Annotated in this window: 50 protein-coding genes, 1 tRNA gene and 1 rRNA gene; 39 read left to right on the top strand and 13 right to left on the bottom strand. The window is 63.9% G+C overall.

Annotated features, from left to right (window positions below):
• On the top strand, positions 1 to 315 hold a 315-nt coding region (locus tag H578_RS0110710; protein WP_022872908.1), incomplete at its 5' end, for an IS3 family transposase.
• 9 nt (positions 316 to 324) lie between these two features.
• Here the strand turns inward: H578_RS0110710 and H578_RS16500 are convergent.
• The 3 genes from H578_RS16500 to H578_RS0110695 all read right to left on the bottom strand — a co-directional run bounded on the left by H578_RS16500 (position 325) and on the right by H578_RS0110695 (position 1,405).
• Positions 325 to 462: a hypothetical protein gene (locus tag H578_RS16500; RefSeq protein ID WP_022873676.1), complete on the bottom strand. Its 138-nt coding sequence runs from the start codon at positions 460 to 462 to the stop codon at positions 325 to 327.
• A gap of 31 nt (positions 463 to 493) precedes the next feature.
• Positions 494 to 667 (bottom strand): hypothetical protein, encoded by a 174-nt coding sequence (locus H578_RS16240; protein ID WP_022873675.1) that lies wholly within the window; start codon positions 665 to 667, stop codon positions 494 to 496.
• A gap of 105 nt (positions 668 to 772) precedes the next feature.
• Positions 773 to 1,405, bottom strand: a complete 633-nt coding sequence (locus tag H578_RS0110695) for a LysE family translocator (RefSeq protein ID WP_022873674.1) — start codon at positions 1,403 to 1,405, stop codon at positions 773 to 775.
• A gap of 181 nt (positions 1,406 to 1,586) precedes the next feature.
• On the opposite strand from H578_RS0110695, the gene H578_RS0110690 reads away from it, so the two are divergent.
• From H578_RS0110690 to H578_RS16770, 3 genes are read left to right on the top strand one after another with little or no spacing between them, the layout of a single operon-like run.
• Positions 1,587 to 1,868, top strand: coding sequence for a type II toxin-antitoxin system RelE/ParE family toxin (locus tag H578_RS0110690; RefSeq protein ID WP_022873673.1), 282 nt, complete (start codon positions 1,587 to 1,589; stop codon positions 1,866 to 1,868).
• An 8-nt stretch (positions 1,869 to 1,876) separates the two neighbouring features.
• Positions 1,877 to 2,176, top strand: a complete 300-nt coding sequence (locus H578_RS0110685) for a HigA family addiction module antitoxin (RefSeq protein WP_022873672.1) — start codon at positions 1,877 to 1,879, stop codon at positions 2,174 to 2,176.
• Positions 2,173 to 2,544, top strand: a complete 372-nt coding sequence (locus H578_RS16770; protein WP_022873671.1) for a DUF4440 domain-containing protein — start codon at positions 2,173 to 2,175, stop codon at positions 2,542 to 2,544. The genes H578_RS0110685 and H578_RS16770 overlap by 4 nt, the downstream gene beginning before the upstream one ends.
• A 75-nt stretch (positions 2,545 to 2,619) precedes the next feature.
• On the opposite strand, the gene H578_RS14860 is transcribed toward H578_RS16770, so the two are convergent.
• Positions 2,620 to 2,871, bottom strand: a complete 252-nt coding sequence (locus tag H578_RS14860; RefSeq protein ID WP_169558523.1) for a HepT-like ribonuclease domain-containing protein — start codon at positions 2,869 to 2,871, stop codon at positions 2,620 to 2,622.
• 76 nt (positions 2,872 to 2,947) lie between these two features.
• Between H578_RS14860 and H578_RS0110670 the strand changes: the two genes are divergently transcribed.
• Complete coding sequence (locus H578_RS0110670; protein ID WP_022873669.1) at positions 2,948 to 3,697, top strand: lipoate--protein ligase family protein; 750 nt, start codon at positions 2,948 to 2,950, stop codon at positions 3,695 to 3,697.
• Positions 3,698 to 3,784: 87 nt separating this feature from the next.
• Here the strand turns inward: H578_RS0110670 and H578_RS0110665 are convergent, their stop codons facing one another.
• From H578_RS0110665 to H578_RS0110655, 3 genes are all read right to left on the bottom strand, one after another.
• Complete coding sequence (locus H578_RS0110665) at positions 3,785 to 4,420, bottom strand: MBL fold metallo-hydrolase (RefSeq protein WP_028464177.1); 636 nt, start codon at positions 4,418 to 4,420, stop codon at positions 3,785 to 3,787.
• A 61-nt stretch (positions 4,421 to 4,481) separates the two neighbouring features.
• Complete coding sequence (locus H578_RS0110660; protein ID WP_022873667.1) at positions 4,482 to 5,579, bottom strand: S-(hydroxymethyl)mycothiol dehydrogenase; 1,098 nt, start codon at positions 5,577 to 5,579, stop codon at positions 4,482 to 4,484.
• A 99-nt stretch (positions 5,580 to 5,678) separates the two neighbouring features.
• Complete coding sequence (locus H578_RS0110655) at positions 5,679 to 6,344, bottom strand: vitamin K epoxide reductase family protein (protein WP_022873666.1); 666 nt, start codon at positions 6,342 to 6,344, stop codon at positions 5,679 to 5,681.
• Positions 6,345 to 6,715: 371 nt separating this feature from the next.
• Here H578_RS0110655 and H578_RS16060 point away from each other — a divergent pair, with 371 nt between their 5' ends.
• The 14 genes from H578_RS16060 (at position 6,716) to H578_RS14840 (ending at position 19,908) form a co-directional block, all read left to right on the top strand.
• Complete coding sequence (locus H578_RS16060; RefSeq protein WP_084710195.1) at positions 6,716 to 9,547, top strand: Rne/Rng family ribonuclease; 2,832 nt, start codon at positions 6,716 to 6,718, stop codon at positions 9,545 to 9,547.
• 130 nt (positions 9,548 to 9,677) lie between these two features.
• Positions 9,678 to 9,989: a 50S ribosomal protein L21 gene (rplU, locus tag H578_RS0110645; protein ID WP_028464176.1), complete on the top strand. Its 312-nt coding sequence runs from the start codon at positions 9,678 to 9,680 to the stop codon at positions 9,987 to 9,989.
• Positions 9,990 to 10,029: 40 nt separating this feature from the next.
• Complete coding sequence (rpmA, locus tag H578_RS0110640; protein ID WP_022873664.1) at positions 10,030 to 10,287, top strand: 50S ribosomal protein L27; 258 nt, start codon at positions 10,030 to 10,032, stop codon at positions 10,285 to 10,287.
• Between the two features lie 106 nt (positions 10,288 to 10,393).
• On the top strand, positions 10,394 to 11,983 hold the full coding sequence (obgE, locus tag H578_RS14850) for a GTPase ObgE (RefSeq protein WP_022873663.1): 1,590 nt from the start codon (positions 10,394 to 10,396) through the stop codon (positions 11,981 to 11,983).
• On the top strand, positions 11,980 to 13,143 hold the full coding sequence (gene proB, locus H578_RS0110630) for a glutamate 5-kinase (protein WP_022873662.1): 1,164 nt from the start codon (positions 11,980 to 11,982) through the stop codon (positions 13,141 to 13,143). Before obgE ends, proB begins: the two co-directional genes overlap by 4 nt.
• Positions 13,140 to 14,420: a glutamate-5-semialdehyde dehydrogenase gene (locus tag H578_RS0110625; RefSeq protein ID WP_022873661.1), complete on the top strand. Its 1,281-nt coding sequence runs from the start codon at positions 13,140 to 13,142 to the stop codon at positions 14,418 to 14,420. Before proB ends, H578_RS0110625 begins: the two co-directional genes overlap by 4 nt.
• Before the next feature lie 41 nt (positions 14,421 to 14,461).
• Entirely contained in the window at positions 14,462 to 14,656 is a 195-nt protein-coding gene (locus H578_RS0110620; protein WP_022873660.1) for a hypothetical protein, read from the top strand.
• Position 14,657: 1 nt separating this feature from the next.
• Positions 14,658 to 15,362 (top strand): nicotinate-nucleotide adenylyltransferase, encoded by a 705-nt coding sequence (gene nadD / locus H578_RS14845; RefSeq protein ID WP_084710193.1) that lies wholly within the window; start codon positions 14,658 to 14,660, stop codon positions 15,360 to 15,362.
• Positions 15,359 to 16,612, top strand: coding sequence for a hypothetical protein (locus H578_RS0110610; RefSeq protein WP_022873658.1), 1,254 nt, complete (start codon positions 15,359 to 15,361; stop codon positions 16,610 to 16,612). The genes nadD and H578_RS0110610 overlap by 4 nt, the downstream gene beginning before the upstream one ends.
• 14 nt (positions 16,613 to 16,626) lie before the next feature.
• The gene (rsfS, locus tag H578_RS0110605) at positions 16,627 to 17,022 is read left to right on the top strand and encodes a ribosome silencing factor (protein ID WP_022873657.1); all 396 of its coding nucleotides are present in this window, start codon (positions 16,627 to 16,629) and stop codon (positions 17,020 to 17,022) included.
• 50 nt (positions 17,023 to 17,072) lie between these two features.
• Positions 17,073 to 17,145, top strand: a tRNA-Ala gene (locus tag H578_RS0110600).
• A gap of 276 nt (positions 17,146 to 17,421) precedes the next feature.
• Complete coding sequence (locus tag H578_RS0110595; protein ID WP_022873656.1) at positions 17,422 to 18,342, top strand: NADP-dependent oxidoreductase; 921 nt, start codon at positions 17,422 to 17,424, stop codon at positions 18,340 to 18,342.
• A 148-nt stretch (positions 18,343 to 18,490) separates the two neighbouring features.
• Positions 18,491 to 19,312, top strand: a complete 822-nt coding sequence (locus H578_RS0110590; protein WP_156837305.1) for a hypothetical protein — start codon at positions 18,491 to 18,493, stop codon at positions 19,310 to 19,312.
• The gene (locus H578_RS14840; protein ID WP_022873654.1) at positions 19,312 to 19,908 is read left to right on the top strand and encodes an OmpA/MotB family protein; all 597 of its coding nucleotides are present in this window, start codon (positions 19,312 to 19,314) and stop codon (positions 19,906 to 19,908) included. The genes H578_RS0110590 and H578_RS14840 overlap by 1 nt, the downstream gene beginning before the upstream one ends.
• A 5-nt stretch (positions 19,909 to 19,913) precedes the next feature.
• On the opposite strand, the gene H578_RS0110580 is transcribed toward H578_RS14840, so the two are convergent.
• Positions 19,914 to 20,741, bottom strand: coding sequence for an aldo/keto reductase (locus H578_RS0110580; RefSeq protein ID WP_022873653.1), 828 nt, complete (start codon positions 20,739 to 20,741; stop codon positions 19,914 to 19,916).
• A gap of 144 nt (positions 20,742 to 20,885) precedes the next feature.
• Between H578_RS0110580 and H578_RS0110575 the strand changes: the two genes are divergently transcribed.
• Positions 20,886 to 21,617 carry a sulfite exporter TauE/SafE family protein gene (locus H578_RS0110575; protein ID WP_022873652.1) on the top strand — a complete coding sequence of 244 codons (732 nt, stop codon included), beginning with the start codon at positions 20,886 to 20,888 and terminating at the stop codon, positions 21,615 to 21,617.
• Between the two features lie 29 nt (positions 21,618 to 21,646).
• On the opposite strand, the gene H578_RS14835 is transcribed toward H578_RS0110575, so the two are convergent.
• Positions 21,647 to 22,339 (bottom strand): YitT family protein, encoded by a 693-nt coding sequence (locus H578_RS14835; protein WP_022873651.1) that lies wholly within the window; start codon positions 22,337 to 22,339, stop codon positions 21,647 to 21,649.
• 435 nt (positions 22,340 to 22,774) lie between these two features.
• Between H578_RS14835 and H578_RS14830 the strand changes: the two genes are divergently transcribed.
• The 7 genes from H578_RS14830 to pheT all read left to right on the top strand — a co-directional run bounded on the left by H578_RS14830 (position 22,775) and on the right by pheT (position 31,060).
• Positions 22,775 to 23,509, top strand: a complete 735-nt coding sequence (locus H578_RS14830) for an NUDIX hydrolase (RefSeq protein WP_022873650.1) — start codon at positions 22,775 to 22,777, stop codon at positions 23,507 to 23,509.
• Positions 23,506 to 24,825, top strand: a complete 1,320-nt coding sequence (gene nadA, locus H578_RS0110560; RefSeq protein WP_022873649.1) for a quinolinate synthase NadA — start codon at positions 23,506 to 23,508, stop codon at positions 24,823 to 24,825. The genes H578_RS14830 and nadA overlap by 4 nt, the downstream gene beginning before the upstream one ends.
• Positions 24,826 to 24,847: 22 nt before the next feature.
• Positions 24,848 to 25,687 (top strand): carboxylating nicotinate-nucleotide diphosphorylase, encoded by an 840-nt coding sequence (gene nadC, locus H578_RS0110555; RefSeq protein ID WP_022873648.1) that lies wholly within the window; start codon positions 24,848 to 24,850, stop codon positions 25,685 to 25,687.
• Positions 25,684 to 26,853 (top strand): cysteine desulfurase family protein, encoded by a 1,170-nt coding sequence (locus tag H578_RS0110550; RefSeq protein ID WP_022873647.1) that lies wholly within the window; start codon positions 25,684 to 25,686, stop codon positions 26,851 to 26,853. The genes nadC and H578_RS0110550 overlap by 4 nt, the downstream gene beginning before the upstream one ends.
• Positions 26,854 to 26,874: 21 nt before the next feature.
• A complete protein-coding gene (locus H578_RS0110545) occupies positions 26,875 to 27,384 on the top strand; it encodes a DUF456 domain-containing protein (protein WP_022873646.1) in 510 nt (169 codons plus the stop codon).
• Between the two features lie 70 nt (positions 27,385 to 27,454).
• Positions 27,455 to 28,522, top strand: coding sequence for a phenylalanine--tRNA ligase subunit alpha (gene pheS, locus H578_RS0110540; RefSeq protein WP_022873645.1), 1,068 nt, complete (start codon positions 27,455 to 27,457; stop codon positions 28,520 to 28,522).
• Between the two features lie 3 nt (positions 28,523 to 28,525).
• Positions 28,526 to 31,060 (top strand): phenylalanine--tRNA ligase subunit beta, encoded by a 2,535-nt coding sequence (gene pheT / locus H578_RS0110535; RefSeq protein WP_022873644.1) that lies wholly within the window; start codon positions 28,526 to 28,528, stop codon positions 31,058 to 31,060.
• 20 nt (positions 31,061 to 31,080) lie between these two features.
• On the opposite strand, the gene H578_RS0110530 is transcribed toward pheT, so the two are convergent.
• The 3 genes from H578_RS0110530 to H578_RS0110520 form a co-directional block, all read right to left on the bottom strand.
• On the bottom strand, positions 31,081 to 31,719 hold the full coding sequence (locus H578_RS0110530; protein ID WP_022873643.1) for a response regulator transcription factor: 639 nt from the start codon (positions 31,717 to 31,719) through the stop codon (positions 31,081 to 31,083).
• Positions 31,716 to 32,948, bottom strand: a complete 1,233-nt coding sequence (locus H578_RS14825) for a sensor histidine kinase (protein ID WP_022873642.1) — start codon at positions 32,946 to 32,948, stop codon at positions 31,716 to 31,718. The genes H578_RS0110530 and H578_RS14825 overlap by 4 nt, the downstream gene beginning before the upstream one ends.
• A gap of 359 nt (positions 32,949 to 33,307) precedes the next feature.
• Positions 33,308 to 34,315 carry a quinone oxidoreductase family protein gene (locus H578_RS0110520; protein ID WP_022873641.1) on the bottom strand — a complete coding sequence of 336 codons (1,008 nt, stop codon included), beginning with the start codon at positions 34,313 to 34,315 and terminating at the stop codon, positions 33,308 to 33,310.
• Between the two features lie 104 nt (positions 34,316 to 34,419).
• Between H578_RS0110520 and argC the strand changes: the two genes are divergently transcribed.
• From argC to H578_RS0110490, 6 genes are read left to right on the top strand one after another with little or no spacing between them, the layout of a single operon-like run.
• Positions 34,420 to 35,451: an N-acetyl-gamma-glutamyl-phosphate reductase gene (argC, locus tag H578_RS0110515; protein ID WP_022873640.1), complete on the top strand. Its 1,032-nt coding sequence runs from the start codon at positions 34,420 to 34,422 to the stop codon at positions 35,449 to 35,451.
• Positions 35,448 to 36,662: a bifunctional glutamate N-acetyltransferase/amino-acid acetyltransferase ArgJ gene (argJ, locus tag H578_RS14820; RefSeq protein ID WP_022873639.1), complete on the top strand. Its 1,215-nt coding sequence runs from the start codon at positions 35,448 to 35,450 to the stop codon at positions 36,660 to 36,662. The genes argC and argJ overlap by 4 nt, the downstream gene beginning before the upstream one ends.
• A gap of 7 nt (positions 36,663 to 36,669) precedes the next feature.
• Positions 36,670 to 37,791, top strand: coding sequence for an acetylglutamate kinase (gene argB, locus H578_RS14815; RefSeq protein ID WP_022873638.1), 1,122 nt, complete (start codon positions 36,670 to 36,672; stop codon positions 37,789 to 37,791).
• Positions 37,788 to 39,119, top strand: coding sequence for an acetylornithine transaminase (locus H578_RS14810; protein WP_022873637.1), 1,332 nt, complete (start codon positions 37,788 to 37,790; stop codon positions 39,117 to 39,119). Before argB ends, H578_RS14810 begins: the two co-directional genes overlap by 4 nt.
• Entirely contained in the window at positions 39,116 to 40,090 is a 975-nt protein-coding gene (argF, locus tag H578_RS0110495; protein ID WP_022873636.1) for an ornithine carbamoyltransferase, read from the top strand. The genes H578_RS14810 and argF overlap by 4 nt, the downstream gene beginning before the upstream one ends.
• On the top strand, positions 40,090 to 40,596 hold the full coding sequence (locus H578_RS0110490; protein WP_022873635.1) for an arginine repressor: 507 nt from the start codon (positions 40,090 to 40,092) through the stop codon (positions 40,594 to 40,596). Before argF ends, H578_RS0110490 begins: the two co-directional genes overlap by 1 nt.
• 18 nt (positions 40,597 to 40,614) lie before the next feature.
• Here H578_RS0110490 and H578_RS0110485 read toward each other — a convergent pair whose 3' ends face one another.
• Positions 40,615 to 41,061, bottom strand: a complete 447-nt coding sequence (locus H578_RS0110485) for an ankyrin repeat domain-containing protein (protein ID WP_022873634.1) — start codon at positions 41,059 to 41,061, stop codon at positions 40,615 to 40,617.
• A gap of 158 nt (positions 41,062 to 41,219) precedes the next feature.
• On the opposite strand from H578_RS0110485, the gene H578_RS0110480 reads away from it, so the two are divergent.
• The 6 genes from H578_RS0110480 to H578_RS0110455 form a co-directional block, all read left to right on the top strand.
• The gene (locus H578_RS0110480) at positions 41,220 to 42,458 is read left to right on the top strand and encodes an argininosuccinate synthase (protein ID WP_022873633.1); all 1,239 of its coding nucleotides are present in this window, start codon (positions 41,220 to 41,222) and stop codon (positions 42,456 to 42,458) included.
• Between the two features lie 16 nt (positions 42,459 to 42,474).
• Positions 42,475 to 43,923: an argininosuccinate lyase gene (argH, locus tag H578_RS0110475; RefSeq protein ID WP_022873632.1), complete on the top strand. Its 1,449-nt coding sequence runs from the start codon at positions 42,475 to 42,477 to the stop codon at positions 43,921 to 43,923.
• A 7-nt stretch (positions 43,924 to 43,930) separates the two neighbouring features.
• Positions 43,931 to 44,626 carry a DNA-3-methyladenine glycosylase gene (locus H578_RS14805; protein ID WP_022873631.1) on the top strand — a complete coding sequence of 232 codons (696 nt, stop codon included), beginning with the start codon at positions 43,931 to 43,933 and terminating at the stop codon, positions 44,624 to 44,626.
• 97 nt (positions 44,627 to 44,723) lie between these two features.
• Positions 44,724 to 47,069 (top strand): HelD family protein, encoded by a 2,346-nt coding sequence (locus H578_RS0110465; RefSeq protein ID WP_022873630.1) that lies wholly within the window; start codon positions 44,724 to 44,726, stop codon positions 47,067 to 47,069.
• Between the two features lie 15 nt (positions 47,070 to 47,084).
• Positions 47,085 to 48,395, top strand: coding sequence for a tyrosine--tRNA ligase (gene tyrS / locus H578_RS0110460; protein WP_022873629.1), 1,311 nt, complete (start codon positions 47,085 to 47,087; stop codon positions 48,393 to 48,395).
• A gap of 478 nt (positions 48,396 to 48,873) precedes the next feature.
• A 16S ribosomal RNA gene (locus H578_RS0110455) occupies positions 48,874 to 48,956 on the top strand; the annotation flags it as partial.

Below are 48,956 nucleotides of genomic sequence, written 5' to 3'. Positions count from 1 at the left end.
CGCTGTGACAACGGTCCGGAGCTGATCAGCCAGGCCCTCGCCGACTGGGCCGGGCAGAAGGTCGGACTGCACTACATCCCGCCGGGGGCACCATGGCGTAACGGCTATGTGGAGTCCTTCAACAGCAGGATCCGGGATGAGTGCTTGAACATCAACAGCTTCTACTCCCTGCTCCACGCGAGGGTCGTGATCAGCGACTGGAAGTATGACTACAATCACCACCGGCGGCACTCCTCACTGGGCTACCAACCCCCAGCGGCCTACGCCGCAGCCTGCCGCCACACAAGAGAAGATCAACCCCCGCAGCTCACATAAGAACTGGACCTAACACCGGGGGCATTCCACGAACAGTCGCGGGTTCCGGGCACGGTACTTGGCGAGCAGCGCCTCGAACTCATCCCGGCGCGCCTCAATGAGCTCTCGCAGTGCGAGAGTCTCAGCGGTGGCGGGGTGGTCCGTCATGCTTTCAGGATACGTCGCAGCACTGCTGGGGTCACCAGGTCATCCATCCCTGGGTGCCGGGTTCTTTCTCTGAGGCTTTCTCGTAGTCGCGCTGCTTGATAGCCATGCGCGCGAGGCGACGGCGAACACGGGTGAGGCGCTTACGGTTCTTGGAGCTCTCTTTCGACATCCACCGATACGGGGATTGCTTCTCCGTGTGAGCCATAGGCTCCAGGATAACGACTTCGCTTGACAGAGTTTCAGAACAAGATTGCCACGTGAATGGGGTAGACCCTTCATGCAGGTGCCTGATGTGTGTGTGGGGGGGCGGTTATGCGGCCTCGCGGAAGGCATCAGCAGCAACTCTGATTCCGAGGAGTCCCAGTATTGCTCCGGTGGCGGCGTCGAGGGTGCGACGGATGGTGCGACGTTGCCACCACATGGCTGCTCGATCCACCAATATCGCGATGAGGATCAGAGGCACGGTGCCCAGCACGGGCAGTGTCATCGTCAAGAGCGCCAATGCCCATAAGCTCATCTCCGGAGTCATGAACTGCGGGAAGAGCGCGAGGAAGAACATCAGCACCTGAGGGTTGGTGATGTTTGTCAGATAGCCCTGGAGGAGTCCATGTCGTTCCACAGTGCCGGAGGGAAGTGCAAGCTGTGCGTACTGACCTTTCCACGCCGAGCGCAGGGACTGGAAGGCCAACCAGATCAGATAGGCCGCTCCCATCCAGCGGATCACCTGTAGCGCGGTCTGTGACTGTGCCACGATGATCCCGAGCCCCACGGCGGCAAGCACAGCTTGGGTGGTAGCCGCCAGGAACACGCCGATTGCTGTGGCGAGCCCTCCGCGCCGTCCACCCAGCAAGGAGTTCTTCAACACCACCGCAGTATCGGCTCCGGGAGTCAGTGCCACCGCCACCGCGATGGCCACGAATCCGGGGTACAAGCTCCACTCCATGGCCTTAAGTATTCACTAGTTGGCGCCCTCCCGGCGCGACGGAGTACGGACTTTCCGGTCGATGGCGTATACGTGTGTCTAGGCAAAAAGGGTGTGCAGACAGTAAGCGGCGCCTCTGAACTCGGTCGAGTTCAGGTGTAACGTCTAGCGTTATTGTCGCGATGCGTTATATGCTAGCAGTGTGATCCGCTCCTTTGCTGACCGTGACACTGAGCTGGTGTGGCGTCGTGAGTCGGCTCGGAAGATCGACCCGAGGATTCATAAGACTGCGAACCGGAAGCTGCTGCAGATCGACGCCGCCACGACGTTGGATGCCCTCAGGGTCCCGCCGGGCAACCGCCTGGAGGCTCTCAGAGGTGACCGTGCTGGGCAGCACAGCATCCGGATCAATGACCAATGGCGTAGCTGCTTCCGCTGGACTGATGGCGGGGCAGAAGATGTGCAGATCGTGGACTACCACTAGGAGGAATGATGGCCGAGAAGCTCTACCCGCCGATCCATCCTGGTGAGGTTCTGCTGGAGGACTTCATCAACGGGTTCGGCATCACCCAGAACAAGCTGGCCGTGTCGATTGGCGTGCCTCCGCGGCGGATCAACGAGATCGTCCACGGCAAGCGCCGCATCACCGCCGACACCGCTCTGCGGCTCGGCCGCTATTTCGGAGTTGATGCCCAGTTCTGGCTGAACCTGCAGGCTCGTTATGACCTTGACGTCGCAGAGGACGAGTCCGCTGATCAGATCAAGTCCATCCAGCCGCTGCGGGCCGCATGAGTGTTGACGTAAGTGATAAAAGTCTAGCCATCGCTGCTGCGTGGGAGAGCGAGCTCCGGCTTCTGGATCCGCGGGTGCGGTCTGAACCTAGTGTCATGGGGGAGCTGCTGGCTCCCGAGTTTCATGAGATTGGGCAGTCAGGCACGCACTGGTCCCGTGACCAGATTCTGCGCGTCGTATCCGCAGAAGATGAGAGCGGCCTCACTCCGGTCTTCAGTGAGCAGCGCGCTGACGTACTAGCACCTGGGCTCGTTCTGCTGACTTACTTCTTAGAGTTTGGTGAACGCCGGAGTCGTCGATCTTCACTGTGGCGGATACGGCCGGAGAGCTCGCTCATGCTGTTCCATCAGGGGACCCCTGTTGCCTGATCAGGCCTGCGTATGCAGCTAAAAGGTTATTCGGCTTCAAAACGCGATCGAGTTCACGTTCAACGTGCGATGCGCTCAATCCAGAGACTTCAGGAGGGTTTCGAGTTTTGTCTGTAGGGCTGGAACGTCGTTGTGCGCGGTCTGGATCAGCGTTCTCGCGTCTATGGTGAAGTACTCGTGAACGATGAGGTTCCTCATTGAGATCACCACGGGCAGCTCATCCAACTCTCCGGCTGCTTCAGGCTGAAGCCTTTGGAAAGCGTTGAGGGCCTCTCCATGAGCGATCCGTGGAAAATCAGCTGATATGCCGACACGCTTCGATGGCATCGTAGAGGGGTAGGAGGCAAGCTGGCGTGAGATGAGCCGGCCATCTGCGGTCTGCTGGTTTGTAGACTGAGACGTCATGGGAAGGCGGCGTGCACAGCGAGCTGAGAACCCGCAGCTGAAAGTGTGGAAACAGCAGACCAGCCGCGGTGCCGAGGGTGACCTCGCCCTGGCCCTGGACTTGCTCGCCGGAACTAGAACCGGTCACACCCCGCCCATGCTGCGGATCTACCGCCCACAACCCACCGTCGCCTTCGGTCAGCGCGACACCAAACTCCCCGGCTTCAATCAGGCCGCCGGAGCCTGCCGCCGCCTCGGATTCACCCCCGTGGTACGCCGCGCCGGAGGACGGGCCGCCGCCTACCACCCCGGATCCCTGGTCATTGACCACATCGAACCAGACACCGACCCCATCCGGGAGTCTCTGGCACGATTCTCCGCCTTCGGTGAGCTCTACACCGAGGCGCTGCGCCATGCAGGTATCGACGCCGAACTCGGTCCCGTGCCCTACGAGTATTGTTACGGCGAACACTCCGTCCACGGTGTTGCCCCCGGCGAACCGGACGTCCGCATCAAACTCGTCGGCACCGCTCAGCGCCAGATCGCCACCGGGTGGCTGTTCTCCACGTCCATCGTGGTCACCGATGGTGCTCCCATTCGGCGGGTCCTCACCGAGGCCTACTCCGCGATGGGGCTGGAATGGGATCCGCTCAGCGCCGGTGCTGCCGACGATCTCATCCCAGGGGTGAGCGTCGACGACGTCGAACACGCCATCCTTCAGACCTACAGCCGGTACTGGGAACTGGCTACCTACGACGTCGGCTCCTGAGCCTCACCACGAGCTCAAGACACCACCGCTCGGGTCCGGTCAACGACTCCGGACCCGAGCGAGTAGTGCGCCTCGCCTGTGTGTTGGCTACTCAGCGTTCTTGATGGCTTCCTCCACATTGGGTTTCTCAGCACCAATGGTGGTGGAGGGCCCGTGGCCGGTATTAACCGTGGTGTCATCCGGCAGCGCGAACAGCTTGGTCTTAATCGAATCCACGATCGTGTCAAAGCTGCTATAGGACCGGCCGGTGGCCCCCGGACCGCCGTTGAACAGCGTGTCCCCGGAGAAGACCACACCGCCGTCGAGATCCTTGACGTAGTAACAGGTGGAACCGGGGGAGTGGCCAGGAGTGTGGATCGCCTGCAGAGTGGTACCAGCCACGGTGAAGGTATCGCCGTCGCCGATCTTCACATCCGGTTCCGTCCCCGGGTAGACCTGCTCCCACAGGGGCTTGTCCTCCCAGTTGAGGTGGATTGACCCGCCAATGCGGGACTGCACCTCCTTCACCTGCCCGATGTGGTCATCGTGGGCGTGCGTCAGCAGGATCGCCACCACCTTCCGCCCGGCGACCTTCTTCTCAACAGCCTCAGCGTCATGGGCGGGGTCGATGACGATGACCTCCTGGTCATCCCCAACGATCCAGACGTTGTTGTCCACCTCCCAGGTGCCCCCATCCAGGGAGAACGTCCCGGAGGTTTCCAGATGCTCAATACGTGCGCTCATCATCGATCTCCTTAACCAACCTGTGTCTACCGGGTTCTGCGTTATCTGGCGCTGTCTGGCCTCAGGCAGCGATCTCCACCACCGACCGCAGGACCTCCCCGCGGTTCATCGTGTCGAATGCCTCCTGCACGTCCTGCAGTTTCACCCGTTCGGTGACGAAAGCGTTCAGATCCAGTTTGCCCTGCTGATAGAGGTCCACCAGCATCGGGAAATCGCGGCTGGGCAGGCAGTCGCCGTACCAGGAGGATTTCAAGGCCCCGCCTCGGCTGAAGATGTCCTGCAGCGGGATCTCCAAGGTCTGGGTGGGATCGGGAACGCCGACCAGTACAACGCGTCCGGCCAGGTCCCGGGCGTAGAAGGCCTGCTTGTAGGTGGCGGGGATGCCCACAGCATCGATGACGACGTCGGCACCAAACCCTCCGGTCAGTTCCCGGATCGCGTCCACGGGGTCAGTCTCCTTGGAGTTGACCGTGTGGGTGGCGCCCAGCTGACGGGCCTTTTCCAGCTTCCGGTTCTCGATATCGACTGCGATGATCGTGGTGGCCCCGGCCAGTTTGGCTCCGGCAATCGCAGCGGTGCCTACGCCACCGGTTCCGATCACGGCCACGGACTCCCCGCGCTTGACCTCCCCGGTGTTGATGGCGGCACCGATGCCGGCCATGATCCCGCATCCGAGCAGCCCAACTGCGGCATTGGATGAGTCGTCGACATCGTCGATGACAGTGCACTGCCCGGAGTGGACCAGCGTCTTCTCAGCGAAAGCGCCGATGCCCAGGGCAGCCTCCAGCTCCGTGCCGTCTTCTAAGGTCATTTTCTGTGCTGCGTTGTGGGTATCGAAGCAGTACTTCAATTCCCCTTTGCGACAGGCGCGGCACTCACCGCACACTGCCCGCCAGTTGAGGATCACTTTGTCACCAACGGAGACATTGGTCACTGACTCACCAACTTCGCTGACCCGCCCGGTGGCCTCATGTCCCAGAAGGTAGGGGAAGTTATCTCCCACTTCGCCCTGCTGGAAGTGCTGGTCCGTTTGGCAGACCCCGCAGGTCAGAATATCGACGACGACCTCATCGGGTCCGGGGTCTGGGATGACGATCTTCTCCACGGTGGCGGGAGCGTTCTTCTCGAGGACAACCACAGCATTGACTGTCTGAGGCATGGTGATCTCCTTGGATCGGGAATCGGACGACCACTGCCATTCAATCACCGGGAAGGGGGCCTCCGGGAGTGCTCCGCTGTGAGAGAAATCACTACCACATCAGACGGTGAACGCGTAGGAGAAGTTCAACAAGATCGAGGCGGTAATCCCTAGGAAAATCAGCACCAGCACGACCCACCACCACGTGGTGACCAGCTCTTTGGCGCTCGACGACGACGGCAACGTCCCTGTGGTGAAATTCCGTGCCGTGGTCACCACAAAGAACGGAATGACGGCTGCCCACACGATCATGCAGTAGGGGCACAACACGCCAATCGAATAGACCGCTGAGTACCACAGCCAGACGCAGAACCCGAAGGCAAAGGTCGCCGCAGCCTGAAGCCCCAGGTAGTACCACCGCGGCAGGCCCACCCCGCTGAGCACGGTGACCGCCACGGCGACCAGGACCGGGAAAGCGACCACACCAATGAAAATGTTTGGAAACCCAAAGCTAGAGGCCTGCCAGGACTCCATGACCTGGCCGCAGGAGACCCACGGGTTCACATCGCAGGCAGTGATGTGGTCCGGGTTCTCCCAGAGCTGGACCCGTTCATAGAGCAAGAGGAAACTGGCAACTGTCCCGATCAGCCCCGTGGCCAGCAGCCACCAGCCGAAAGGGCGCTGCCGAGCAAAGTGTGGGACACGCCCGGGCGTTACAGGCTCTTCGACGGAGGTTTCCTCGGCGGCCTCCGGGCTGAGATCCCGCCCGGCAGTGGGTGCGCTCATATCCTCCATGGTACGCCGTGACAGACCCCACGCTGATGCGGGCGCATCGGAATCTCACCCACCCTGTGCGATACTGGCCCTACGAGCAGGCAGACCACACCTGTCAGCTCGGAAGGCTTTTGACACGTACGAGGCTGGCACCCGTCGTGGACACCGCCTAAGACAGGCCTGGCGTCCGCACGGCACCCAAGTTGCCGCCGCTGAAGTCAGACGAGTCATCGCCGTCGCGGTCTCCGCGCAGAGCGCGCATCAGATAGTGGATGCAGCGCCCGGGGCACGACGACGAGCGTGAGACGAACTTCACAGGACGAGGCCGTCGGACCGCCGGGTGTGGCAGCGGACCCCGATGGCGGGAGCACACGACAACATTTATGACTGAGACGAACACCCCGAAGACGGGGCAGTCCACCGAATCCGAATCCGCCGCCGCAACGAACGAGCCCGAAGAGATCTTCTCGCCGTTCCAGGAGCCGGCCATCACCGCGCCGGCGAGTACCGCGCCGAGTAGTGAGCCGAGTAGTGAATCGGAGTCCGCGCCTGAGCGGCCGGCGGTCGAAGACCCGGTTGAGGTGATGTTTCAGGCCCCCGATCTCTCGGCAGTCACGCCGGTGCCCTCTCAGCAGAGCTCCGAGGCCGATGATGACGACGATGAGGCCGAGCGTGGCTCCTCCGATCACAACCGACAGGGTCAGAACGAGGGCGGCAAGAAGAACCGCCGGAAGCGCCGCCGCGGTGGTCGCAACCGCAATAAGCAGGATGACGCCCGCGGCGAGGACAACACCCAGGGCCCCCAGACGGGGGAGGACTCGGCCACAGGTTCCGCAGAGACCACCTCCGGCGATTCTGCACCGGAGGCCCAGAAGGACAAGGAAGCCGACGACGACGCCGGCTCGGGCACACAGCGCAGCTCCAGCAAAGCCTCCGGCCCCATCAGTGGTTCCACCGATGACGACACTCCCGTGATCCGGAAGAAACGGCGTCGTCGTCGTGGCAGTGCCGATATGGAGATCGAGGAGGAATCCGAGGACGGCCACACAGTCACCCGGATTCGTTCCGGGCGTGAGGCCGGGGAGAACGCCCCGGAGAAGGTCACCAGCCTCAAAGGCTCTACCCGCTTGGAGGCCAAGCGGCAGCGCCGCCGGGCCACACGGCACTCCTCCCGCCGCGGCATCATCACCGAAGCCGAGTTCCTGGCCCGCCGCGAGTCGGTGGACCGGAAGATGATCGTCCGCCAGCGGGGTGAACGCATTCAGATCGGCGTGCTGGAGGACAACGTCCTGGCCGAGCACTACGTCTCCCACACCACGGCTGACTCTCTGATCGGCAATGTCTACCTGGGCAAGGTCCAGAACGTATTGCCTTCGATGGAGGCGGCCTTCGTCGATATTGGGCGCGGGCGGAACGCCGTGCTCTACGCCGGTGAGGTCGACTGGGATGCCGCCAATATCGGCAATGCTCCCCGGAAGATCGAAAATGCCCTGAAGTCCGGGGACTCCGTCCTGGTTCAGGTCACCAAGGACCCCGTGGGCCACAAAGGGGCGCGGCTGACCAGCCAGGTCTCCCTGCCTGGGCGGTATCTGGTCTTTGTCCCGGGCGGCTCGATGACGGGTATCTCCCGGAAACTTCCGGACACGGAACGGGCCCGGCTGAAGAAGATCCTCAAGGAGAACATGCCGGAGAACACCGGTGTGATCGTGCGCACGGCGGCTGAAGGTGCCTCCGAAGAGGAACTGACCAACGACATCAACCGGCTGCGCGCCCTCTGGGAGTCCATCCAGTCCCAGGCACAGGACAAGAAAGTCCTCCCCCCGGAGTTGCTCTACGCGGAGCCGGATTTGACCATCAAAGTGGTCCGCGATGTGTTCAACGAGGACTTCTCCGCCATGGAAATCCAGGGCGAGGAGACCTACGACAACGTCGAGGCTTATGTCACCTACGTGGCCCCGCATCTGCTGGACCGTTTGAAAAAGTGGGACCCCGCCGAGCACGAGGGCACCGATATCTTCGCCGAGCACCGCATCGATGAGCAGCTGAACAAGGCGCTGGGTCGCAAAGTACACCTGCCCTCTGGTGGTTCGCTGATCTTCGACCGCACCGAAGCGATGACGGTGGTTGATGTCAACACCGGTAAATTCACCGGCTCCGGGGGCAACCTGGAAGAGACCGTCACCAAGAACAACCTCGAGGCCGCTGAAGAGATCGTCCGTCAGCTGCGGCTGCGGGACATCGGCGGGATCATCGTCATCGACTTCATCGACATGGTGCTCGAATCCAACCGAGACCTGGTGCTGCGTCGCATGGTCGAATGCCTCGGCCGGGACCGCACGAAACATCAGGTGGCTGAGGTGACCTCTCTGGGTCTGGTGCAGATGACCCGCAAACGCATGGGCACTGGCCTCATCGAGGTCTTCTCCAGTGAGTGTGAGCACTGTGCCGGCCGTGGCATCATCACCCACGAGGAGCCTGTCGAAAATCGGCCCAGCTACACCGCCGACGGGGAACTGCGCAGCGCGAAGAACTCCAAGAAACGCCGCAAGAAGGGCAAGAAGAACGGCGACTCCGGTCGGGACCAGGACCCGAAGGAACTGAAGAAGCTGGAAAAGGCCCGGCAGGGACTGGCTCAGGTGGCTGCAGCCACCAACGGCTCGGCCGGTGGCTCCGCGGACCAGTCCTCGGCGGATGCCGCTCAGCAGGGGACCGCAGAGAAGCAACACTCCGGGCAGACATCGGAGGCTTCACGCTCCGACGACGCCGGCTCCGGTTCCTCTTCCACGACGCGCACCTCCACCGGCGGGCAGGAATCCGGAGGTCCCGGTGGGGATCATCACCACACCGAGGACAAAGCGGTACTGACCATCGGTGGGGAAACGGTGGAGGTGCCCAAGAAGACCGGCCAGTCGGCGGAGAAATCCCCAGCAGCTGACCCGGCTTCGGCGCTCTCATCTCTTGATGAAGCGTTGGCCTCCCGCAGCCAGCAGCCGGCACGGCGTAGCCCGCGTCGGCGCCGCCGTGCCGCCGGCTCGGCTCAAGGGGCCTCCGGCGAGGTCCACCAGGTTGAACCGGAGGTCTCCGGTACCCAGGCGCGGTTCTCCGCCACGGCGAGTACCCCGGATACCGCTTCGGAGCAGAAGAACGACGACGCCACCGCACCGGTGATGCTCGGCGTCGGCGTCAGTGCCGAGGAGATCGCCAAGAAGAACTGACCCTGCCAGTTGCCCGCAGCCTGGGCACTGGGGTACGATGGACTGCTGGTGCTGTGAGCACCCTACAGTCTTTTTGAGCGGCTGCGGCCGCATAACGTCCGAGCACGATCTACTGAGAGAAGTGAGTCCCGTGGTGTACGCGATTGTCCGCGCAGGCGGCCGCCAGGAGAAGGTCTCCGTGGGAGACCACGTAACCCTTGACCGCGTCGAGGCTGAGGCCGGCAGCACCATCGAGCTGCCCGCTGTCATGCTGGTGGACGGGGACAAGGTCACCACCTCCGCCGACGACCTGTCCGGTGTGAAGGTTACTGCCGAGGTGCAGGAGAACCTGCGCGGCAAGAAGATCCGGATCCACAAGTTCAAGAACAAGACCGGCTACCACAAGCGCCAGGGTCACCGCAGCGAGTTGACCCGCGTGAAGGTCACCGACATCGCCGCCTGAGCCGGCGCAGCTAAGAACCAAGAGAGGCTAGGTACTTCCGATGGCACACAAGAAGGGTGCGAGCTCTACTCGCAACGGCCGCGACTCCAACGCCCAGCGCCTGGGCGTGAAGCGTTTCGGCGGCCAGACCGTCAACGCTGGTGAGATCCTCATCCGGCAGCGCGGCACCAAGTTCCACCCCGGCGCCAATGTCGGCCGCGGTGGCGATGACACGCTCTTCGCGCTCTCCGACGGTGCTGTGGAGTTCGGCAACAAGCGTGGCCGCAAGGTCGTTAACGTCGTTCCAGCAGCTGGCTGAGCCAGCGGAGCGTCTTCTCTCATTAAGCCCCGCGGCTGAATGCTGCGGGGCTTTTGAGTACCCGGACGCGGTTTAATCTGAGAGATCACCCTAAGGAGACCAGCCCATGGCGCACTTCGTTGACCGAGTCGTGCTGCACGCTGCCGGCGGAAACGGTGGCCACGGCTGTGTCTCCGTGCACCGAGAGAAGTTCAAACCCCTCGGTGGGCCCGATGGTGGTGACGGTGGTGATGGTGGCCACGTTGACCTCGTCGTCGACCCCAACACCACCACGCTGCTGGATTACCACCACCGACCTCACCGCCGGGCCGGCAACGGGGGAGTCGGCGAAGGCGGACTGCGTCACGGACACAAGGGAGAAAGCCTAGAACTGCCCGTACCCGATGGCACCGTGGTCAAAGACCGCCACGGCAAGGTGCTCGCCGATCTCGTCGGCACCGGGGCGCGGGTGCGCATCGCCGAAGGAGGCCAGGGCGGGCTCGGTAACGCCCGCCTGGCCTCCAAGAAACGCAAAGCCCCCGGGTTTGCCCTGCTCGGCACCCCCGGCGAAGAGCGCGAGGTCATCCTCGAACTGAAATCCGTGGCCGATATCGCCCTGGTTGGGTTCCCCTCGGCGGGTAAATCCAGTCTCATCGCCGCACTGTCAGCCGCCCGACCCAAGATCGCCGAATACCCCTTCACCACACTGGTGCCGAACCTCGGCGTCGTCGAAGCAGGTGAGACTCGCTTCACCGTGGCCGATGTGCCCGGGCTCATTCCCGGGGCAGCCTCCGGCAAGGGACTGGGACATGAATTCCTCCGACACGTGGAACGCTGTGCAGCCCTAGTGCATGTGCTCGACTGCGGGACCCTGGAAACCGACCGGGACCCGATCAGCGACTTGGAAGCCATCGAAGCCGAGTTGGCCGCCTACGTTCCCGACGCCGTGACCTCAGCCCAGAACGAATCCGCCACCGCGGTTCCGCTGACGCAACGGCCCCGGCTGATCGCACTGAACAAGACCGACCTGCCTGACGGTCAGGACATGGCCCAGCTGGTGCGCAGCCAACTCGAAGAGCGCGGTGACCGAGTCTTCGAGATCTCCGCGGTCTCCCGCAAGGGGTTGCGCGAACTCAGCTTCGCCATGGCCGAACTCGTCGAAGCGGCCCGGGCCGCGCAGCCCACTGAGCGGGCCCCCGTCCCGGTGACGCTGCGCCCCGCACCGGTCGACGAGAAGGGCTTTACCATCACCCGGGAGGAGAAGTCCGGCGAACCACTCTGGCGGGTTCGTGGTGCCAAACCAGAACGCTGGATCCAGCAGACCGACTTCAGCAACGATGAGGCTGTTGGCTACCTCGCGGACCGGCTGCAGGCTATTGGCATCGAAGACGAACTCTTCCGGCAGGGTGCCACCCCTGGCGACTCAGTGGTCATCGGCGCCGAGGACAATGGGGTGGTCTTCGAATGGGAGCCCACGATGGCCCCGGGGGCAGAGCACCTGGCCGGCCCCCGCGGAACTGATGTCCGCTTTCAGGACACCCACCGGCCCACCCGCGCGGAGAAGAAACGTGAACAAGCCGAACGCCGGGCCGCCAAGGCTGCCACCCGCGCTGAGATGGAGGAGCTCTACTCCGCAGAAGACTCCGCCGATGTCGACGTCGTCTACGTCCACGGCAACCCCGAAGACGACCAGGACCCCCAGGAGAGCCACCGGTGAGCACTGCCGCTGCGGCGAAAGTCTCACCGGTGCGGTCGGCAGCCGACCTGCTTTCCGCCCGCCGGGTCGTCGTGAAGATCGGATCCTCCTCTCTGACAACCCTCACCGGTGGGGTCAGCGTGCCGATGCTTCGATACCTCGTCGACGCCAGCCAGCAGTTACGCGCCCGCGGCACCGAGGTGGTGGTCGTCTCATCCGGGGCGATCGCCGCCGGGCTTGCCCCACTGGGTATGGTCTCCCGCCCCAGCGACTTAGCGGCCCAGCAGGCTGCAGCCGCTGTGGGGCAGGGGGTGCTCCTGGCCCACTACCGCGAGGCCTATGCCGCCCACGGGGTCACCGTGGGGCAGGTGCTGCTCACCGTGGAGGACCTCATCCGCCGCTCCAGTTACACCAATGCGCTGCGTTCGCTGGAGAAGCTGCTGGCCCTGGGGACGGTGCCGATCATCAATGAAAACGACGCTGTGGCTACCTCAGAGATCCGGTTCGGCGACAACGACCGGCTCGCTGCCCTGACGGCCAACCTCATTCACGCTGATGCGCTCATCCTGCTCAGCGATGTCGACGCGCTCTACGACGGCCCGCCAGCTGAGGGCGGCCGTCCGGTCTCCCGGATCGCCGGAGAAGAAGACCTTGCCGGGGTGACTCTGGGTCCGCGGGGACGGGCCGGCATCGGCACGGGGGGCATGGTCACCAAAGTCGAGGCGGCGCGTATTGTCACCGCTAACGGAACACCGGCGCTGCTGACATCCGCGGACAACGCGCCACGGCTCTTCGCCGGAGAAGAGGTTGGGACGTTCTTCGAATCCCGGGGTCGCAGACGCGGAGCCCGGACCGTGTGGTTGGCCCATCTGGCTGCTGCCAAAGGACGGCTGGTCCTTGACGATGGGGCAGTCGCTGCAGTCATCGAGGGGCGCCGGTCCCTGCTACCAGCCGGAATCACCGCGGTCAGTGGGGACTTCGAAGCCGGCGACGTCGTCGAACTCACCGACCTCCAGGGCACCGTCCGTGCCCGGGGACTCAGTAACTTCTCCGCCACGGAGTTACCCCATATGCTTGGCCGATCCACCGCGGAGTTGGCGTCGCAGTTCGGGCCTGACTACGAACGCGCCGTCGTCCATACTGATGACATGGCCCGACTCGACAGGAGGACGACGACGTGAGCGAGACCACCACCGCCATCGCTGAGACCAGCCGCCGCGCCCGGGAAGCGTCCCGGCACCTGGTGCGTCTGGACCGTTCGCATAAGGACCGCACCCTGGCCGCCATTGCCGCGGGACTGCGGGAGTCGGCGACCTCTTTACTGAAGGCCAATGCCGAGGACCTCGAAGCCGGGCGGCAGAACGGGCTCACGAAGGCCCTGCTGGACCGGCTGGCGTTGACTGAAGAGCGCGTGGAAAAGCTGGCGGCCTCCGTGGAGGAGATCATCGGACTTGAGGATCCCATTGGGCGGGTCATTGCCGGACGCACGATGGCCAACGGGGTGCGGCTGAGCCAGGTGACGGTGCCCCTGGGCGTGGTGGGTGTCATCTATGAGGCCCGACCCAATGTGACCGTCGATATCGCCGCACTGTGCTTGAAATCCGGAAACGCTTGCATCTTGCGCGGCGGGTCCGCAGCATCGAAGACGAATGAGACCCTGCTGAGCATTATTCGCGAAGCCCTGCGGTCAACCTCCGCGCCCGTGGAAGCAGTACAGTCCATCGACCCCTACGGTCGTGAAGGCGCTGATGAGCTGATGAGCACCCGCGGCAGTGTGGACGTGCTCATCCCGCGCGGGGGCCGTGAGCTCATCCAGCGTGTGGTGACCCATGCCAAAGTCCCGGTCATTGAGACCGGGGAGGGCAATGTGCACATTTACCTCGATGCCAGTGCGGATCCGGAGATCGCCCGGGATGTGGTGCTCAACGCCAAAACCTCTCGTCCCAGTGTGTGTAATGCTGCCGAGACCCTGCTCATCCACGCTGAAGCCGCGGAGGCGGCCGAGGAGACGCTGCGCACTTTGCACCGCGCCGGCGTCGGGCTCCATGTGGATCCGCGGGCGCGGGATTGGCTGCCGCTGGAATCCCCAGACACCGCTGGTGAGATCACTGAGGTCACGAATGAAGATTTCGCCACCGAGTATCTGGACCTCGAACTCGCCGTGGGGGTGGTGGACTCCCTCGATGAGGCGATCGCACACATCCGCCGGCACAGCACCGGGCACACTGAGGCCATTGTCACCGACTCGGTGGTAAGCGCTGAGCGGTTCGTTGCCGAAGTGGACTCTGCCGCCGTCGTCGTCAACGCCTCGACCCGATTCACCGATGGGGGAGAGTTCGGGTTGGGGGCCGAGGTAGGGATTTCCACCCAGAAAATGCACGCGCGTGGACCGATGGGTGCCGGAGAGCTGACGACCACAAAATGGGTGCTGCGCGGCGAAGGTCAGATCCGCCTGTAGACTGGCGGGCAGAATTCTTCACGACGTCGTAAGGGAGAGGCATGAACCTGCCGGTCTTCGCACAGCTTGTCGCCGACCAGTACAACGGCTACGAACTCTTTATGCCCGCCGAATGGTTCGGCATCATCATGTTCGTGGTGCTCATGGCCTCGCTACTGGTTACCCTGGCCTTCTCGAACAAGAACCGCTCCCCTCAAGCCTCGCCGGACTCCGAGCAGGGCGCGGCACACCACTGAATTGCCTCATCGCCTGACACCTCCACCACAGCCTGCAGACCGACCCGCCCGGCTGGGCATTATGGGTGGGACCTTCGACCCCATCCACCACGGTCACCTGGTGGCCGCTAGTGAAGTCGCTGCGGAGTTCGACCTCGACGAAGTCATCTTTGTGCCCACTGGGCAGCCGTGGCAAAAAGCCGAACGCGAGGTCAGCGCCGCTGAGCACCGTTACCTGTTGACGGTCATCGCCACCGCCTCCAACCCCCGGTTTACCGTTTCTCGGGTGGATATTGACCGTGGCGGGCCCACTTACACCATCGACACCCTGCGGGACTTCGCCGCGCTCTACCCGGATGCAGAGTTGTTCTTCATCACCGGGGCAGATGCCATGGCCCAGATCATGTCCTGGAAGAACGTCGAAGAACTCTGGGAGCTGGCGCACTTTGTCTCAGTGACCCGCCCCGGCTACCGCAGTTACGACTTTGGGCTGACCGAGCAGATTTCCCTGATGGAGATCCCCGCGATGGCGATCAGCTCCACCGACCTTCGGACCCGCGCCCGGGAGGGCAAACCGGTGTGGTACCTGGTACCAGACGGGGTGGTGCAGTACATCGCCAAACACCGGCTCTACCGCACGGATTCAGCCACACGCGCGCCAACTGCCCCGCAGCAGAGCGGTCGGAGGCATAGCATGGAGCAAAACACCCAGGAGGCCTCACCATGAGTACGGAGACAACGGATCAGGACGCCGGCGGCGGGGATGACCTGCGCTCCCGGTATCTTCCGGTCTCCCGGAAAGAGCTGCGCCGCCGTCGGGAAGCGGAACTGGCTGCCCAGCGTGAGGCCCAGGAAGCCGCCGACGCCGCTGCCGATGAGTTGGCCGGCGAAAGGGTGAGCCTGCCGGGACCTCCACCGTCCGGCACTGCTGAGGATGAGGAACGTCCCGATGAGGAACGTCCCGGGGAGTCCCGTGACCCGGGAGAGGCTGAACTCGAGCGCACAGTCGACGATGTCGAATCTGCTGAGACGCCTGCCCCGACTGTGGAGGAGCCCCCTGCTCAGGACGAACTCCACGCGGGTGTTGATCGGGACACTGAGCCTGCGCTAGAAACATCGCCGGAGGCAGACAGCGAGCCTGAAGTCGCCCCGGCCCCAGAAGCTGAGACCGGGACCGGTCTCGACACGGCAGCTGAGGTGGATGCTGAGCCGGAGGAACGAGGAGAGGACGACGACGCCGTCGCCCCCTCTGATCTGGAAGACTCAGCGGATCTGGGCGCTGGGGATATCGATGACGAGGACGCTGAGGATGCCCCACTGCCGGAGCCGGTCGCTGACGAGCCGGAACGGCCAGAGGAAGAGATCGCCGAAGCCTTCGAAGCCACCTCAGAGACCCTTGAGGACACCGAGGCCGTGCCCGCCGAAGGTGGGCTCCCACCGGTTGACGAACCGGAAGAAGAGGCCCCCATCCCTGCTTCGCGTCGGGCTCGTCGGCTGCTGCGGGACACTGAGAACATCCCCAGCTTGGACACCTCCACTCTGACGCAACTGGACCAGATCACCCAGGAAATCTCGCGTTCGGACGACCCGGAGAACCCCGACCCGGAGCTGCTGAAGAAGCAACAGGCCCTGGCGGCTAAGGCCATGCAGGCCAACCGGGAGCGGTTGCGCCGCGAAGAGGAGGAGAAGGCACGCGAGCAGCGGCGCCGACGTCGTGAGCGTCCCGAGTCAGAGGTTATTACCGGCCGGGCTGTGCGCGACTCCCTGGATGATGAGGAACTGGAGTACACCGAGTACCTCACCGGATCTATCGAACCGGTGGAGGCCAAAGGGGCCCACGGTTTGGATATCGCCAAACTGGTGGATGAAACTTCCCGGGAGGCCAATCGGCCGAATATTCTGCTGATACTGGTGATCGTGCTGGCCGTGTTACTGGTGGCTGCGGTCGCCGTTGTCGTCTATTTCCTACTGGGCTGACCGAACAAGGAGTTATGACAGTTCCCGACCACGTGCTCGCCGAGCTGCGCACCGCTGCGCAGGCGGCCGCCGAGAAACTTGCCACGAACATCTCCGGTCTGGATGTGGGGGAGCGGCTGGGTATCACCGACGCTTTCCTCATCTGCTCGGCTCCCTCAGATCGGCAGATCAACGCGATCTGCGATGAGATCGAGGTGGAGTTGAAGAAGCAACATGGTTCCTCACCGCTGCGGCGCGAGGGTCGCGATTCCGGCACCTGGGTGCTGTTGGACTACGGGCATATGGTGATTCACGTTCAGCACGAACAAGAACGGGCCGTCTATGGCTTGGATCGACTGTATGCTGATGTGCCTCGCCTTGACCTGGGGATCACCGAGGGTGATTTGCCCCAGCAGGACGAATCGCTGTAACGTATAGGGGTTGCCAAGAGGGGTTATCAGCTCAGGCACGAACTGAATATGGGGGTATGGCGCAGCTGGTAGCGCGTCTGCATGGCATGCAGAAGGTCACGGGTTCGAGTCCCGTTACCTCCACATAAGTAAATTCGAAACATGCCCCGCCTGAGTGCGGGGCATGTTTGCGTCTGAACCCTGTTCGGGGTGCGGGGTTATAGGTGTCGCACCCGGGACGAAATGGTGGTCGTTATCACCAGTACGAGAGCTGCTGCGACGTGAACTAGGCACCGGAGGCCCGGAGGGACGTGTAACGCTCTGGGGTGTCGCGGACATCTCTCGGCAGGGACGGCGGCGGCGGGTTGGCCATGCCTGCGATTGAGGAATCCTGAAGGGGTGGGGTGTGTTAGTGGAAGTATGCGTGCAGCAACCTACTCCCACTACGGAGACCCCAGCGTTCTTGAGGTGACCGAGCAGCCGGCACCTAAGCTCGGTCCCAGCTACGTGCTCATTCGAGTGGAGCGGGCCGCAGTCAACCCCGTGGATTGGAAACTCATGGCGGGATACCTCGATGAGATGCTCGACGTTGTCTTCCCTGTCATTCCGGGGTGGGATGTCGCCGGCGTCGTCGAAGCTGTGGGCCCAGACGTCCCTGAATTCCAGCCCGGCGACCGAGTTGCCTCCTACGCCCGTCAAGACTTCGTCCACGGTGGCACCTACGCCGAATACGTCAGCGTCCGTGCCACTGACCTCGCCCACGTGCCCGATGAGGTCAGCTTCGAGGCCGCCGCTGGACTCCCGTTGGCAGGCCTCACCGCCGCGCGCTCACGGGAGGCACTAAAACTCCGTGCTGACGACACCCTCCTCATCCACGCTGCCGCCGGAGGGGTCGGTTTCCTCGGTGCGCAGTTGGCCCGAGCCTGCGGAGCCACGGTCATCGGCACCGCCAGCGAACGCAACCACCAGAAGCTCCAGGACATCGGGGTGAGCCCGGTGACCTACGGTGACGGCCTGGTAGATCGAGTCCGAGACATCGCACCCGAAGGCGTCACAGCAGTGGCAGACTTCGCTGGAGGAGTGCTCGACCAGACGCGAGCAGTGCTGACCCCTCAGGGACGGCATATCTCCATCGCCGACCCCACAGTGGTCGACGCCGGCGGCCGCTGGATCTGGGTGCGTCCCGATGGCCCACGGCTCGAACGCCTCCTGGAAAAGGTCGCCGAGGGTGAACTCCGCGTCGACATCGACACCGTCTACCCGCTGGAACAGGCTGCTCAGGCACTGCAGCACAATATCGACGGCGCCTCGGGCAAAATTCTCATCGACCCTACCGTCTAACTGATCGGCTCAGAGTGCCTCCCCAGGGCTTCGCCTCGCGGGTCTCTCCGACCGGGTCTCGCGCACCATCCGTTTCTTTGCTAATGTGAAGATTGCAATCGCGAAGTGCGGATGGGATCCGCAGCGACTCACAGACCGGAGGGACACGATGAGTACACCAGAATCGACGACTGCCCGATCCATGGGACTGTTCACTGCGGCTTTGGCCGGTGTGCTGGCCCTGTCCAGTTGCGGCATGTTGCCGGTGGGAGATGACGCCAGCGAGGATGCCGAAACAGCCCAGACCGCCGAGGCCGCCGAAACCGCGGAGGACACCGAGGAAACCAACGACGACGCCGGCGGCACCTCCGAGGACGACGACACCGATAACGACGCCACTGAGGACGAAAGCACCCCGGGCGACGCGCCCGGCGGCGAACCGGTGGATACCACCCGGGACCCCGATGAGGCGAGCCAGACCCTGACCTATCCCTTCGCCGAGGGTGAGGGGGAGATGACGGTGGGGGCCTACCCGCTGCAGGTTGACGGCGACTTCATGTTGTTGACCCTGGTCTTCGTTCCCGACTACGACGATTCCGAGGAAGTGCTGACGTTCAACGCGATGCACGGTCACAGTGACGGAGCCGGCTCGGGGCTTAAATGGTTCGCGCCGATCCTCGCCGACCGCGAGAACCTCAAGGCCTATCACGTCCTCAACTACGGCAGGGGCCGCGCTGATCGCTGGATCTCCTCCATGGTCAACCAGACCCTGGAAGACGGTGAACCCTATTTCCTCTTTGCCTACTACGCCGCACCCCAGGATGATGTCGAGGCCATGGACGTCACCATGGAAGCACTCAACATTCCGGTGCTTGAAAGCGTGGAGATCGACTACGGAAACGGTGGTACCTCCGAAGACAACACCGGCAGCGAGGCCGAGGATGAAGACACCGAGGACACCGACGACGACGCCGAGGAAGGTGAGGACTGATGCAGCCGAGACTGCGAGCTCTACCGGCCGTGGCGACGTCGTGCGTTCTGGCTCTGAGCACCACCTTGCTGCTGGGTGGGGCGCCTGCCAGTGCCCAGGGGGAATCTGGTCCTCCGGAGCCCGAAGGGGAGGTCACCAATCCGGAGGACTTCGTCGTCGAGATCGACACGGAGGAATTCGTCAGCGTGATCGACCTCGACGAGTTCGTCGAGGAACTCGGCGGATCCGATGCCGAAGAGGACAACGTCATCGTGTTAGAGACCGACATCCTCTTCAGCCCCAATGAGTGGGAACTACCGGCCAATGCCAGTGCCCGGATCGCCGAGATCGTCGAGGAAGTTCCCGAATCCGCCAGCGTGGATGTCCACGGGCACACCGACTCCCGGCCTGTGAACCAGGAGATCTACGATTTCGACAACGTCGAACTCTCCGAAAACCGCGCACAGGCGGTGGCCGATGCGCTCCAGGAGGAACGCCCGGACCTGCAGCTGAATGTCGAAGGGTTCGGTGACAGCCAGCCAGCCGTCACCGAGGATGAAGAGGACCCCTCGACCTTCGCAGCGAACCGGCGGGTGGAGATCCGGTTTGACGGCTGAAGGTTTTAGTCCTTGCCGACCTCGTTGGGGTGGTCGCTGCGCCGGCCGTCCTCGCCCCGGTCAAGACCGTCAATGGCGGCCATATGCGCATCGGAGAGCTCGAAGCTGAACACATCGGCGTTCTCGCGCATCCGCTCAGGGTGGTCCGATTTGGGGATCACGACGTCGCCACGCTGGATATGCCAGCGCAGCACCACCTGAGCGGGGGTGCGGCCGAGTTCCTCGGCCAGCCGCAGGATCGTCGGCTCGCCGAGTTCGTCCCCCTTGCCTAAGGGGCTCCAGGCCTCGACCACAATGCCCAGCTTCTGGCAGTACTCGCGCAGTGCATTATTGGCGAAGTAGGGGTGGACTTCGATCTGATTGACCGCCGGGGTCACCCCGGTGGCCTCGATGATCCGATCCAGGTGCTCGGGTTCGAAGTTCGAGACCCCAATGGACTTCGCCCGTCCGGAGTCGCGCAGTTCCACCATCGCCTTCCAGGTATCCACGTAGTCGATCTCCAGGTGCGGCATCGGCCAGTGGACGAGAAACAGCTCCACGGTGTCGAACCCCAGACGCTGCAGTGATTCTTCGAAGGTGCTGTGCACATCCGCCGGGGCGTGGTGGCCGTTGTTGAGCTTGGTGGTGATGAACACCTCCTCGCGGGGAACACCGGAGGCTCGTATACCTTCTCCGACCTCGGTCTCATTGCCGTACATCTGTGCGGTGTCGACGTGCCGGTAACCGGTCTGCAAGGCTGCTTTCACCGACTCGACCGGCGTACGCGACAGGGAGGTGCCGAAACCCAGCTGAGGAATGTGGCCCCCGGAATTCAGCGGAATCGTCGTCGTCATGTGTGCTCGCCTCTCATCGGTTCGGGTAGTGACTGCCGTCACGATCCTATGCCCTCGGGGGGCTCGGGGGAATATCCGCCGGGAGGAGCAGGCCGGTTGATGCCCATCCGGGGTGCTCCGATGCAGCGCGGCTAGGCTGGGGTGATGCTCGGTCTCGATCTCACCGCCTGGGTGCTGCTGTGCTGTGGAGCTCTCATCGTGGGGATCTCAAAAACGGCACTGCCGGGGGCGGGCACTCTGGCGGTGGCGGTCTTTGCCGCAGCCATGCCGGCTCGTGAATCAACCGCCACGCTGCTCATCCTGCTGCTGGTGGGAGATCTTTTTGCCGTGTGGATGTATCGGCGAGATGTGGACTGGGGGATCTTGCGGCGGTTGCTGTGGCCAGTGGTGGCCGGAGTGGTGTTGGGCACCCTGTTTCTGGGAGTCAGTGGTGACGACGTCGTGCGTCGGGTCATCGCCGTGATCCTGCTGGCACTGTTGGGTGTCACCCTGTGGCGCAGGCGGCAGGAATCCTCTGCGCCGCCGGGGAGGATGGGTGGTTACGCCTATGGTTCCCTGGGTGGCTTCACCACCATGGTGGCCAATGCCGGGGGGCCGGTGATGAGCATGTACTTATTAGCCATGCAGTTGCCGGTCAAAGCGTTCCTGGGGACTGCTGCCTACTTTTTCTTCGCGGTGAATCTGTCCAAGCTGCCCTTCCATGCCGGCCTGGGGCTGCTCAACACCACCACGCTGACCATCGCCGTGGTGCTCATTCCGCTGGTGGTTATTACTGCACTGATTGGTCGGATGATCGCCGAGCGGATTCCGCAGAAGCTCTTCGACCGGGCAGTGTTGGTGTTGACTGCTGTGGGGGCGCTCTACCTTCTGGTGTGAGTCTTTCGGCCCTCGCGTGGTCCCGGGCTTCAGGCCCGGTATCGGCCCGGGCGATGGTTGAACGCCAAAGTGATATTCATGATGACCGCTCCCAGTGCTGAGAGCAGCACGTTCTGCGGGGCAATGACCAACAGGGCCAGCAGGATCACGGTGACATCTAAGCCCATCTGCACATAGCCGGCGCGTAGCCGAAATTGCTCTTGGGCGATGATCGCCAGGATGTTGAAGCCACCCAGTGATGTGCCGTGGCGGAAACAGATCAGCAGGGCGACTCCCACTAAGAGGTTGCCGGCCACCACCCCGAAGACCGGCTGAATCTCCGGGATGGGGAAGTGCTGCTCGCACAGCCAGGCGAACCCGGAAACCACCGCCACTGAGACGGCGGTCTTGACCGTGAATACCCATCCCTTGCGCCAGGTCGCCAAAGCGAAGAAGGGGATGTTAACCAGCAGGAACCAGGCCGCGAAGGGCAAGGTGGTACCGAAGGTCAGCAGTAAGGACAGCCCCGCGGTGCCGCCGGTGACCGCCTCGGATTGTTCCAGGATGTAAAGGCCCAGGGCGGCCATGAAGGTTCCGGTGAAGACCCCGAAGGCATCCTCGGCCCGGCTGTGGGGCACCCGAACATCTAAGGGTGCGAGGCCGTCATCGCGCCGGTCTCCGCCGGATTGAAGGGGGCGGGGCATCGGCTGCTCGGAATCCGATGGCTGCGGGGTCGTGGTCATGGCCAACACCGTAGCCGGTGCCCATGACGGGCCTGTGACGCGGCTGTAAAAAGGGGCCGAAATGGGAGACGCGCGTAAGATCAGTGAGGAGGGCTCTTACGCGCGTCGCGCTTCCCATCGCGCAGTTACTAGTAGAACACGTCTTCTAGCAGTATTCAAGTCTTTGATGGGTGTCATCGTAGGTGTGTTCGATGAGAGATTCCTGTGAGAAACCTGTCAGAACACCGATTCGATGCAGGGTGTGTGGCGAAGGTGTCTGGGTGGGTATCAGTGGTGCGGAGTGCGCTCTGGCCGGATGCAACACACATCCTCTTCAGGTTGACGTGACCATAAGGTGGGCATAGGGTCACCTAGACCACAAGTGCTTTCGTGAGGAGATGCCGTTGGACAGCCGTTGCACAGCGGAACCAAGCAGCACCCGTTGCCACCATCAGGATGACCGTGACTGAGCGATCCATCTCTGGCAGCCAACTGGAGCTGGCCGTCTCCACGGTCATCTTTGCGTTACGACCGCACCATGAGACCGGGGAGTTGACTCTCTGGTTGCCGCTGGTCCGCAGAATCCGTGAACCCTTCCAGGGGCAGTGGGCGCTTCCCGGCGGTCCATTAGAACCGGATGAGGATCTGGTCGACTCCGCCCGAGCCACACTGCGGCGCACCACCGGCACACAGCCACGCCACCTCGAGCAGCTCTACGCCTTCGGTGACCTCGACCGCTCCACCGGCCACCGGCCCGCCGATACCCCTCGGGTGGTCTCCATCGTGTACTGGGCGCTGATCCGTCAGGACGAAGACGCCGGAGCCATCGACGGTGAGAACGTCGAATGGTTCCCCGCCGATGACGTGGCTGAGGAGGCCGGGCCCCTGGCCTTCGACCACCAGGTCATCCTCAGCTACGCCCTGCAACGACTGCGCGCCAAAGTCAGCTACTCGCCCATCGCCCACGCCTTCCTGCCTGAAGAGTTCCCGCTGGCGGCGATGCGCCGGGTCTACGAGGCGATCCTGGGCCGAGCCCTCGACCCTTCGAATTTCCGGCGCCAGATTCTGGCCCAGGGCACCGTCGTAGATACCGGGCGCCGGATGACCGGCACCTCCCACCGGCCCCCCAAGCTGTACCGCTCCGCACCCGAATCCAGCCGCTACACCCTCACCATTCAGGGTAGCGCATGAACCCCGCCACCACTGGCACTGCCACCGCACCCGCTGCCTCGGTCAACCAGCAGCTGCGCCTGCGCCCGGTCAGCAGCTGCAACCCGCGCCTGGCTGAAGCGCCCTGGCACTTCGACACCAGTCCCGGCTACGGGCCCGGCTCCTCGGAAGCTGACCCGCTGCCCGGCGGAGCCATCACCAACGCCCACGCCCGTCCCGGTCAACTCCCCGAGGCCTACCGGCAGATGGATGAGGCAGAACTGCACCGGCGCATCACTGCGGCCAAACAAGCCCTGGGGGAGAAGCTGGTCATCCTGGGGCACTTCTACCAGCGGGACGAAGTCGTCCAGCATGCCGATTTCCTCGGAGACTCCTTCCAGCTGGCCAATGCCGCGCTGACCCGGCCCCATGCCGAATACATCGTCTTCTGCGGTGTGCACTTCATGGCCGAAACCGCAGACATTCTCTCCGGCACCGAACAGTCGGTCATCCTGCCAAACTTGGCGGCCGGCTGCTCCATGGCTGATATGGCCGATGAAGACTCGGTGGAAACCGCCTGGGAAGAGATCGCTGAAACCTACGGGTTCGACCCGAAGAACCCGCAGCCGGACCAGCACGGCAAACTACCGGTCATCCCGGTGACGTATATGAACTCATCCGCCGCGTTGAAAGCTTTCTGCGGACGCCACCACGGCATCGTATGTACCTCATCCAATGCACGCACAGTGCTCGAGTGGGCTTTCGACCGAGCCCACCGAGTGCTGTTCTTCCCCGACCAGCACCTCGGCCGCAACACCGCCAAAGCGATGGGGGTGCCACTGGAGCAGATGCCGATGTGGAATCCGCGGCGCCCCCTCGGCGGGAACAGCTCCGAACAGCTGCAGCAGGCCCGGGTGCTGCTGTGGCACGGTTTCTGTTCGGTGCACAAACGGTTCACCGTCGAGCAGATCGAACAAGCCCGCCGTGAGTACCCCGGGGTCAAAGTCATTGTCCACCCCGAATGCCCCATGCCCGTGGTCGATGCTGCCGATGCCTCCGGCTCCACTGACGCCATCGGGAAGTTCATCGCCGCCAGCGAGCCCGGTGATGTCATCGCCGTGGGCACGGAGATCAACATGGTCAACCGACTGGCCGCCGAATACCCCGACCGCACGATCTTCTGCCTGGACCCGGTGATCTGCCCCTGCTCGACGATGTATCGCATTCATCCCGGCTACCTGGCCTGGGTGCTGGAAGAACTCACCGCCGGCCGGATCGCCAACCAGATCACCGTGGACCCGGCCACCGCCGCAGAAGCGAAGATCGCCCTCGACCGGATGCTCGCCGCCAAACCCTAAACCCCCAAGGAACCCACGACGTATGGAACTCAGCACTGCGGCCATCGACCGAGTCATCACTCTGGCCCTGGCCGAAGACGTTCCCTTCGGGGATCTGACCACCGAGGCCTTCGTGCCAGCAGAGGCCACCGCCGAAGCTCAGCTCGTCGCCCGCGAGTCCGGAGTACTTGCCGGAGCCGAAGTCTTCACCCGAGCGATGCGCGCCAGAGACGACAGAGTCGACGTCGTCGGCCACCTCACCGACGGTCAACGGTTCGACGCCGGTACTCACTTGGCCACGGTGACCGGTCCGGCCCGGGCCATCCTCACCTGCGAACGCACGGCCCTAAACCTCATCCAACGGCTCACCGGGATCGCCACACTGACCGCTCAGTACGTCGCAGCCGTCCACGGCACCGGGGCCCGCATTACTGACACCCGCAAGACCACACCGGGACTACGCGCACTGGAACGCTACGCTGTGCGCTGCGGCGGTGGAAACAACCACCGGTTCTGCCTTTCCGATGCCGTCCTGGCCAAAGACAACCACTTAGCCCTCGCCGGCGACCTCACTGAGGCGATCCGCACGACTCGGGCTCAGCTACCGCACACCACCCACATCGAAGTCGAAGTTGACCGTCTCGACCAGATCCCCGCGGCGCTGGCCGGGGGAGCAGACACCATCATGCTGGATAACTTCTCTCTGGACGAGCTCGCCGCAGGAGTTGAGACGATCGCCGGGGCGGCACTGGTGGAAGCCTCCGGCGGAGTCCGACTGGACACCGTAGGCGCCATCGCCAAGACCGGAGTCGACCTCATCAGCGTCGGAGCGCTGACCCACAGTGCCCGCGCCGTGGACCTCGGGCTGGACATCACCCTGTGATCTACCTCGACGACGCCGCAGCCGCCCCCGTACGTGGCGAAGTCCTCGAAGCAATGTGGCCCCACCTCACGGGCGGCTTCGCCAATCCGGCCTCCCGCCATGAGCCAGGGCTCGCCGCAGAGCAGGCGCTGGCCGCAGCGCGGAAAACAGTCGCTGCACAGCTGGGAGCACGACCCGCCGAGATCGTCTTCACCTCCGGGGGCACCGAATCGGATAACGCCGCCATCAAAGGCATCGTCTTAGCCCAGTTAGCCCCTGGCCAGAGTCAGGGCGCTCACGTGCTGATCTCGGCAGCCGAACACCCGGCAGTCAGTGAGGCAGCACACTGGCTGACACGCTTCGGTATCACCGTCGAAGAGCTGCCCGTCGACTCTGCGGGTCTGGTGGACCCTGAGGATCTGCGCGCTGCCCTGAGAGAGGACACCCTGCTGGTCAGCATCCACTACGCCAACAGTGAGGTGGGTACCGTTCAGGACATTCCCACCCTGGCCGGAATCGCTGCCGAGCGTGGTGTTCCCTTCCACACCGACGCGGTCCAAGCGGCCGGAGCCCTCCCACTGGATGTCACCGGGCTCGGGGTTTCGGCCATGAGTCTTTCCGGACACAAACTGGGCACCCCGAAAGGTATCGGAGCGCTTTATCTGCGTCGCAGGACTCCTTATGAGCCGCTGATGCACGGGGGTGGGCAGCAGCGTGGGCTGCGTTCCGGTACCGAGAATGTTGCCGCAGCTGTGGGCCTGGCCACCGCTCTGCAACGGGCGGACACAGAGGATAACCAGCAGCTGGCTGGTCATCGTGATGCCTTCATCCAACGGGTCGAGATGACGGTGCCCGGTGCTCGACTCACCGGGCACCGCACGCGGCGACTGCCTGGTCATGCTTCTTTTGTCATCGCCGGGCGCAGTGGGGAGTCTCTGCTGCTTGACCTGGAAGCCCGGGGTATCTTCTGTTCCTCCGGTTCAGCCTGTCACGCTGGTGATGAGGCCCCCAGCCCGGTACTGACCGCAATGGGCTTCAGCCCAGAGGTAGCCCAGACGGCACTGCGGTTCAGTTGGGGGCCAGGCACTCCAGTTGAGCAGCTGGTTACTGCGGCTGAGGCACTTGCCGCCAGTGTGAGCCCTGGGGTGGGATCACCATCGGGGGATGAGGCATCGAAGAGGCAGTAGCGGATAAGGGAGACTGGGTGCATGCTGGAGTCCACGGGCGCCGAGGCGCTAACCACTGTCATTGCCGGACTGATCCTGTTGCTGGGTGCCGCCGGAGTGATCCTGCCGGTGATTCCGGGAAGCCTCGTCATCATCCTCACGCTGCTCATCTGGGCTGTGCTGCTGGGTGGGCCGGCGGCGTGGACCGCCGCGATCATCGGAGTGGTGCTGGCTGGTATCGGCTGGAGTGCCTCCACCGTGCTGACGGGGCGTGCCCTGCACCGCGAGCAGATCCCACGCGGACCCATCCTGGTGGCCCTGGCTGCTGCCCTGGTGGGTCTGGTGCTCTTACCGCCACTGGGGCTTTTCCTGGGCTTTGCGGTGGGGCTGTTTGGTGCCGAGTACTTCCGCCGCGACCATCAGGCTGGGGAGGCAGCCCGAGCGAGCATGGTGGCCCTGCGTGCGATGGGCCTGGGTATCGTCATTGAATTCCTGTTGGCCGGATGTGCGGTCAGCGCCTTCCTCATCGGCACGCTGATTCATTTCCTCTGACGCCGAGCCGCCCACCGGGTGGCATAAACTGTCCGGGATTACACCGACCCACCCTCGATACGGGAGCAGTATGCCCACCTCCGAAACACCAGAGGAGCCCCAGGCGCCGCACCCTCTCGATGAGAGCGCCATTGAACGCTGCGTCACTGAGGCCATTGCCGCCTTCGACGCCGCCGAGGACCTCGAGCAGCTCAAGGCCGCCCGCATCGCCCACACCGGGGACAAAGCCCCTGTGGTGTTGGCCAACCGGCGGATCAAAGAACTCGCCAAGGATGAGAAGAAGGAAGCCGGCAAACTGCTCGGGGCCGCTCGCGGGCGGATTCAGAAAGCATTGGCAGCCCGAACCGAGGTACTAGAGGCCGAACATGCGGCCCGGGTGCTCGTGGAGGAGACCGTGGACGTCACAGCGGCGCCGCGCCGTCGTCGTCCCGGTGCCCGCCACCCGCTCAATGTGCTACAGGAGCGAGTTGCCGATGTGTTCACCGCCATGGGGTGGGAGATCGCCGAAGGCCCTGAGCTGGAATCGGAGTGGTTTAACTTCGATGCGCTGAACTTCGACCCCGACCACCCGGCCCGGGAAATGCAGGACACGTTCTTCGTCGAGCCGGCCGAATCCCATCTGGTGTTGCGCACGCACACCTCGCCGGTGCAGGTCCGTGCCCTGTTGGAGCGGGATCTGCCGGTCTATGTGCTCTGCCCCGGTAAGACGTTCCGCACCGATGAGCTCGATGCCACCCACACCCCGGTCTTCCACCAGTTCGAAGGTCTGGCTGTGGACAAGGGGCTGACCATGGCGGATTTGAAGGGCACCCTGGAGCACTTCGCCCGGGCGATGTTCGGACCTGAGGCAGCCATCCGACTGCGCCCCTCGTACTTCCCGTTCACCGAACCTTCGGCAGAGATGGACGTCTGGGATCCACACGCCAAGGGTGGCCCTCAGTGGATCGAATGGGGTGGCTGCGGCATGGTCAACCCCAATGTGCTCGCCGCCGCCGGCGTCAAGGATCCCGAGTACACCGGGTTCGCTTTCGGTATGGGCGTGGAGCGCACCCTGATGTTCCGCAACGGAGTCTCCGATATGCGCGACATGATTGAAGGCGATATCCGGTTCAGCCAGCGATTCGGACAGGAGGTCTGAGGCATGCGTATCCCACTGTCATGGATCCGGGAGTACACTCAGTTCCCCGCTGAGGGTAGTGCTGAGGACCTTATGGCCGAGTTGGTCAAAGTTGGTCTGGAAGAAGAGGATGTCCACACCCCGGAGCTCACCGGCCCGATCGTGGTGGGTGAAGTCCTGGACAAGACGCCAGAGCCGCAGTCCAACGGCAAGACCATCAACTGGTGCCAGGTCCGGGTGGTTCCCGAAGGTCAGCAGCAAAGCCTGACCGGCGATGGCATCGACCCCTCCGGCATCCAGGGTGTGGTCTGCGGTGCGCACAACTTCGAGGTCGGCGACAAGGTCGTCGTCACCCTTCCGGGTGCCGTGCTGCCGGGAGATTTCCGCATCAGTGCGCGGAAGACCTACGGGCATCTCTCGGCCGGAATGATTGCTTCGGTCAAGGAACTGGGCATCGGAGAGGACCACGACGGCATCCTGGTGCTCTCCACCCTGGGACTGGACCCCGAACCCGGCACCGACGCCTTGGAACTGCTGGGCCTCTACGACACCGCCGCCGAGATCAACGTCACCCCCGACCGCGGTTACGCCTTCAGTATTCGCGGAGTGGCCAGGGAGTACAGTCACGCGACCGGCACAGACTTCACCGACCCCGCCTGCAGTGTGACACTGCCGGAAGACACCCAGCCCGGGTACCCGGTGGAGATCGACGACGCCGCACCCATCTACTCAGTGCCCGGGTGCAGCACCTTCGTCACCCGCACCGTCACGGGAGTGGACGCTACAGTGCCCACCCCGCCGTGGATGGCCTCCCGGCTACGCCTGGCCGGGATGCGCCCGATCAGCCTGGCGGTGGACATCTCCAACTACGTCATGCTGGAACTGGGCCAGCCGCTGCACTTCTACGACGCCGAGAAGCTCACCGGCCCCATCCGAGTCCGCCGGGCTGAGGCAGGGGAGAAGCTCACCACCCTGGACGGCAAGGAGCGGGACCTCCACCCCGAAGACCTGCTCATCACCGATGACACCGGAGCCATCGGCATCGCCGGAGTCATGGGCGGGGCCAGCACCGAGGTCAGTGCAGCCACCACGACCATCGTGATCGAAGCCGCACACTTTGACCCGATCACCGTGGCGCGATCCAAACGCCGACACAAGCTGCCATCGGAAGCCTCCAAGCGTTTCGAACGTGGAGTCGACACCCAGCTGCAGGCAATTGCTGCCCAGCGGGCGGTCGACCTCTTAGTCGACCTCGCCGGCGGCACCGACACCGGGGAGGTGACCGAAGTCGGGCAGCCACGGCAGCCGGAGCCGATCACCCTGGAGCTTGAGCTGCCGCAGCGGCTCACCGGTATTGCCTTCAGCCGTGAGCAGATCATCCAGACCCTCACCGAGATCGGGGCCGAGGTGCGTGAAGACCACGGAGCCCTGATAGTCACTCCGCCGAGTTGGCGCCCGGACATCACCATCCCTGAGGCCCTGGTGGAGGAGATCGCCCGGCTGGTCGGCTACGACCAGATCCCCTCCCGACTGCCGGTGGCACCTGCCGGACGGGGGCTGACCGCTCACCAGCGACGTCGTCGTACCGTCTCTGCGGGATTGTCGGCTGCCGGATTCACCGAGGTGCTGAACTACCCGTTCTACTCGGTGGAGGCCAATGAGCTCTTCGGCCGGGCAGATGCTGGTCAGCCGCTGCCGCTGGTGAGACTGGCCAATCCGATCGCCGCTCAGTACCCCACCCTGCGGACCACCCTGCTGCCCGGGCTGCTGGACACGGTGCGGCGCAACATCTCCCGCGGCTTCAGGGACCTGGCGCTCTACGAAACGGGGGCGGTCTTCTTACCCGGTGAGCAGCATGGTTCCGCGGAGATCCCCGGACTGGGGGCCTACCCCGGTGACGCCGTGATCCGCGATCTGGAAGCCGGGATCCCGGATCAGCCGTTGCACGTAGCCGCGGTGGTCACCGGAACGGAGCCGGCTGCTGAACTGGGCGGTGCCGGCCGAGCCCGGGACTGGGCAGACGCTGTGGCCGCTGCACGTGATGTGGCCGAGCTGCTGCACGTTGACCTCGAGGTGGTCCAGGGCTCCCACCAGGCCTTCCACCCCGGCCGTACCGCGCAGCTGCGGTGGGGTGGCCAGCCAGTCGGCTACGCCGGTGAACTCCATCCCAAGGTGATCGAAGCCGAGGAGTTGCCCGAACGCACCAGCGTGATGGAGCTGAACCTCTCAGCACTGCTGGCCGCCGCCCCGGATCAGGTGACCGCCGAGGCGATCAGCACCTTCCCGCTGACCACCCAGGATGTCGCAGTCGTGGTGGCAGAGAGTCTCCCGGCCGGTGAACTGCAGGCCACGCTGGCTGAGGGGGCTGGGGACTTACTGGAGAGCATCGAACTGTTCGACATCTACTCCGGTGAGGGCATCGAGGCGGGGAAGAAGTCCCTGGCCTTCGCGCTGGGCTTCCGCGCCCCGGACAGAACACTCACCGCCGAGGAAGCCTCTGAAGCCCGCGACGCCGCAGTCGCCCTGGCAGCGCAGCGTCACGGGGCCGTGCAGCGTTAGCCACAGGAAGCGCCCTCCGTTCAGGCGAGACCGGCGCGGTGGGCCAAAATAGCTAGCTCGGTGCGGTCCCGTGCGCCGAGTTTGGTGAGGATGCGGCTGACATAGGTACGCGCGGTGGCTGGGCTGAGATACAGCTCAGCGGCGATCTCCTGGTTGGTCCACCCCTGGGCCACGGCAGTGAGGATTTCTCGTTCCCGGCTGGTGAGACCGGAGAGATCCGGGATCTCGGTGCGAGCGGGAGTCGCGGCGATATGTTCCATCAGTTTCCGGGTGATCTGCGGGGAGAGCTGATGGTCCCCCTGGGCCACGGCCCGCACCGCCTCGCGCAGCTTCACCCCGGGGGTGTCCTTGAGGAGGTACCCAGCAGCCCCGGCGCGGATGGCACGCAGGACCTCATCGTCGTCGTCGAAAGTGGTGAGAATGAGCACCGTGGGGGCTGACGGCAACTGAGTGATCCGTCCGGTGGCTTCAATCCCGTCCATCACCGGCATCCGGATATCCATCAGCACCACATCGGGGCGCAGCGCCTGAAGCCGGCTCAGGCACTGTTGGCCGTTTTCAGCCTCACCGACCACCTCGATGTCGGCGTCACTTTCTAACAGGGTCCGCAGACCGGTTCGGACCAAGTGTTGATCGTCGACCAGTAACACACCGATCATGCTGGTTCCTTCTGCGCCTCGGAGGTCACCGGCCGGCGGGACGGTAGAACCGCACGCACACAGAAGCCGTCCCCCTCTGGCCCGGCCTCGAGCTGCCCACCCAGGGCCGCGGCCCGTTCCCGCATCCCCACGATGCCCACCCCGGAGGTGCCGTTTCCGGTGCCAGTACGCCGGGGCCCCGCATCGTGGACCACAATGGTGACCTGGCCGTCCTCTTCGGTGATCTGTACACTCGCCGCACGGGCCTGCGAATGGCGGGCGACATTGGTCAGAGCTTCCTGAACGATGCGGTATGCGGTGGCTTCGACGTCTTCATCGAGCTCCGGGGAGATCCGGATATCTGTCTGAAGGTCCAGGGAGGACCCGGCGAGCACGGTTCGGCGCAGCATATCGACCGAGAGCTCGGGGCGGCGGACCTCGTGGTCGCGCAGTGTCTGGACGGTGTGGCGCAGTTCCTTCATCATGTGGCGGCTGGTGTCGCTAATGACCGCCAGGGAACGTTCCGCAGCCTGGGGGTTCTCCGGCAGCGCGGCGGTGGCCACTTCGGCGTGCATGCTCACCACGGTGGCCTGGTGGCCCAGGGTGTCGTGGAGTTCTCGGGCGATCTCGGTCCGTTCTTCTGCAGCGACGGTCTGCGCCAGGGACCGTTCGTGCTCGGCAGTGGCCTCAATGAGTCGTGCTGAACGCAGGGCGAGGTCCCGGCGTGCGCGCACACTGTCACCTAAGGCGATGACAGCGGCCATCAGAGCGATATCGGGAGCGAAGTTGTAGATGAATACCGAGAAGAGGTTGGTGTCGGTCTCCCGGATGAACGAAGTCGCCAGCGCAGAGAAGAACATGAGGAAGACCAAGGTGGTCGAGACAGTCACCGACCAGTGCTGCCGATCCCGTTCGGCCGCCGAATACAGTGCTGCAGCCAGCGGTAGCCCGATGCCGATATTCGGGTAGCCGGCAGCGATATAGACCGCCAGGGTCAGCACACTGAGCAGCAGAACGACCAGGGGAGCACGACGACGCACCAGCAGCAGGGCACCCAAGGCCACTGCGCACAGATAGGCTCCCGTATCCGGGGCGCGGAAACCTCCACGTTCGGCGTGAATGAGCCAGCTGATGAGGATCATGACCGCTGCAGCCAACAGTGCGTCCACCACCATGGGGTGCCGGGCCATCCAGCGACGGGCACGCAGGCCCACCGGTAAAGGGACAGGGCGGCGCGCACTGGTGGACATAAGGTTCAGTCTAAAGAGCGCAAGCTGTGTGCCGCTGTCGGACAGTGCAGATTCAGACTGTCGCCTCAAGGCGACATCAGGTGACGCTTCCCGACGGATGTCACCAGCGGCATCCGGTGCGTAGATTGGGTGTCATCGGTAGCGGGAAGCAGCGTGCGGCTGCAACTTAGCTGGCGATCCAGACCACCGCTGAAACCTCCGTGTTCGGCGGTGAGCATGGCCTGAACGTCCCCCGTTCCGTCCCCTCCAAGGGCAGGTCATGCGGACCCCGTGAGCGGGTCACGCCGTACGTCACCCCAGGCGGCGTGGCCCGCTCCTTCCCTCTCCTCTGCGGCTTTCTCTTCGGGAGTGAGCCCTGTTCAGGGCGTCAGCAGCAATTTGCCGGTGGTGCGCCGGGACTCGAGATCCTCGTGGGCTCGCCCGGCCTCGGCCAAGGGGTAGGTTGCCCCGATGTTGAGGGTGAGATCTCCGTTGGTGAGAGCGGAGAACAGTTCGGTGTATCGCCAGGTGCGTTCCTCGGCATTGCGCAGATACCAGTGCAGGGCAGGGCGGGTCACGAAGAGTCCGCCGGCCTTGTTGAGTTCCTGTAGGTCGAAGGGCGGAACCTGTCCGGAGGCCCCACCGAAGAGCACCAGCATCCCCCGCACGGCCAGGGACTTCAGTGACCCGGCGAACGTGTCTTTGCCGACGCCGTCGTAGACCACTGCCACACCTTCACCATTGGTGATCTGCAGGACTTCCTCAGCGAAATTCTCGTAGCCGAGCACGTGGTCGGCTCCAGCGTCCTGGGCGATCTGCGCCTTCTGCTCGGTGGAGGTGGTGGTGATGACTCGGGCACCCTTGGCTTTGAGCAGCTGGGTGAGAATCTGGCCCACGCCCCCGGCTCCGGCATGGGTGAGCACCGTCTGGCCGGGGGAGACTCGGTAGGTGGAGTTGATGAGGTAGTGGGCGGTGGCCCCCTGCAGGGGCAAGGCGGCCGCCTGCTCATCGGTAATGTCATCGGGCACGGCGACCGCCTTGGCGGCATCGACCAGGAAATGGGAAGCATAGGTCCCGGTAGCAGCCTCGCAGGTGGTGACCCGCTGGCCCAGACTGTAGCCTTCGACTCCCTCACCGATGGCCAGAATGCGTCCAGCAGCCTCAGTTCCTGGGACAAAGGGGTAGTCCACCGGATACACGCCGGAGCGCTGGTAGGTTTCGATGAAGTTCACACCGGCTGCGGCGGTGGTCACCAGCAGCTGTCCTGGTCCCGGCTCGGGCAGTGGAGTCTGCGCGGACTCGAAGACCTCCGGCCCGCCGGCCGCAGTGGCTCGCACCACGGTATTGGTATCCGGAAGATCTTCGGGATAGACAGTCGGCTCACTCATGTGCCACAGGTTACCCAAGCACCCCGCTCGGAGAGAACTATCTGAGCCAATCAGCTTTGTGCATAAATATTGATACTGATGCATAAGTCTGCAAGACTGGGTGCATGACATACCGCGTCGCTGTCTCCGGTGCCTCCGGCTACGCCGGGGGAGAAGTCCTGCGTCTGTTGACCACTCACCCCGAGGTGGAGATCGGAGCGGTCACCGCCCACTCCAGTGCCGGTCAGCAACTCGGTGCAGTACAACCGCATCTGCTCAGCCTGGCCGAACGCACAGTGGAGGACACCACCGCTGAAGTCCTAGCCGACCACGACGTCGTCTTCCTCGCTCTGCCTCATGGAGCCTCCGGTGAGGTGGCCGCCCAGCTGAGCGACGACGTCGTCGTCATCGACGCTGCCGCCGACCATCGGCTGGAATCAACCGCGGCATGGGAACGCTTCTACGGCTCGGAACACCAGGGAACCTGGCCCTACGGCCTTCCAGAATTACCCGGACAGCGGCATGTGCTACGCCACGCCACCCGCATCGCCGTTCCGGGCTGCTACCCGACCACGGTCCTGCTGGGGCTCACCCCGGCCTTCGCTGCCGGTTTCGTAGAACCCGAAGATGTGGTGATCGTTGCGGCCACCGGTACCTCCGGTGCCGGGAAATCACTGAAACCCCACCTGCTTGGCAGTGAGGTCATGGGCTCGATGAGTCCCTACGGCGTCGGCGGCGTCCACCGGCACACCCCGGAGATCGAACAAGGCTTGAGCTGGGCCGCTGGCAGCCCGGTACAGGTTTCCTTCACCCCCACCTTGGCGCCGATGCCGCGCGGGATCCTGGCGACCTCTACCGCCCGGCTACGCCCCGGAGTGAGAGAAGGGGACCTCCGGGAGACCTACACCGCTCAGTACGCTGACGAACCCTTCGTCCACCTGCTACCGGCCGGGCAGTGGCCAGCCACCCAACAGGTGGCAGGGTCCAACCACGTCACTATGCAGCTGGCCGTGGATGAGCGCGCCGGACGCGTCATTGTGTGCTCAGCCTCAGACAATCTCACCAAAGGCACAGCCGGGGGAGCGGTGCAGTCGATGAACCTGGCCCTCGGTGTGGAGGAAACGCTCGGACTCGGGCAGTTAGGAGTCGCACCGTGACCGAAAACTCAGCGACGACACCCCCGGCACGTGCAAACACCGCGCCCGGCAACGGGGTCACCGCCCCGGCAGGGTTCAGCGCAGCCGGAGTCACCGCCGGGTTGAAGAGCAGCGGACCCGATGTCGCCTTGGTGGTCAACACCGGACCCCAGCGCAGCGCTGCGGCAGTGTTCACCACCAACCGCTTCGCCGCCGCCCCGGTGCTCTGGTCCCGGCAAGCCATCTCCGACGGGCGTGCCGACGCTGTGGTGCTCAACTCCGGTGGTGCCAATGCGTGCACCGGCCCGCAAGGTTTCCAGGACACCCACACCACCGCAGAGCGCACCGCTGAGCACCTTGGCCTCTCCGCCCAGGACGTGCTGGTCTGCTCCACCGGGCTCATCGGTGAGCGGCTAAAGATGCCCGCCCTGCTCAGTGGAGTCCAGCAGGCAGCTGCAGATCTTCGCGACGATGCGCAGGCCGGCACTGCCGCAGCAGAAGCCATCATGACTACTGATACCCGACCGAAGACCGCCACAGCTTCCGGGCCCGGGTTCGCCATTGGTGGAATGGCCAAGGGAGCGGGCATGCTAGCTCCGGGAATGGCCACGATGCTCTCCGTCATCACCACAGATGCGGCCCTGCCCCCTGCCGAGCTGCAGGCCGCGCTCACCGATGCGGTCCGAGTCTCCTTTAACCGGGCTGATTCGGACGGGTGCATGTCCACCAATGACACTGTCATCGCCCTGGCCTCCGGAGCCCACCCCGAGGCCGAGACGCTGGAGATCACAGCGTTCCGTCAGGCACTGACCCAGGTCTGCCACGACTTGGCCGCCCAGCTCATCGCCGATGCCGAAGGTGCTGCCCACGAGATCAGGATCCGCACCATGGGCGCGGCCACAGAGGATCAGGCTGAAACGGTCAGCCGCGCGGTTGCCCGCTCGGCCCTGTTCAAAACAGCGATCTTCGGACAAGACCCCAACTGGGGGCGGATCCTCTCGGCGGTGGGCACCACAGATGCTGCCTTCGAACCCTCTGAGGTTGATGTCGCCGTCAACGGCGTCTGGATCTGCCGCGGAGGGGGCATCGGTGAGGACCGCAGTCAGGTGGATCTCAGCGGCCGCGATGTTGAGGTCGTCATCGATCTCAACGCCGGCGGAGCAGAAGCCACCGTGCTCACCAACGACCTCACCCACGACTATGTGCACGAAAACAGTGCCTATTCCACCTAAGGCGGATATGTCAGAGAACACTCCACCGGCACACAGCACCCAGCCTGCAGCTCCGCGTCCGGCTCGGCAGCGGGCCACAGAGCCGGAGATCACCGCCGCTGCCGGCATCCAACCCCGGGACGCCGCCACCCTGGCCAGTGCTGCCGCCAAAGCCGAAGTGCTCGTCGAGGCGCTGCCGTGGATGCGGAAGTTCGCTGGCGCCGTCGTCGTCATCAAATACGGCGGCAACGCGATGGTCAACGATGAACTGCGCCGGGCCTTTGCTGAAGACGTCGTCTTCCTCCGTCACGTGGGGGTCAAACCGGTGGTGGTCCACGGTGGCGGACCCCAGATCAACGCCATGCTGGACACCCTCGGGATCGCCAGTGAATTCCGTGGCGGGCACCGTGTGACCACCCCAGAAGCGATGAATGTGGTCCGCATGGTCCTCACCGGACAGGTGGGTCGAGAACTCGTTGGACTCATCAACTCCCACGGCCCCTACGCGGTCGGGCTCTCCGGCGAAGACGCCGCGCTGCTGCAGGCAGTGCGCAAAACCGTCGAGATCGACGGGCAGACCACCGATCTGGGACTCGTCGGTGAGGTCACCGGAGTTGAGCCCGCCGCAGTAGAAGACATTCTTGCTGCCGGACGGATCCCGGTGATCTCCACCATCGCACCGGAAGTCGACGACGACGGCGTCCCCACCGGGGAAGTTCTCAACGTCAACGCCGACCTCGCCGCCGGAGCAGTAGCATCCGCCCTCAAAGCGGCCAAACTGGTGATGCTGACCGACGTCGAGGGTCTCTACGCCAACTGGCCCGATCGGGACTCGCTGATCTCCGCACTGACCGTCTCTGACCTGCGCAGCATGCTGCCCAGCTTGGAGTCCGGGATGATCCCGAAGATGACCGCAGCCTTAGCGGCCGTTGAGGCCGGGGTCCCGCAGGCGCACATCGTGGACGGACGGCAGCCGCACTCGATGCTGCTGGAAATCGTCACAGCCGAAGGAGTCGGCACCCTCCTTGTGCCCGACCCAGCACCTGACCCAGTCGCGGCAGCTGGCCCAGTGCAGCATCAGGAAACCACCCGCCAGGTAAGCCCAGCAGAATCCCCTCACTACCCCGACCAGAAAGCGAGCAGGTCATGAGCGATGCTTCCCAGGGTGCCTTCCCCGATGCCATTGGCCTGGAAGCACTGGACTCCGCGGCATCCTGGCAGCAGCGCTACCAGCAGTCGCTGATGGGGGTTTTCGGTACCCCGCAGGAATTGCTCACCCACGGGTCGGGATGCTGGGTCACTGACTCCACCGGCCGGAAGCTGCTGGATATGCTCGCCGGGATCGCCGTCAACGCCCTCGGCCACGCCCACCCCGCCTTGGTGAAGGGCATCAGCGACCAAGCACGGCAACTGATCCACGTCTCCAACCTGTTCACCTCCGTGCCGCAGATGCGTTTAGCAGAAATGCTCATCAACGCCGCTGAGGCACCGGTCGGCTCCCGAGTTTTCTTCGCCAACTCCGGGTCAGAGGCTAATGAAGCAGCTCTTAAGGCCGTACTCCGGCACCGTGAGCACACCGGCAAGCAGCGTATCCTCGCCTTAGAAGGGGGTTTCCACGGCCGGACCCTCGGCGCCCTGAGCCTGACGCATAAACCAGCTTTCCGCCAACCCTTTGGCGAGCTGATCCCCGGGGTGGAGTTCCTACCCTTCGACGACCTCACCGCACTCGAGGAAGCCTTTGCGGGGACCGGTCACCCCACCGGCGATATCGCCGGAATCTTCCTAGAACCCATCCAGGGTGAGGCGGGAATCCGTCCCTTGAGCCCGCAATACCTCAGACAGGCTCGCCAGTTGACCCGTCAGCACGGGGCTCTGCTGGTCTATGACGAGGTCCAGACCGGAATCGGACGCACCGGGGAATGGTTCCGGTTCCACGGCGTGGCCCGAGAGCTGGCCAGTGTGGACACCGAGGGTGCCGCCCTGCGAGCCGAGCTGGCACCGGATCTGATGACCCTGGCAAAAGGGCTCGGCTCCGGGGTGCCCATCGGAGCTCTGGTGGCCTTTGGTCCGCAGAACGGCACCCTGCTGGGGGCCGGGCAGCACGGATCCACGTTTGGTGGAAATCCACTAGCGGCCCTGGCCGGACAGATCACCCTGGAGACCATCCAGTCAGAGGAGTTGCTCACTAACGCTCACCGGGTGGGCGAGCAGCTCGCTGGTCAGTTGAGGAACCTGCCAGAGGTGGCCCAGGTGCGGCAGTTCGGCCTGCACATCGGTGTGGACCTGGCCGCCGCCGCGTTCGGCCACCGCCAGGCCCCCGCCAAAGACCTGGTCACCACCGCCCGGGAAGACCACCAGCTCATCATCAACGCCACCGGCGAGTACACCCTGCGCCTGGCACCGCCGCTGATCCTCTCTGCTGATGAGGCGCAGATCTTCCTGACCCGATTCACCGCAGCGCTGAAGGAGCTCGTATGACACGTCACTTCCTCACTGACTTGGACCTCAGCCCGGAAGAACTCGATCGGGTGCTGAGCCTTGCCGAGCACGTGAAAGCCCAGCCGTATAAGGTCAAGGCGCTCGCTGGTCCGCAGACCGCTGCGGTGATCTTCGATAAGACTTCCACCCGGACCCGGTTTAGCTTCGCCTCTGGCATTGCCCACCTGGGCGGGCAGCCGATTATCGTCAACCCCGGTGAGGCACAACTGGGCCACAAGGAGTCCATTGCCGATACCGCGCGGGTCCTGGACCGGCAGGTCAGTCTCATCATCTGGCGTACCTATGCTCAGGCGGGACTGGAGGAGATGGCTCAGCACTCTCGGGTCCCGGTCATCAATGCGCTCAGCGATGACTACCACCCCTGCCAGCTGCTGGCAGACCTGCTGACCATCCGGGAGCACAAAGGCCGGCTCGCCGGATTGAAACTGGCTTACCTTGGGGATGCGGCGAACAATATGGCCAACTCGTATCTGCTGGCGGGGGTCAATGCGGGGATGGATGTGCGCATCGCCGGGCCGGAGGGCTACCTGCCTCAGGAGCACATCATCACCGCCGGGGAGGACCGCGCGGCCGAGACCGGGGGGAAGGTCACCGTCACCACCGACCCGGCCAAGGCCCTGGCCGGGGCCGACGTCGTGGCCACCGACACCTGGATCTCCATGGGGCAGGAGGATGAGAAGCCCCAGCGGATGAAACTCTTTGGTGACTACCAGGTCAACGCTCAGTCGCTGGAAGTAGCCGCGGAGGACGCCGTCGTGCTTCACTGTCTGCCCGCCTACCGGGGGATGGAGATCACCGCCGAGGTGCTCGACGGGCCGCGCAGCGTCATCTGGGATGAGGCCGAGAATCGCCTCCACGCCCAGAAGGCGTTGATGGCGTGGCTGCTGGTGGAATCCGGACTGGCGGATGAGGCTACTGTTGCGGCCGTGAAGGCTGGCGAGCGACGCTGATGACTCCCACCACCAAGACCGCACGGCACGCCAAGATCCGGGAATTAATTGCTCGTTCCGCTGTCCACTCCCAGGCTGAGTTGGCTCAGCGGCTGGCGGAGGCTGGTGTGACCGTCACTCAGGGCACGCTCTCCCGGGACTTGGTGGAGATCGGGGCCGCACGGGTCCGCGCCAAAGACGGCAGTCTCATCTACGCGGTCCCCTCAGAGGGGCCCGACCGCAGGTTACAAGCAGAGCAGGCGGAGTCGACGACGACGGCTCGGCTCGCCGCACTATGCCGTGACCTGCTGGTCTCTGCGGAGTCCAGTGCGAATCTTGTGGTGTTGCGTACCCCGCCCGGTGCTGCTCAGTTCTTAGCGAGTGCGATTGACCACACTGCACGCAACGACATCCTCGGCACGATCGCCGGTGACGACACGATTATGGTGGTCACCACCAGCCCTACCGGAGGGGGCGACGTCGCAGGTTATTTCACATCGCTGGCAGAGGGGCACAGCCCGGAGTAGATTTTTGCGCGCTTCGCCTCAGTTTTTCAGCGCGTGGGCGTCGAGGAGACTGCGCATCTGTTCGAGCCCGAAGACCTCCACCACGTTGTAGGCGCTTTGCCGACCGAGGGTGGGATCCGCCCCGGCGTGCAGGAGTAGCTCGGTGGCCTCGGTGTTCTGCCGGAAGACCGCGCAGCCCAGAGCGGTCTGGCCTCGATCGTTGACGCGGTGGATATCGGCTCCGCGTTCCATCAGTCCGCGGGCCAAGTCGGTGTGATCGTTGTAGACGGCCAAGATGAGGAGGGTGTCACCCTTGTCATTGGTGAGGTCCACCGGCACGCCCCGGTCGATGAGTTCGAGCAGTTCCTCGGTTTTGCCTGCCCGGGCGTAGTCGAACAGGGACGCCAGGAACTGCAGCTGCTCCTCGGTGAGGTCTGAGGGGCCTGCGGGGTCGGCGGGATCGGGCTGCTGCGGGTCGTCGGCCATGGCTCTACTTTATCCGGGCTGTCCAGCACGTAGGCTAGGGGAAGCGCAGTGGCACGATACTTATGTGTGCAGCGGAATATTTATGTAGACTGTGGGTTCGAGGCGATCTGTGACGCCACCACAGGTGGTGCACCCCGGATGTGTGGAGGAGAACTGACGTGAGCGAACGCATTGTGCTGGCCTACTCGGGCGGCTTGGACACCTCAGTGGCTATCGGCTGGATCGCCGAGGCCACTGGAGCTGAGGTGATCGCCGTCGCCGTGGACGTCGGGCAGGGCGGGGAGTCCCTGGAGACCGTACGCCAGCGTGCCCTGGACTGCGGTGCTGTGGAGGCCTACGTGGCCGATGCCCGGGATGAGTTCGCTGAGGCGTACTGCATGCCTACCCTGAAGGCCAACGGCCTCTACATGGATGCCTACCCGCTGGTCTCGGCGATCTCCCGTCCGGTGATCTCCAAGCACCTGGTGGCCGCAGCTCAGCAGTTCGGTGCCAGTACCGTAGCCCACGGGTGCACCGGCAAAGGCAACGATCAGGTCCGCTTCGAGGTCTCCATTCAGACTCTGGGCCCGGAGCTGAAGTGCATCGCTCCGGTGCGGGACTTGGCCCTGACCCGTGAGAAGGCCATCGAATACGCCGAGAAGCACGACTTGCCCATCGAGACCACCAAGAAGAACCCCTTCAGCATCGACCAGAACGTCTGGGGCCGTGCAGTGGAGACCGGCTTCCTCGAAGACATCTGGAACGGCCCCACCAAAGACGTCTACGACTACACCGACGACCCAGCTTTCCCGCCGGCGGCCGACGTCGTCACCATCGGCTTCGAGCAGGGGATCGTCACCTCACTGGATGGGCGGGCGGTCACCGCCTTGCAGGCCATTGAAGAGCTCAACCGCCGCGCTGGAGCCCAGGGTGTGGGGCGGATCGACATTGTCGAAGACCGCCTGGTGGGCATTAAGTCCCGCGAGATCTATGAGGCTCCCGGAGCCATGGCCCTGATCGCCGCCCACCGTGAGCTGGAGAACATCACCTTAGAGCGCGAGCAGGCTCGGTTTAAGAAGACCGTGGATCAGCGCTGGACCGAGCTGGTCTATGACGGCCAGTGGTTCTCCCCACTGAAGAAGAACCTCGATGTCTTCATCGATGAGACCCAGAAATACGTCTCCGGTGAGATCCGGTTGGAGCTGCACGGCGGGCGTGCCACTGTCCAGGGTCGGCGCTCCGAGACCAGCCTGTATGACTTCAACCTGGCCACCTATGACGAAGGCGACTCCTTCGACCAGTCCTCGGCGCCGGGCTTCATCGACATTTACGGGTTGTCCTCCCGGACGGCTTCCCAGCGGGAAGAACGTCTTTACGGTAAGCCGGACCTCTCCGGCCACGGTGTCGAGACGAAGTAAGCGAGTACGACGACGCATGACGGACTCCACCACACCGGCCAGTGGTCACGCCGGCACCAATGAGGGATCCCTGTGGGGCGGACGCTTCGCTTCCGGACCGGCCGAGGTGATGGCCGCGCTGAGCAAGTCGACCCACTTCGACTGGAAACTGGCCCGCTACGATATCGCCGGTTCCCGGGCCCATGCCCGGGTGCTGCACCGGGCGGGGTTGCTCAGTGAGGATGAACTCGCCGGAATGCTCTCGGCACTGAAACGTCTAGAAGACGACGTCGTCTCCGGAGCATTCACACCGGCGGCCTCGGATGAGGATGTTCACGGGGCTTTGGAGCGCGGCCTGTTGGAGCGTGCCGGCGAAGAGCTCGGCGGCAAACTCCGGGCCGGCCGGTCACGTAATGACCAGATCGCCACGATGGTGCGAATGTACTTACGGGATGCGTCCCGCCAGATCGCCGAAGGTGTGCTCGGCGTCGTTGAAGCGCTGGTGGAACAGGCTGAGCGGCACCCCGGTGCGGCGATGCCAGGGCGTACGCATCTGCAGCACGCCCAGCCGGTGCTGTTGGCCCACCACCTGCTCGCCCATGCCTGGCCGCTGCTGCGTGATGTTGAGCGGCTTCGGGATGTGGACCGGCGTCTGGCGTACTCCGCATACGGATCGGGGGCGTTGGCGGGCTCATCGTTGGGACTCGACCCCGCCCAGGTGGCCACGGAGCTGGGGTTTGACGGCCCGGTAGAGAACAGCATCGATGGAACCGCCTCACGTGACCTGGTGGCTGAGTTCACCTGGGTCACAGCCATGATTGGGGTTGATCTGAGCCGCATCAGCGAGGAAGTCATCCTCTGGGCGACCAAGGAGTTCGGCTTCGTCACTCTCGACGACGCCTACTCCACGGGAAGCTCGATCATGCCGCAGAAGAAGAACCCGGATATCGCCGAGCTCGCCCGGGGTAAGAGCGGCCGGCTCATCGGGAACTTAAGCGGGCTGCTCGCCACGCTGAAGGCTCTGCCGCTGGCCTATAACCGCGACCTTCAGGAGGACAAAGAGCCCGCCTTCGACGCGGTGGACACACTGGGTCTGTTGCTTCCGGCAGTGGCAGGGATGATCTCCACCCTTTCATTCCATCCTGAGCGGCTCGCTGAACTGGCGCCGCAGGGTTTCTCCTTGGCCACGGACATTGCCGAATGGCTGGTGCGTCAAGGGGTGCCCTTCAGGGTGGCTCATGAGGTGGCCGGTGAATGCGTGCGGGTCTGCGAACAGCACACCCCGGAGAAGGAGCTCCACGAGCTCAGTGATGAAGAACTAGCCGCGATCCACCCCGCCCTGACACCCGCGGTGCGCGAGGTCCTCACCGTGGATGGTTCGTTGGCTTCCCGCGACGCCGTCGGGGGGACGGCACCGGTACGGGTCGCCGAACAAATGGAGATCGCCAAGCAGCGTGTCGCGGAGTTCCGTTCCGCCCTGGGCTAACCCCACCATGGATAGCAAGGAACTCCACGACCTTTTCGAGGAACACCCGCGTGAAGTCGCACCACAGCTACTGGGCTGCCATCTGCGGGTCAGCACGGGGCTGGGAGAGGTCACAGTGCGCCTCACCGAGGTCGAGGCCTACGGCGACGCCGGAGAGGATCCCGGTTCACACGCCTACCGCGGTCAGACTCCGCGCAACGCGACGATGTTCGGGCCGCCGCGGCATGCCTACGTGTACCGCAGTTACGGAATCCACTTTTGTTTGAACCTCGTGGCCGGCGCAGAGGTCGCCGGGGGGATTCTGCTGCGCGCCGGTGAGGTCGTGGCCGGACGGCAGCTCGCCGTTGACCGCCGCGGTGGCACAGACACCGGTCCGGCGCTCCTCTCCGGTCCAGGCCGGCTTGGTCAAGGACTGGGGATCACCCTGCCGATGGACGGAACTCCGGTGACGATCACCCAGGATGAGGCTCCGGTTTCCTTAGGGGAGCGGGCAGATCAGGTGCGGTTTCAGCTCTTCAGTAAGGGGGCGTCATCGTACCCGATCAGTTCAGGACCTCGGGTGGGGGTCTCCGGACCGGGCGGCGGGTGGGAGTTCCCGTGGCGGTTCTGGATCACCGCAGACCCCACCGTCTCCAGGTACCGCCCCGGCAAAGGAGTTCCGGCCGATCTGGCCAAAAAGACCACCGAGCTGTTCCATGACTGACCGCCCCACTCGAGAGGGGTCGGCAACCTTCCGTTTACCTGGCACGGCGTAGTATTGACTGATCGTTTTACCGAAACGGGAAGAGTCTCGCCACCGGATGAGTGACATCAACACCCCGCCTGAGACCCAGGCCGAGGCCAACGGACACACTGGGCACGACGTCGCCGCTGCCCAGACAGCGTCGGGTTCTGTCCCGCTGCCTCCCCTGGAAGCAGGAATCGACCAGGAGCGTGAATACGTGGCCGCGCTATACCGCCGGCTCGATGAGCTGCGCTACGAGCACCAGCAGCAGCTCTCCAAGATCCGGGCCACGGGCGCAGTGGGCACGATGCAGAACATCTCCGAGCGTGACGCCTTCGCCACGATGTACGAGGACCGGCTTGCCCAACTCAATGCAGTTGATGACCGACTCGTTTTCGGTCGGCTGGACCTGGATAACGGTGACTGCCGGTACATCGGACGGATCGGACTGACCTCCGCTGACCGGCAACGGCTCATGCTGGACTGGCGTGCCCCCGAATCAGGGGTCTTCTACCAAGCGACTGCTTTCGATCGGCAAGGGGTGCGCCGGCGTCGCCACCTGCTGCTGAAACACCGTCAGGTGCAGGGCTTAGAAGACGAAGTACTCGACACCTCTCTACTGGAGGAAACAGCTGAGAACCACGGGGACGGGGCGCTGCTTGCTGCAGTGACCGCCCGCAGGACCGGCCAGATGGGCGATATTGTCGCCACCATTCAGTCCGAGCAGGACCGCATTATCCGAGCGGAGCGCTCCGGGGTCCTGGTCGTTCAGGGCGGACCGGGAACCGGGAAGACGGCAGTGGCCCTGCACCGGGCCGCCTACCTGCTCTACGCCCACCGGGAACGGCTGAAATCCGCCGGAGTACTCATGGTGGGACCCAACTCCACCTTCATGTCCTATATCGAGCGGGTGCTGCCCTCTTTGGGGGAGACCGGGGTGGTGATGTCCTCGCTGGCCGACCTTTTCCCCGGGGTGCGAGGAGTTGAGGAGACCAACCCCGCCGTCGCGGAGATCAAAGGCAGACTCGACTGGGTCGAGATCATCGCAGCGGCTGTCGCCCACCGGCGGCGGACGATTCCTGCCCCGCGTGATGTGACGGTCGAAGGGGTCACGGTGACGGTGACTCCTAAGATGATTAGCCGCGGTATTGAACGGGCTAAGGCGACCGGTAAGCCGTATAACGAAGCGCGGGCCACCTTTGTCAAAGTCGTGGTCAAAGAGATCGCCGACAAGCTCGAACGCATCCTCACCACGCGCAGCGAAGGCAATGAGGCCGATCGCAGCTACCTCATCGAAGATGTACGCACCGCACGGGATGTGCGGGTGCTGCTGAACCTGTGCTGGATGCCCCGCACGCCCGCCGCGCTGCTCGAGGACCTCTTCGCCAAACCGGGGTATCTGGCCGATGTCGCTCCTCAGCTGAGCGAGGCGGAACGTTGCCTGCTGCAACGGGATCCGGGCTCGGCATTCACCGTGGCCGATGTTCCTCTGCTCGACGAAGCCGCGGAACTGTTAGGCGAGCTCGACGAAACCGCCGGCCGCCAGGAAGCCCGGCAGCAGGCCACGCGGGAAAAGGACTTGGAGAATGCCCGCAAAGCCCTGGAAAACACCGAAGGTGCCCTGGCAGATATCGGGGCCGATGGAGTGGTACGCGCCGAAGACGTCGTCGCGCTCAATACAGAAACCGGCCCCCGGATGACGGCCGCTGAGCGTGCAGGAGTCGACCGGACCTGGACGTATGGGCACATTGTGGTCGATGAAGCGCAGGAGCTCTCGGCGATGCAGTGGCATGTGCTCTTCCGCCGCTGTCCGCTGAAGTCCTTCACCGCCGTGGGGGATACCGCACAGGGGGCTTCACCCTCGGCAGCGCGGGACTGGAAAGCGGCATTTGCCCCGTTCATTGATGACGACCGGCTGCGGATTGAGGAACTCACCGTCAATTACCGCACGCCACGGCGCATCGTGGACCTGGCCACCCGGGTGGCGGAGGCTCATGGACTGCCGACCACCTCACTGCGGACTGTGCGCGAGGGCGATTATGAACCGGTGATCGAAACAGTCGCTTCCGGCGAGGAGCTGATCCAGGCAGCGGTTGAGGGGGTCCGCGCCGAGCACACCCGCATTGGCGAGGGCCTGGTGGCTGTGATCGTTCCCGACCGGCTCATCACCCCGGTGCGTAGCGCCCTGGCAGCAGCCTATGGTCAGCGTCTGGGCACTGGTGCCGGGTCGATGACACAGGACATCGTGGCCCTGACTGCCGATGAGGCCAAGGGTCTCGAGTTCGATGCGGTCGTCGTGGTCGAACCCACTGAACTCATCACTGAGGCCCACGGAACAGTGGGTCCGCTGTATGTAGCATTGACCCGACCGACCCGATCACTGCGGGTACTGCACGCACAGGCTCTACCAGAGGGCTTCTGAGGTAAAGTCAACGCCGTGAGTCAGACGAACCCTGTGCTGAGCCAGCAGCGTAACGACCCCAGCTTCGACAACATCTTCCAGGAGTTGTCCTGGCGCGGCCTCGTGTACGTCTCCACCGATGAGACCGCACTGGAAGAGGCCCTGGCGGGGAAGCCGCTGACCTATTACGCCGGTTTCGACCCCACGGCTGCCTCCTTGCACCTCGGGCACCTGGTCCAGTTACTGACCATGCGGCGTCTTCAGTTGGCTGGTCATCGACCCCTGGGTTTGATTGGCGGAGCCACCGGCCTCATTGGGGATCCCCGGGAATCGGGGGAGCGGGTGCTCAATACCCCGGAGGTGGTTTCGGAATGGGTCAAACGCTTGCAGCGGCAGTTGCGGCACTACGTCTCCTTTGACGGGGAGAATGCGGCACATCTGGTCAATAACCTTGATTGGTGGCAGGGCGTGGGTGCCTTGGAAATGCTGCGCGATATTGGCAAGCATTTCCGGGTTGGGACGATGATTAAGAAGGAGATCGTTGCCAAGCGCCTGAATTCAGAGGAGGGTATCTCCTACACCGAGTTCAGCTACCAGCTGTTGCAGGGCTACGACTTCTTGCGGCTCTACCAGGACCACGGCTGCACTCTGCAGTTTGGTGGGTCGGACCAGTGGGGCAATCTCACTGCCGGTACTGAGCTGGTGCGCAAAGCGACCGGCGCCCATGTCCACGCGCTGGGCACACCGCTCATCACCAACTCAGACGGCACCAAGTTCGGCAAATCCGAGGGCAATGCCATCTGGATCGACGCTGAGCTCACCTCGCCATACGCCTTTTACCAGTTCTGGCTCAATACCGCCGACGACGACGTCATTGAGCGGCTTAAAGTCTTCACCTTCCGTACCAGAGAACAGATCGAAGAACTCGCCGAGTCGGTGCGGCAGACGCCTTTTAAACGTGAAGCTCAGCGTGCCTTGGCCTGGGATGTCACCGTGCTGGTTCATGGGGAAGAGGCCACCAGAAAAGTCATCGCTGCTGCGGAAGCTCTCTTCGGTAAGGGGGAGATCGCCGAGATCGATGAACCCACCCTGGAGGCCATCGCCGCTGAAGTTCCCACTGCCGAGCTTTCTGCTGAGGAGGTCACGATTGTCTCAGCCTTGACCGAGACAGGATTGACCAGCACGCGTGCCGAAGCCCGCCGGGCAGTCCAGCAGGGCGGTGCTTCCATCAACAACGTCAAGATCGACGACGCCGAAGCTCCCGTTCCGGATTCCGCGTGGCTCCACGGCAAGTACCTTGTGGTGCGTCGAGGTAAGAAGAACCTCGCCATTGTGGTGCGTGCCTAAGACCCTGATATCCCCGTCAGCGCGGGGGTGTAACGGCTTAGCTTGCAGACTGCCACAGAGGTGTGTACAGTAATTCATTGCGCCGGGACGCATACCCGGCGCAGATCAGGGGCACATCGCCCCGACCCTGCTCCTTCAAGGTTTTACCTTGAAGAGTGCGCCCCGAAACCGGTCAGAGACCGAGTTGACAGGCCACTTAAGGAGCGGTAACTTAGATAAGTTGCTTCGGAGCGATTCAGAAGGTTTTCTTCTGATGGTGCCGGATGTACTCGCTGTTTGAGAACTCAATAGTGTGCCAAGTTTGTTGATACCAATGAATTATTTGATTGGTTATTGCGGCGCATGCCACCCCCGTGGTGTGTGTCGTGTTTAGCCTGGATTGTTGATCTTGTGGCAGCTGTTATGTCCTGTGAGGCCTTGTTTTTCCGGCAGGGTGGGATGTGGTGGTTGTTGCAGGGTTTTCTCTTTTTTCAGTTTTCTGATGGAGAGTTTGATCCTGGCTCAGGATGAACGCTGGCGGCGTGCTTAACACATGCAAGTCGAACGATGAAGCCTGTGCTT

Source organism: Nesterenkonia alba DSM 19423, assembly GCF_000421745.1.
In the GTDB taxonomy this organism is placed as follows: domain Bacteria; phylum Actinomycetota; class Actinomycetes; order Actinomycetales; family Micrococcaceae; genus Nesterenkonia; species Nesterenkonia alba.
Note: the sequence above shows the minus strand (reverse complement) of the source record. Positions and strands in the feature narration are given on the sequence as shown.

Bases quoted from the DNA above. Each gene is read 5' to 3' on its own strand.
- H578_RS16500 (WP_022873676.1), bottom strand. From the start codon at position 462: ATGACGGACCACCCCGCCACCGCTGAGACTCTCGCACTGCGAGAGCTC.
- H578_RS16240 (WP_022873675.1), bottom strand. From the start codon at position 667: ATGGCTCACACGGAGAAGCAATCCCCGTATCGGTGGATGTCGAAAGAG.
- H578_RS0110695 (WP_022873674.1), bottom strand. From the start codon at position 1,405: ATGGAGTGGAGCTTGTACCCCGGATTCGTGGCCATCGCGGTGGCGGTG.
- H578_RS0110685 (WP_022873672.1), top strand. From the start codon at position 1,877: ATGGCCGAGAAGCTCTACCCGCCGATCCATCCTGGTGAGGTTCTGCTG.
- H578_RS16770 (WP_022873671.1), top strand. From the start codon at position 2,173: ATGAGTGTTGACGTAAGTGATAAAAGTCTAGCCATCGCTGCTGCGTGG.
- H578_RS14860 (WP_169558523.1), bottom strand. From the start codon at position 2,871: ATGCCATCGAAGCGTGTCGGCATATCAGCTGATTTTCCACGGATCGCT.
- H578_RS0110670 (WP_022873669.1), top strand. From the start codon at position 2,948: ATGGGAAGGCGGCGTGCACAGCGAGCTGAGAACCCGCAGCTGAAAGTG.
- H578_RS0110665 (WP_028464177.1), bottom strand. From the start codon at position 4,420: ATGAGCGCACGTATTGAGCATCTGGAAACCTCCGGGACGTTCTCCCTG.
- H578_RS0110660 (WP_022873667.1), bottom strand. From the start codon at position 5,579: ATGCCTCAGACAGTCAATGCTGTGGTTGTCCTCGAGAAGAACGCTCCC.
- H578_RS0110655 (WP_022873666.1), bottom strand. From the start codon at position 6,344: ATGAGCGCACCCACTGCCGGGCGGGATCTCAGCCCGGAGGCCGCCGAG.
- H578_RS16060 (WP_084710195.1), top strand. From the start codon at position 6,716: ATGACTGAGACGAACACCCCGAAGACGGGGCAGTCCACCGAATCCGAA.
- rpmA (WP_022873664.1), top strand. From the start codon at position 10,030: ATGGCACACAAGAAGGGTGCGAGCTCTACTCGCAACGGCCGCGACTCC.
- obgE (WP_022873663.1), top strand. From the start codon at position 10,394: ATGGCGCACTTCGTTGACCGAGTCGTGCTGCACGCTGCCGGCGGAAAC.
- H578_RS0110620 (WP_022873660.1), top strand. From the start codon at position 14,462: ATGAACCTGCCGGTCTTCGCACAGCTTGTCGCCGACCAGTACAACGGC.
- H578_RS0110610 (WP_022873658.1), top strand. From the start codon at position 15,359: ATGAGTACGGAGACAACGGATCAGGACGCCGGCGGCGGGGATGACCTG.
- rsfS (WP_022873657.1), top strand. From the start codon at position 16,627: ATGACAGTTCCCGACCACGTGCTCGCCGAGCTGCGCACCGCTGCGCAG.
- H578_RS0110595 (WP_022873656.1), top strand. From the start codon at position 17,422: ATGCGTGCAGCAACCTACTCCCACTACGGAGACCCCAGCGTTCTTGAG.
- H578_RS0110590 (WP_156837305.1), top strand. From the start codon at position 18,491: ATGAGTACACCAGAATCGACGACTGCCCGATCCATGGGACTGTTCACT.
- H578_RS14840 (WP_022873654.1), top strand. From the start codon at position 19,312: ATGCAGCCGAGACTGCGAGCTCTACCGGCCGTGGCGACGTCGTGCGTT.
- H578_RS0110580 (WP_022873653.1), bottom strand. From the start codon at position 20,741: ATGACGACGACGATTCCGCTGAATTCCGGGGGCCACATTCCTCAGCTG.
- H578_RS0110575 (WP_022873652.1), top strand. From the start codon at position 20,886: ATGCTCGGTCTCGATCTCACCGCCTGGGTGCTGCTGTGCTGTGGAGCT.
- H578_RS14835 (WP_022873651.1), bottom strand. From the start codon at position 22,339: ATGACCACGACCCCGCAGCCATCGGATTCCGAGCAGCCGATGCCCCGC.
- H578_RS14830 (WP_022873650.1), top strand. From the start codon at position 22,775: ATGACCGTGACTGAGCGATCCATCTCTGGCAGCCAACTGGAGCTGGCC.
- nadA (WP_022873649.1), top strand. From the start codon at position 23,506: ATGAACCCCGCCACCACTGGCACTGCCACCGCACCCGCTGCCTCGGTC.
- nadC (WP_022873648.1), top strand. From the start codon at position 24,848: ATGGAACTCAGCACTGCGGCCATCGACCGAGTCATCACTCTGGCCCTG.
- H578_RS0110545 (WP_022873646.1), top strand. From the start codon at position 26,875: ATGCTGGAGTCCACGGGCGCCGAGGCGCTAACCACTGTCATTGCCGGA.
- pheS (WP_022873645.1), top strand. From the start codon at position 27,455: ATGCCCACCTCCGAAACACCAGAGGAGCCCCAGGCGCCGCACCCTCTC.
- pheT (WP_022873644.1), top strand. From the start codon at position 28,526: ATGCGTATCCCACTGTCATGGATCCGGGAGTACACTCAGTTCCCCGCT.
- H578_RS0110530 (WP_022873643.1), bottom strand. From the start codon at position 31,719: ATGATCGGTGTGTTACTGGTCGACGATCAACACTTGGTCCGAACCGGT.
- H578_RS14825 (WP_022873642.1), bottom strand. From the start codon at position 32,948: ATGTCCACCAGTGCGCGCCGCCCTGTCCCTTTACCGGTGGGCCTGCGT.
- H578_RS0110520 (WP_022873641.1), bottom strand. From the start codon at position 34,315: ATGAGTGAGCCGACTGTCTATCCCGAAGATCTTCCGGATACCAATACC.
- argC (WP_022873640.1), top strand. From the start codon at position 34,420: ATGACATACCGCGTCGCTGTCTCCGGTGCCTCCGGCTACGCCGGGGGA.
- argB (WP_022873638.1), top strand. From the start codon at position 36,670: ATGTCAGAGAACACTCCACCGGCACACAGCACCCAGCCTGCAGCTCCG.
- H578_RS14810 (WP_022873637.1), top strand. From the start codon at position 37,788: ATGAGCGATGCTTCCCAGGGTGCCTTCCCCGATGCCATTGGCCTGGAA.
- argF (WP_022873636.1), top strand. From the start codon at position 39,116: ATGACACGTCACTTCCTCACTGACTTGGACCTCAGCCCGGAAGAACTC.
- H578_RS0110490 (WP_022873635.1), top strand. From the start codon at position 40,090: ATGACTCCCACCACCAAGACCGCACGGCACGCCAAGATCCGGGAATTA.
- H578_RS0110485 (WP_022873634.1), bottom strand. From the start codon at position 41,061: ATGGCCGACGACCCGCAGCAGCCCGATCCCGCCGACCCCGCAGGCCCC.
- argH (WP_022873632.1), top strand. From the start codon at position 42,475: ATGACGGACTCCACCACACCGGCCAGTGGTCACGCCGGCACCAATGAG.
- H578_RS14805 (WP_022873631.1), top strand. From the start codon at position 43,931: ATGGATAGCAAGGAACTCCACGACCTTTTCGAGGAACACCCGCGTGAA.
- H578_RS0110465 (WP_022873630.1), top strand. From the start codon at position 44,724: ATGAGTGACATCAACACCCCGCCTGAGACCCAGGCCGAGGCCAACGGA.